Genomic DNA, 55,760 nt, shown 5'->3' with positions numbered 1-55,760 from the left:
CTGAGCACAATTAACCCTGGTGGTACCAGTTCCTACGTTATTACTGTGACAAATAACGGCCCCTCTACTGTTAACAGTCTCACCGTTGCCGATACTCTGCCGGCCGGCTTTATCGCTTCCAGTTATACACCTAATACCGGCACTTACGACTCTACCTCCGGCAACTGGACTAATTTAACTCTAGCTTCAGGACAAAGTATAACTCTTACTATTGCCGGTACCGTTTCCCCGACAGCCACCGGCACCCTAACTAATACTGCCACTGTTTCGCCACCGGCCGGTGTAACTGATCCCAACCCCGCAAACAACACCGCCACCGACACCACCACGATTAACCAACAGGCAGATTTATCCTTAAGAAAAACCGTCAATAATTCAACACCAGCAGTAGGAGAAAATGTCACCTTTACCCTAACAGTAAATAATGCGGGGCCGGCCACTGCAACCAACGTCGAAATTACCGATACATTACCGGCCGGTTTAAACTTTGTTTCTGCATCAAATGGCGGAGTTTATAATAACATAACTAGGCAAATTGTCTGGAATTTAGCCTCAATTGCCAATGGGGGAAATGTACCTTTAACCGTAACAGCAACCGTCAATAATGCCGTCACCCAAACCAACACCGCAGAAATTACAGCCTCCGACCAAGACGATCCAGACTCCATCCCCGCCAATGGCAATTTAAATGAAGATGATTTTGCCTCAGCAACCATCACGCAACAACAACCGGCAGATATATCAGTCATTAAAAGCGTCAACAATCAAAACCCCACCCCCGGACAACAGGTAATTTATACAATTGTTGCCACAAACAACGGCCCCGCAAATGCCACAAATGTACAAATAACCGACCAATTGGCACCGGGTTTAAGATTTGTAAGCGCCACAACAACAACCGGAACAACATATAACTCAGGCACCGGCATCTGGAATATAGGAAATCTTGCCAATAGTGCCACAGCCACCCTCACTATTACAGCCACCGTCTCCACCGCCAACCCAGTCACAAATACAGCCAGCGTCACCAATTCTGATCAAACAGACCCCAATCCCGGCAATAATTCAGCTAGTGTAACTATCCCAGACTTACCGGCAGATTTGGCAATTACAAAAACCGTAGACCGGCCAAATGCTACCCCCTCAGAAACCATTAATTACACGGTGAGATTGACCAATAATGGCCCTGGTAATGCCTCGGATGTGGCAGTCACAGATCAGGTGCCGCAGGGTTTAACTCTGCTTTCTGCAACGGCAACTCAAGGCCGCTATGATGCCACCACAGGCGTTTGGACGGTGGGAAATGTTGCCAATGGTGGCGAGGCGACTTTGACGATTTCTGCCCGCGTTAATACCGCAAATCCGATTACAAATACGGCTTCGGTGACGGCTTCTGACCAAACTGATCCGGTGCCAGAAAATAACACGGCCACTGTCACAACTCCTCAACAAACAGCCGATTTAGTTTTGGCGAAGTCGGTGGATAATCCTAATCCCACCCTTGGTCAACAATTTACTTATACGATAACGGTCACAAACACCGGCGCGGCCAACGCCACCGGCGTACAAATTACAGACCAACTTCCGGCAGGGGTTGGGTTTGTTTCGGCGATAACAAGTGTGGGAAATTATGATAACCGTACCGGCATTTGGAACCTAGGAAATTTGAATAACGGTCAAGCAGCAACTCTGCGAATTACGGCGGTTTTGAATGCTGCCAATGCCACAAATACTGCTTCGGTGACGGCTTCAAATCAACCAGACCCGAATCCTAATAATAACCAAGATAGTGTGACGGTACCGGCAACGGGGGCTGATTTATCTTTGGCAAAAACGGCAAATGTGGCTAACCCGCGTGTCGGAGATACGATTAGCTATACTCTTACCCTCAGAAATTCTGGCCCTAGCAATGCTACTGGTGTGCAGGTGACAGACCGGCTGCCGGCGGGGTTGACGTTTGTTTCCGCGAGTGGAAGTTATGACCCAGCAACCGGCGTTTGGACGGTGGGTACTGTGACCAATGGGGGAACGGCGACTCTGACGATCCAAGCAAGGAAAACTGCGGAGGGGCAGGTGAGTAATACAGCGCAGGTGACGGCTTCTGATGTGCCAGACCCGGATTCTGTGGTTAACAATAATAATCCCAGTGAGGATGACCAGGCAAGTGTGACTTTGCCTCAAGATATTGCAGATTTGTCTTTGAGGAAAACCTCGGATAATTTGAATCCTACACTCGGTACAACTTTTACTTATACGGTAACTGTGCGAAATTCTGGGCCGGCGACGGCGACTGGTGTGCAGGTTCTTGAACAAGTGCCGGTGGGGTTGACGTTGGTTTCTTCTGTGGCTTCGATTGGTACTTATGATCCTACAACCGGCCTCTGGATAGTGGGACAAATTGCCAATGGTGGGAATGCTACTTTGCGTTTGACGGTGACGTTGAATACGTCGGATGTGGTGACGAATACGGCGCAGGTACAGGCCAGCGATCAAGGCGATCCTAATTCGACTCCGGGAAATAATAATCCGGCGGAAGATGACCAGGCGAGTTTGTCTTTGCCAAATAAACCGCGTCTGCGTTTGGTGAAACGGGTAACGGCGTTGAATGGAACGGCGTTTAATGAGGTGGTGGATGATCCGGCGGATACGAATGATAATGCGACAAATTGGCCGCAAAACTTTTTACAGGGTCGCATTGATAATGTAGCGATTCAACCAGGGGATGAGGTGGAATATACGATTTATTTCTTGTCGGATGGTGGGGCGCAGGCTGCTAATGTTAATTTATGTGATTTGGTGCCGGCCGGTTTACAGTTTATTGGGGATGCTTTTGGTACAAATCGTGGTGTTTCGCTGTTGTTGAATAATTCTCAAAATATTTCAACTAATGCGGTTGATGGGGATGTTGGACAGTTTTTTGCGGCAGGTTCTGCTATCTCTGTGCCGGTGGGTTCTTCGCCTTGTCAAGGGGTGAATTCTAATGGTGCTGTGGTGGTAAATTTAGGCAATTTACCAACCGCAACCGGCCCTAATTCAACGAGTTCTTATGGGTTTTTCCGTTTCCGCGCCAGGTTTTTACAGTAGTCTATCTGATACCAGATTTGATGGCAGATGGGATGTTTTTGGGGATGGGCTTTTTTTTTCAACCGCAGCCTTTAGGCAGGCAGGATGCCTGCCCCACTACAGATGAACGTCTGTACTTTTTTAAACCGGCTTTGCTATGACAAATGATTATTGACTATTGACGTTTTCTGATATCCAGTTGAGATAGGGTACAGAACCGGCCAGAATTGGCAGGGCGATAATTTCTGGGGTTTGATAGGAATGCAGTTTTTTGATGGTGGTTTCTAGTTCATCAAATTTAGTGAGTTTTGTTTTGATGAAAAGTTGCCATTCATCATCGCTGTGAATTTCGTTTTCCCAGGTGTAGATAGAATGAACCGGCAGCAAAGTAACGCAGGCGGCAAGTTTGTCAGAAATGAGTTTTTTGGCGATAATTTCTGCTTCTTGTTTTGTGCCGGTTGTTACTAAGACTATGCAGTATTCTGGATTGTTCATTTTTTCTGATTGGTTATTTCGCTAAAATAAACCCAGTCCCCAAAAGCTACTTTTTAGTTTCTCTAGTAAATTGGCCGTTTTTGATGATAATAATATCGTCTTTATCGGCTTCGATGCTGGCCCCTCGAATCGAGATTTTGCATTTTTTATCACAGATATCTGTTTGGGTGGAAAGGGCACCAATTTGGTTGGTAAAGGTGGTGTTTCCCATTTCGATGCGGAGGTTATAGCTGGTTGAATCTTCGTTTTTAATGTCTGTAGCAAGCACATTCATGGGGAAAAGAAGGCCGCTAGTTGTGGTGGTTAAAATCAGGATTTTTTTGAGCATAAAATGATAAGTGTTTAAATAGCGTGTTGTTTGAGTTCGTTGAGGGAGACGAATTCGAGGGCGCGAGCGTGAGTAGCGGCTAAATTGACCTGTGGGGCGCAACCGGCATCGAAGGCTTCTTTCCAACGGGAGGCGCATAAACACCAGCAATCGCCCGGTTTTAAGCCCGGAAATTGATATTGCGGGACGGGGGTGGAGAGGTCGTTGCCTTGCAATTTTGTATATTCGAGAAATTCGGCGGTGACGCGGGCACAAACAACATGAAGGCCAAAGTCAAGGTCGCCGGTGTGACAGTAGCCGTCTCGATAATAGCCGGTGCGGGGGGCGTTGCAGCATAATTGTAGGGGTTCACCGAGGACGTTTCTCGCTTCTCTCATAAGGGTTCAATTTTTGATTTTAAACTTTAGTTTAATGCCTGTTGCTTTTTTTAGGAAGGGGGGCGGATATTTTGATAATTATTATGTTGTTTTACCGAAATGCGACAAAGCCGGCAAGGGTACCGGCTTCAAGGAAAAATGGATTTAATCAAGTTGTAAATAGTGCTTAAGATTTCCCGCCTTTTTTGCCAATTTCTGACATATGGTCGCGGTCTTTACTTACGGCTTCTCCGCCTTTTTTGCCAATTTCTGACATATGGTCGCGGTCTTTACTTACGGCTTCTCCGCCTTTGCGACCGGCTTCTACTGCTTCTTCATGGGTAAATTCGTGAGCGGTGCCTTTTTCGTGAGCAGCTTTACCGCCTTTACTGGCTATTTCGCGTTGTTTGTCTTCATCCATAGAGGCGAAGCCGCGTTTGCTTGTATTGTTGTCGCTTTCCTTAGTCATGGTTCAATTCTGGGGTTGAAACTACACTTTTAATAGTAGGAACTTAAAACCTGTTTTGTTTCTGCCGATAGTAAGAGTTTATTGTGGTTTCTTTAGCCTAAGCTTATAAAGCTTTTTGGGTTTTATATCTATCTGGAGAGAGAATAAAAAAGCCCTTTTTAGACAAGATTTTGAAATAATCAAACGCTCCCATCAATCGCTTTTGATGGGGTCGTTTTTTTGAATAAATTTAATAAAAACAGACGCTTAAACTCATGTTTTTACGGATTAATTATTTTGCTCAATAAATTACAACAAAAATAATAAATAAAAGGGCTATTTTGCAGCACAAAAGTAACAATTGCTTAGTTTAAAGTCGCTTGGGATGAGGATTTATTTTTACCTGACTTGTCGAGGATGTTAGGGTAAGTGATAGAATAGAGAAAATCTACGGCGAAACAACGTTGATCGCATTAAATGCTTTATCTCAAAAATTTGGTTTATCACCCACCGGCCACACCGGCCCCAATTCTGAAATCGATTAATTTAGAAATCGCCCCCCAGCAGTTAGGGTTGGTGATTGGGCCAAGCGGTTCAGGCAAAACAACTCTATTGGAAATTTTAGCAGGGTTGGCAACTCCTACTAAGGGCAAAATTTTTTGGCGAGATCAGGAACTTGAAGCGGAACATTTGCAACAGTTAGGTGGGTTGGTTTTTCAGTTTCCAGAAAGGCATTTCTGCGGCAATACAATTTTACAAGAATTGCGTCTGGGACATCCAGAAATAGGCTCAGAACAAATTAATAAAACTCTCGCCGAAGTGAGTTTAGATCATCTGCCTTTGCACACTTCACCGAATTCTTTAAGCGGCGGACAGCAGCGGCGTTTGGCTTTGGCAGTACAGCTAATTCGTCAGCCACATTTATTGATGTTAGATGAACCAACGGCGGGTTTAGATTGGTCAATGCGCCGGCAATTGGTAAATTTATTAGCAAAGTTAAAAGCCAATTGGAGTTTATTGGTGGTTACTCACGATGCTGGAGATTTGTTGAGTGTAGCAGACCGTTGCTGGACGCTGGAACACGGCAATTTAAAAGCAATTGAACCGGCGCAACTTCAAAAACAAGAATTGTCTGGGGTTAGTTCATAAAGGGGTTTTAAAAAGCATCAATGACTGAAGAATTAACAGCAAATTTGCCTCAACTGCCGGCAATGGATGAGTTGTGGTTAGAAACGCTTTCTTGGCAGCCTTCTGCTTTTCAGCAAGGGCAATTTCAAAAGCTTTATGAGCTTGTTTTGGCCGGAAATGAGCGCTTGAATTTAACGAGAATTTCCCAACCAGATGAGTTTTGGGAAAAGCATTTATGGGATTCTTTGCGGGGGGTTTTTCCAAGCTATAAGCCAGAAGAAAATAGCGATTTTAAAGTAATTGATATCGGCACCGGCGCGGGGTTTCCAGGGTTGCCGGTGGCTATTGGTCAACCAAACTGGCAAATAAAACTGCTGGACTCTACTCGCAAAAAACTCATATTTATCGATTCGGTGCTAAAGGAATTAGGCATAGAAAATGGCGAAACAATTACCGCTAGGGCTGAAGAATTAAACCGGCATTTTGACCACCGGCAAGCCTATAATCTTGTGTTAATTCGAGCAGTGGGTGCAGCATCTTTAGCCGCTGAATATTCTTTACCGTTGTTAAAAATGAACGGAACAGCAATTCTTTATCGCGGTCATTGGACAGAAGAAGAAACACAAAGTTTAGAGCCGGTTTTGAAAAAATGGGGCGGGGAAGTGGTTTTTATTGACAGTTTCACCACCCCTCTCAGTAACAGCATTCGCAACTGCATCCACATCAAAAAAACTAGCAAACCTAAGCAAAATTTGCCGCGTAAATTGAACCCTTAACCCATTCCATAGGGGCGGCTGATTTGGTGACCGCCCCAATCTTTAATTAACCAACCGCTTTAGCAAAACGCTTATTAATTTCATCCCAATTAACAACATTCCACCAAGCTGTTAAATAATCAGCGCGGCGGTTTTGATAGTTGAGATAATAAGCGTGTTCCCAAACATCATTACCCATAATTGGATAATTACCATCCATAAAAGGGCTATCTTGATTAGCTGTACTGGTAACTTCCAACTTGCCGGCAGGAGTGCGAACTAACCAAGCCCAACCACTGCCAAAACGCTTAGCACCGGCATCATTAAACTGCTTTTTAAAGTTATCAAAACTGCCAAAACTTTGTTTAATTGCATCAGCAATTGCCCCTTTCGGTTCGCCGCCACCATTGGGACTCATAATTTCCCAAAACATTGTATGGTTAACATGACCGCCGCCATTATTTCTCACACTTGTGCGGATATCTTCGGGAATTTTGTTAATATCCCGCACTAACTGTTCAGCAGTTTTGCCTTTTAGTTCCGGGTGTTTAGTGATAGCATCATTGAGATTTTTAACGTAGGCTGCATGATGTTTATCGTGGTGAAATTCCATTGTCCGCGCATCAATATGAGGCTCAAGCGCATTAAAAGCATAGGGTAAAGGCGCTAATTCAAAAACCCCTGTATTTTGAGCAACTTGGGTAGGCTTAGAAGAATTTTTGCTTTCTACTGAACTATTCCCCGAAGCATTGCACGCACCGGCTGTGATCGCAGCAACACTTGCAGCCGTTATAAACAGAAAATTTCGGCGTTTTAAACTCATAATCGCTATATCCTCGTAGTTTGACAAACCTTAACAAGGATTCTACAACAAGCCGGCAGATTATCGCCTAGATTTCTGCTGAGTTAGCTGCCAAAACTGATTAGCAAAACGCTCTCCAATCTTTTGATAACTTGCCGTTGTAAAATGTACATCATCTTTTAAGGGTAAATCTCGCGTATAAATCATCGCCGCCGAGGATAAATTCACCTCTTCTTGCTGTCGCTGAACTTCTTGCCAATTAATATATAATTTCGGCGATTTTGTGCTACCAATTTGAGCAAAAACCACAGGTAAATCAGGCTGAGATAAATCCCCGCGAAAATCATCAACAAACCGCGTAAATTTTGCAGCCCACCGGCCCGGAAAAGGCGGAAATTTAGCATTAGGCTTTGGCTTCAAAGCATCGGCTTCGCCTTGGAAAAAAAGCACCCCAGAAATCTTACCTTTTGTGGCTGCAAGTTTAACTCGTTTTAAGCAAGAACCATACAGACTTTTCTCGCTCAAATTTCGCTGCCATTCCGCAATCGAACTACCCCCCTTTGCACAAGGAATTAACCCAATCATGTGATGAGAATTATATTTTAATAACTGCTTTGCAAAAGAAAAAGCCGGACTATAACCGGCATGAAAATCTTGGGAAACCTTATCAATTTGGCCGGTGGCACCATCAACCGGCTCAGCCGCTAAATGCCATTCATAATCATTACCAAAAACAACAATTCTCGCATCCGTTATTTCTGGCAATAACTCACCTCGTCCCGACATATTCGACTGACCGGCCAAAATAAATAAAGATAACTTCCCTTCAAATTCTGACGGAATCACACTTTCTGGACTTGTTTTGCTGAGGCTTTTTTCAATCACCTGATCTCTGGGCAATAAAACTCCAAAAAAAACGCCGGTGAGGAAGATCATTAAAAACTGAAAAAAGCGATAATACATTACTTTCATCTGCTTGCCATCACTCAATACTCAGCCGATACAATCCCTAGACCACTGCTTTTCCGACTTTTGGCCGGCGCTCAACCAGGGGTTTTTAATTTTTATACCTCAAATCGGTCACTCTTGAGACAACCGGCGCACCTCTTCACCCCCCAAAAGCTCGTGAGTTTCTGCCAACAAAGCCGGGATTTTATCAGCATGAGGACTCTTTGCCAAACAAGCTTTTAAATCCAACTCATCCAACTTATCCGCCTTTTTGCCAGGGAACCAATGACCGCCATTTCCTAACAGCCCATAACGCATTTTTCCATACTCAACCATATCATAAGCCAGCGCCAAATTTCGCAACCACAAAATTGCCCCAATATTCAAACCCCCCGGCGTTTCTTCGTGATTTGGCAAACCCACTTCCCAACTTTTTACCCAATCTTCCCCTAACTTTGCCGCCATTTCTTTTTCCAAACGGTCGATAATTACCGGCAAAAACTCCTCCGCCTTATCCAGCAAAGGCAAAACCTTTATATGCTCATCAAAATCACTTGGCGTCGCCGCACCGATAGACAAAGTATGCACCTGTGGATAACTCAAACAAAACAAATTATTAAACACAATAGGACTCAAAGGCCGGCATAATTCCACCAACTTATCCGAAGGCTTATAAAGCATCCCCCCCTTATTGGAAGGGCTAATAATAAAAACCCCCAAATCCCACTTATTTGCCGCCTCAATTGCCGGCCAATTTCTTTGATTAATATAGTACCAATGCAAATTTACATAATCAAACGCATCGGTCTCAATTGTTTTAACAATAACATCCGTAGATCCGTGAGTAGAAAAGCCAATAAACCTTACCTTTCCTTCTGCTTGCAACTTTCGCGCCACATCCAAACAACCCCCCGGACGCACAGACCAATCTAATAACTCCGCAGTATTAATACCATGTAGCGATAATAAATCAACATAATCTAACTGCAAATAAGCCAAAGACTTCTCAAAAGTCTGCAAAAACTCCTGGGGATTTTCATAAGGACTAACCTTTGTTTGTACAATCAATTTTTCTCGGTCAAATTTCGGCAAAATTTGCCCTAGCTGCATTTCCGAAGTTCCATAACCGCGAGCCGTTTCAATATGATTAATTCCCAATTCCAAAGAGCGTTTAATGGTCGCTTCCAAATTTTCCTGGTTATCCGTAGGAATATCAGAAGCCGGTACATCTTGCCACTTATATTGATAGCGCATTCCCCCGCAAGAAAACACCGGCATTTGTAACTCTGTGCGGCCAAAACGTCTGTACTGCATTGGTGATTAGTAATTAAAAATGTTTCCCTTCTAGCCTACCCCGAAACGACGGGCAACCAGAGAGCAATTGCCCCTAAATTTTAACAACGGGCAACCACAGCCACCGTTTGCCCCTACATTTTATTGCCTAATCTCGTACCCAGACTCAGCCTGGGTACGCACTTAGAGAGGCTCAGCCTCCCGAACTCAAAACCAGATTAGGGCCCAAAATACTGCTCAGAAAAACTGCCATGTAAACCATAGGGAATATGATGTTTTAAATGCAAACGAGCCACCGGCCCATAATTCAAATTTCGCGCATCCAAAATCACCACATCCGAACGATGAAAAGCAGCATCATAAACCAACAACAACAACCAACCATCATCCTCAGAAACACCATTTGGACGCGGAACAAACACCGGCTCACCAGCATAACCCCTTGGCGCCGCACTCCATATTTCACGTTTGCCGGTTTCAAAATCAATTTTCAAAACCGCTTGTAAAGGAGCATTACCCGTTGGTTGATGAGCCGTACCAATATACATATAACGGTAAGCTTTCCCCACATTATTTGGGTGCAAAGTAGGAAACTCACAACAGCGGCTTTCAATCACCTCATGGGACACAGTTTTCGCCCTTAAATCCACCTCCAAACGCCACAACTCCCCAGCCGGAAGACGCTCAAAATCAACCTCACGAAAATCGCCATCCGCATCAGGAGAAGGAAACGAAGAATAGCAAATTGAATCAACAAAAACCTTATCTCCCACCTCAAAAGCATTCGCATGGTGGAAAACAAAACAAGGCTCAGTTTCCACAACTTGAACCTCACCCCCATTCCGAGGAATTAAAATTACCTTCGTTTTTTCTTTGGGGTTTAACTGCAAACATTGACCGGCCCCCCGCCAACCCAAAACAAAAGGCAAAGGATTAAAAGAAACAGGATTTTGGAAAAAAATGCAATAATTTGGCGTAATAGCCATATCATGCAAAAACGCAAAACCAGGGATAGAATGAGCGTGTTTTGTAAGTAACGCAGCGGTTTTATCTAGCTCATAAATAGTAATCGTGCTAGAAAGACCAGGTTTAACCGCAAAATTCACCAACCGATCCCCATCAACACGGGGATGAGCAGAAAACGCCTCACCCGGTTGTAAAATCCCGTCCAAATAATCCAAACCAAGGGTTTCCAAAGTATAAGGATCAAGCCGGTGAGGTTCCGCAGCCTCCCACAAAGCCAGTAACTTTCCGCCCCAATAAATAACATGAGTATTGGCAATATTTTTAATTTTTAAATCAAAAATATTACCCAACCAACCACCCGGTTTTTGAGTACCAAAAACACCCCGATAAAGAATTTTACCTGCCTTCTTTTCTTCCAAATATCCCGCAGTTTGCACAAATTTATTGCGAAAATAAGCACGACCCTGAGAAAAAGCCACCGAAGAAATCATCCCATCCCCATCAAACGGGTGATGAATCGAACTGCCATTTATATCCAACAAACCAGGGCCATTTTTAAAAAAAGTACCCTCTAAATCAGCCGGAATTTGTCCCTCAATATCATCAATCCAGTAGCTAAACTCTTGAGGCTGAGAGTCATAACCACGTTGCCATTCTTTAACGTCGTAAGAGCGTTTTTTTGTTTCTATGTTTTGCATAATTTTTATGGTGGTATTTCCCACCACTCTTGATTACAATTGCCTTGATTAAATGATACCAAAACCACCGCTATACCTTACCGGCGGTCTTCTGCCTTTAACTTATCAGAAATAAGCGAAGTCGGCACCAACTCCGGCATAAAATCTGGAATCAAATGTTGACCTACCGGCCCATTTGTACCCGGTTCCGGCTCCAAAACCGGCAACAAATCCCCACTCGCACCCTCACCATTAGCACTACTATCAGGCAGCCAATTAATAAAAGGCAAAGGCAACAAAGTAGAAAAATTCGTAATCATAACCAACAGCCAAAGCTTATCAAAATTATGCTCATTAATGCCCAGCCAGTGCATCATCACAGCACCGAACTCATAAGAAAGCAAACCGGCTAAATTAGTAACCGACATCAGCAAAGCAAACAAAGTAGCCTCAACCCCCGCAGGGCAAAGACGAGCCGCCAAAACCAACACCGGCATATAAGCAATTTGCCCCATCACCGTCAGCACCAAACTATCACCAATACTGAACCAGTGATCATCAATTCCCATAGCGCGGTTAGCATGAGTCACTAACAGCAAAGTCGTCATTCCTAACGCAGCAGAAAGAACCGTAGACCAGGCAAAAATCCGCCGAAAAGGAACCATCTTAAAAAATCTTTGAAACAGCCAAACTCCTAACAAAGAAGCCAAGCTCGTAACAAGGCGAACCCGTCCCAAAAACTCTGGTTCAAAACCTAATTCATTTGTCGTAAAGAAAAAGAAAGCCGAATCAGCAGAAGGCGTAGCTTGCCAAATAAATAAAAACACCGTTGGCATCCAGATAGCTTTTTGAGAAAGCGCTTGCCGCAGTTGTCTAACTTGTTGTTTTACCCGTTGAAAATTATTAGAAGATTGCGTTCGCGTAGGATCTTGTAGAGATAAATCTTCTCTGTTTAATTGATTCACCGGCACCTCAGCAATTAACCAAGCAACCGCAGAAACAATTAAAGGAAAACTTGCCGTAATTAAAAAGATAGTATGAGTGCTGAAATGTTGAAGCAAAGCACCACTGAAATAAGCCGTAATCAATCCACCAAGAGAAGAAGCACCCCAGCAAACAGACTGTAAAGAACCGGCATCACTAAGCGATTCTTTGCGCGCTCGTTCCACAACAAGAGAATCAACAATCACATCTGAAACAGCCACAGAAAGCGAAGATAAAGCAATCGCAGCCGTTGCAGCAATAGCATTATTCACAAGCGTTGCCAAAGCAACCCAAGCGAACGTACCAGCCAAACCAGACAAAATCAAATAGGGGCGGCGCCGGTATCCGAAGATGGGTAAACCATCAGACATAAAGCCAAACAAAGGCTTAACGATCCAGGGTAAAGCCACAATACCAAACAAAGCGGAAACTTCCGCAGGAGATAAGCCAAGTTCGTCTTTCAGAAAAAAACTAACGGCCAGACGAGCTAACCCCAAAATACCTTGAACAAAATAAACCAGCAAAATCGCCATTAACTCTGGCGTTGGTTCATTGCCAAACAACAGTTTTTCTGTTATCGACTTTTTGATTTCATTTGTGCGGGAGGATAAAACAGACATTGATTAACATTCATTAAGAAGTTTCAACTTTTATATCATATCGTTATAAATCCAAGGCTGTCGGGTAGCCGATCTCGACCATTTCCCGACAATAAAAACCCCGGTTTTTTTGAAAAAACCGAGGTTTTTAACAAATATCTGCTGCCATCACAACGTCGGAGCCACAGTAATCACCCGGCGAATCTCATCAGTTTTAAAGCCCAAAGCCATAGGCCGGCGTACCCCAGGAATTACCGCCACATCATATAACTCCTCAATCACCCCATCAATTCTTAACCAATGGACAACATCGCCCGTCCGCAGATCAATCACCTGCAAACCACAACGCGCCTCCGCATCAGCCGCAGCCAAATTATCATCCAAAGCCAAACCAGAAAAAGTCTTATTACCCCTGGCTTTAGACAACCCCACCACCGCAAAATTGCCCACAAAAGCCAAACCCCGCAGATAGCCAGGGCAAAAAGTCACCGGCACAAACTTAGAAGCCTGCAAATCCACATAACCAAAATAGCCCGTACCCGAATTCAAAACCCACAACTTGCCCTGATAAAATCGAGGCGAATGCGGCATAGATAACCCCGACAAAACCACCTCACTACTAGCCACATCAATCACACAGCCGCCACTTTTGCGACGATCTCGCCAACCATCTGCCACATCCGTCGCCGAAACACTCGTCACAAACCCCGGTTTACCATCCACCACCGCCAAACCATTCAAATGACAACGATCCTCCGCCGCCAAACGCGAAATAAACGGCGGTTTCCACACCGGCTCAAAACTATATCTCTCACTTACCGTCGCCAAACAACCAAACAAAGTATTGACAAAAATAATCTTTTGTGCATCATCCAAAACAATATCGTGAATATCTAAATCTCCCGTTGTATAGCCCAACTGCGGCACATAAAGCCGGTCATAGCCATCATGCAACTGTCCAGGTTCCAGAGCATTTTCAAACCGCCAAAGCTGGAAAAGCGAACTCATATACAAACTATCAGCAGTTGCATATAACCCCATAGCGCGGTTAAACGTCCGCTCAAAAATCGATAACCGGCCATTCGGTTGCAACCCAATCAAAAACAACTTGCCGGTTTGATACGTCGTAAAAGCCAAACTAACAGACTGCTCAGCCAGCCAGTCAGGAAACTGGCGAGAACCCATAAGCTCAATTTGCGCTGTGCCGGTGGGCAATTCACTACTGTTCATTATTTGTATAAATTACTCTTGCATAAAAATTGTGACATTACAGATGCCATATTCCCAGCCTACACCAACCAGCACCCCGCTTTTTTCACCTGCAAAGAACCCCAATTTTAACAACTTCCTATCCACAACCTCAGCCCCCCGTCCTTAAAACCGGCACCCTAGCTTAAAGCCTGCAAAACCCGCCTTAAAATCATGCGTGTTAAAATTAAAACCTCAAAAACCACCCTCCCCAAAGCCCATAACCCCAACAAGCGCCAAAATGCCTAAACCCCCTCAACTTCCATTTTTCTTGACACTTCCCTAAACCCCATGAACCGGCAAAAACAAACTTTCATCCCCGCAACGCAATTGTTACACATCCAACCCAGAAAAACACCCCAGCAGAGCAAATATTTTCACCAGTACCCCCCAGCCATAGCAAAACCCTGTCCCCAAAACCCCCACACCATGACATCCAACAAGAGATAATATAAAAACTGACATCAATTCCCCAGATAAATTTCACCCCCACCCCTTTGTAAAAACCGCATAATTTCCCCTATAAACGAGCAACTATTTTATTAAATAAATGACAAATTTTAACAGCGAACCATTCACCAGCAATAATGACTTAAGCGCCTTATTAAACAACAAAGAAAACAACAACGACTTACAAATCAGCAACCTACAAGCAACCCCCCTCAAAGGCGAAAACCTCAGCGGAGCAAACCTGCGAGGCTCAAGCTTGCGTGGCGTAGACCTCAGCGGCACCGACCTCAGCGAAGCCAACCTTAGCTACACCGACTTCCTAGACGCCGACCTCACAAAAGCCAACCTCAACGGAGCCAACCTGATCAAAGCCTGTCTGAACCTCGCCAACCTCACCGAAAGCCACCTCAGACAAGCAAACCTCAGCGGCACCCTCCTAGTCGGAACCAACTTCAAAGACGCCGACCTCAGCGGAGCCAATTTGCGAGAAGCAAAAATCATCGGAGCCAACCTCAGCGGCGCCAACCTCAGCGGCGCCAACCTCAGCGGCACAGACCTCAGCGAAGCCGACCTCAGCGGAGCCAACCTAGAACGAGCCATCTATGATGCCAGAACCAAATTTTCCCAAAACATCGACCCCGTTGCCACCGGCGCCTATTGCATCTCCACCAACGTCGCCCTCCCAGGAGCCAACCTCAGCGGCACAGACCTCAGCGGTTGCAACCTCAAAAGAGCCGACCTCCGAGGAGCCAACCTCCGCAGCGCCAAACTAATCAACGCCAACCTCGAAAACGCCAACCTCTTCCGAGCCAACCTCAGCGGTGCAGACCTCCGAGGCGCAATGTTAAAGGGCACCAACCTCCAAAAAGCCGTCTATGACATCAAAACCCGTTTTTCCGAACAAATAGACCTCAGCGAAATAGGTGCCTACTGGATAGCCCCCAACGTTTCCCTCCCAGAAGTCAACCTCAGCGGCGTACAGCTAACCGATGCCGACCTCAGCAACGCCAATTTAAGCGGAGCCAACCTCAGCGAAACCGACCTCAAAAACATTGATTTAACCAACGCCAACCTCAGAAAAGCCAACCTCGAAAAAGCCAATTTAAAAGAAGCAGAACTGAGAAATGCCGACTTAGTTTCAGCCAATTTAAAACAAGCCAATTTATCCCAAGCCGACCTCAGAGAAGTAGATTTAACCCGCGCCGATCTCACCGGCACAAATTTAAATTTAGCAGACCTCAGAAATGCCGACCTCACAGGTTCTAACCTCACCGACGCCAACCTCACCGAAGCAGATTTGAGAGGCGTTGACTTTACTAAAGCAGACCTCAGAAATGCTAATTTACAAGGAGCAGATTTAAGAAAAGCTGACTTGACACGAACCCATTTAGAAGGTGCTAATTTAGAAGGCGCAATTTTTTCTGAATCCGATTTAAGGCCGGCAGAAACACACCCAGTTTTAATGAAATATAAAAGTTTACCTCCGGGTTTTTGAAGGCTTAAAGAAGTTAGATTTCTCCCCGCAAAGCCTCAATAATTTGGATATTAGCTACCGGAAATGGAAACTGATCAATTTCATCTAAACTTACCCAGCGAATCTCATCACACTCAATCGCTTGCGGTTCCCCCGCAAAATGCCGGCAATGAAATACATTTAATGTGACTCGAAAATGCGTATAAGTATGATCTATCGTAATTAAATGCTCTCCCACCTCCACATCAATCGCCAACTCTTCCAAAATTTCCCGGCGAATACACTCCTCAATTGTCTCTCCCTCCTCAAGCTTCCCCCCTGGAAACTCCCACAAGCCCCCCAGCAAACCTTCACGCCGGCGTTTATCAATCAAAATTTGGCCGCTATGATTCCAAATCACCGCTACACCAATATTTTTATGGGGAATAGGAGTAGGAATTTCTATCATGGGTAACTCAATAATTATGGCCTGGGAAATTTAAAGCGGGGTGATTATAGCATAAATAAAGCGCTTTGGGAATGTCTAAAACGGCAAATTCGGCAGAGTTTTTGTCATTTCTGCCGAGCCGTTTTTGGGCTTTGGGTTATTTTTTTTAGATGCCAGTTTGGGTTATTTAACCGCAGATAAACGCAGATAAACGCAGATAAAATAAGTGCGGTTATTCGTCTTCGGATGCGCTTGTTTCTGCGTGTTGTAGGGATTTTTCAAAGGTCATCCTTTGTTCTGCGTTGCGGAGAAAATATCCGCTCATCATTGCAGATGCTAACAGCCGGCCTAAGTGTTCGCGGCTGGTTGTAATTGTTACCCCAAAATGCTCGGAAGGTAAATTGCCTAGCAAACCTACGATATTGCGTTCCATTACTTGAAACACATCGCCAGTGTTTGGTTTAGAAAGTTGGGCAATTGTTTCTGGACTCATTGACTGGACATAGTGCCAGAGTAAATTGCCAGCTTCTGGTTGATCGCCGCTGATGTGTTCTGGAAAATGAGATGAGTTATTCACAATAAATCTCCTCGCAGTAATTTCCGCCTTTCGATAGAGCTTGTTTTTTTTTGCTCAGTTATAATCGGGTGCTTTTTTCCTTTCTTTTTACTACTTTAACAACCCGATTATAACTTAAGAGTAGGCGGAACCGAACCAAGACCTACGGATGACCCAATTTTTCATTTTCGCTCCGTGATAGTTGCCTATGCCATTTTCGATTTAAGGTTTAGCTAAATCTACAATCTCAAATAGCCTTAGCTGGCAACATATTCTCCCATATCCGCTTTGCGTTTCCGCAATTTCGTTAAGGCTTCTCGCTCGATTTGTCGGACTCGTTCGCGGCTAATATTTAGGCGATCTCCAATTTTTGCCAGCGTCATTGCCTGTCCATCTTCTAAGCCAAACCGCAATGATAAAACTTGACGCTGTTGCGGCGTCAGGTCAGCCATAATATTCTCCAGGTCAGACCGCAAAGACGACTGTACCGCAAAATCTTCAGGCGATGGGCCGGTGTCTTCTAACAGTTCTCCTAATTCGGTATCCTGATTATCCCCCACCCGCAAATCCAATGACAAAGGCTGACGGGCTCTTTCTAAATATTCCCGAATTTGCTTAGGTGTTAATTCTAATTCCGCCGCCAACTCCGCCACCGTCGCTGAACGTCCTAAATTTTGCGCCAATTGACGTTGAGCTTTTTTAATTTTGTTTAGTTTTTCGGTAATATGAATCGGCAACCGAATTGTCCGGCCTTTTTCGGCTATAGCACGAGTAATTGCTTGCCGTATCCACCAATAGGCATAAGTTGAAAAACGATATCCTTTAGTTGGGTCAAATTTTTCGACACCCCGCTGCATTCCTATCGTTCCTTCTTGGATTAAATCCAATAAATCCACATTTCGTTTAATATATTTCTTGGCCACCGATACCACCAAGCGCAAATTCGCTTCCACCATCTTGCGCTTTGCTAACTCACCGGCTTCTATGGTTTGCTGTAACTCAGCTTCCGACAGACCGGCCGGTTCTGCCCATTCCGCATCACTTGGTTCTCGGCCCAATTCCAAACTTAACTGCTCTTTCAATTCTTGCAAAGCAGTGCAACGCTGGACTTGTTTACCTAAAATAATTTCCTGCTCGTGGGTCAGCAGCGGCACACGGCCAATCTCTCGGAGGTAGGTGCGGACTAAATCGGTGGAAGTCTGGGCAGTCTTCATGGCAGTATCTCGGATTGTTTGTAATAACGGGTTTGCAATATAAGTGCGATTTTCACCACGCCGGACGCGCTTGCAAGCACAACGCAAGCGGAATGCCGGCAACCCATCCGATCAAAGCGTTCGCGGTAATGGCGCCTGAGCATCCGTGTTGTTGAACACCGCTCTCGTTTACCGGTCTGAGCGTACTCTCACCGGAACGGGGATAGCCTCTGGTTGAGATTGGCTCTCAGACTCGGAAACCTTAGCGGCAACGGCAATGGCTACACCGGCAACGACAAGAATAATTATGGTAGTCATAAGTTTTGTTAAGTTTTTCCTTAAGTTGTAAACTATTGTAACATTTATGAAAATATTGTCTACTAGGTAAGATTGCTTTTTCGGGAAAATTTGCTAAATTTCTTACCATAGACATACTTTAATCGGCTCAGGAAGCTTATCTAAAGAGTACCCAGAACCGACGGACACAAGTGCATCCGGCTAAACAAAATTTTAAGCTTTTTTTTCAAGGCCAAGACTCAGAAAAAGGTGATGAGGGACACAGAGGCTTTTCTTATGGGTTCTCTCCAAAAACCTCTATGTCTTCTCCTTGAAAAAAACCCCCTGTTATGGGGGTTTACTAGGCTAAACTCCCAATTTAGATAAAGTCTTGGAGTGCTTTAACCTCCAGCGGTTGAGACTTCAGGGAACGTATGGCGGCGGCGGTTGCTTTGGCACCGGCAATGGTCGTTACAATCGGAATCTTATAACCTAAAGCGGTGCGACGAATTAACCGGCCCTCGGCTTGGGCATCTTCCCCAGAGGGAGTATTAATAATGAGTTGAATTTGCTGGTTTTTGATCGCATCCAACACATTAGGCCGGCCTTCATAAAGTTTCAGTACCAGTTGGACATCTTTTAATCCATTTTGGTGTAAAACTTTGCGGGTGCCGGTGGTGGCGATGACTTTGAAACCCATCTCTAAGAAATCGCGGACAATGGGCACAACACTGTCTTTATCGCGGTTCATCATTGAGACAAAGACGGTACCTTCGAGGGGTAAACGTTGACCGGCCCCTAATTCTGCTTTAGCAAAGGCAGTCCCAAAATCATAATCCATTCCCATCACTTCGCCGGTGGATCGCATTTCTGGCCCAAGAATCGTATCGGCGCCGGGGAATTTATCAAAAGGTAAAACCGCTTCTTTAACAGAGATATGTTTGGGGATAATTTCCTCTGTGTAACCTAACGATACAAGAGTTTTTCCTGACATCACCCGCGAAGCCATTTTTGCCAAAGGTACATTAATTGCTTTCGAGACAAAAGGCACCGTCCGTGAAGCGCGGGGGTTTGCTTCAAGGATATAAACTTCGTCGCCTTTGATGGCATATTGGATATTCATTAACCCGACAACTTTTAACTCTTGGGCAAGTTGCACTGTCCAGTTACGAATTGTTTCCACCAAACTTTCAGAAAGCGTGATGTAGGGAATAGAACAAGCCGAATCACCAGAGTGAATTCCTGCTTGTTCGATGTGCTCCATTATGCCACCAATTACTACCCGTCCCGTGTGATCGGCTAAGGCATCGACATCAACCTCAATCGCATTTTCGAGGAATTTATCAATTAAAATTGGGTGGTCTGGTTCAACTTGCACAGCAAACGTCATATACCGTTCTAGTTCGGCATCTGAGTAAACAATTTCCATTGCCCGTCCGCCTAAAACATAGCTGGGACGAACCACCACCGGATAGCCAATGCGTTTAGCGACAATTAAGGCATCATCGAAACTGCGGGCAGTACCATTTTCGGGTTGTTTGATATTCAGTTTCCGCAGAATTTTCTCAAAGCGTTCGCGGTCTTCTGCGGTGTCGATAGAATCAGGAGAGGTGCCCCAAATTTTGGTTTTTACTACTTCTCCTAAGCTGGTTTTGGCTTGTTGCCGGTTTAAAAAGTCTTGCAGGGGTACTGCAAGTTTGAGGGGGGTTTGTCCGCCAAATTGTACGATGATTCCTTCTGGATTTTCGGCTTCGATGATGTTTAAAACATCTTCTTTTGTCAGGGGTTCAAAGTAAAGCCGGTCGCTGGTGTCGTAGTCGGTAGAAACGGTTTCTGGGTTGGAGTTAACCATGATGGTTTCAAACCCATCTTCTCGCAAAGAAAATGAGGCATGGCAACAGCAATAATCAAATTCTATGCCTTGGCCGATGCGGTTGGGGCCGCCTCCGAGGATCATTACTTTGCGTCTTTCGGAGGGGATGACTTCGGTTTCTTCTTCGTAGGTGGAATAGTAGTAGGGGGTTTTGGCTTCAAATTCGGCGGCGCAAGTGTCTACGAGTTTGTACACCGGCACCACGCCTAGTTGTTTGCGGTAGGCGCGTACTTCGTCTTCTTTGGTTTTTGTGGCGTAGGCAATTTGCCGGTCGCTGAATCCTTGACGCTTAATATCATACATCTCCTCTTTTGTCAAGGATTTTAGGGGAGTGCGTTTGAGGAATTTTTCCGTTTGTAGGATATCCTGCATTTTGTCGAGGAACCAGATATCAATGCCGGTGAGTTCGTAAATGTCCTCAGCAGTCATGCCCATCAGCATTGCGTGACGAATTGTAAAGATGCGTTCGGGGTTGGGGGTGCGGAGGTTGGCGCGGATTTGTTCTAGGCTGGGAATGACTTCTTCTTTGTCGCAACCCCAGCCGGCGCGTCCGGTTTCGAGGGAACGGAGGGCTTTTTGGAGGGATTCTTGGAAGGTACGCCCGATGGCCATTGCCTCACCGACTGATTTCATTTGGGTGGTGAGGGTGTTGGTGGTACCGGGGAATTTCTCGAAGGCGAAGCGGGGGATTTTGGTTACAACGTAGTCGATGGTTGGTTCAAAGCTGGCGGGGGTTTTTTTGGTGATGTCGTTGGGTATTTCGTCGAGGGTGTAACCGACGGCGAGTTTGGCGGCGAGTTTGGCGATGGGGAAGCCGGTGGCTTTGGAGGCGAGGGCGGAGGAACGGGAAACGCGGGGGTTCATTTCAATGACAACGACATCGCCATTGGTGGGGTTAACGGAAAATTGGATGTTGCTACCGCCGGTTTCGACTCCAATTTCGCGGATGATTTTGATTGATTGGTCGCGGAGTCTTTGATATTCTTTGTCGGTGAGGGTTTGGGCGGGGGCGACGGTGATGCTGTCGCCGGTGTGGACTCCCATAGGATCGAGGTTTTCTATCGAACAAATGATGACGACGTTATCGGCTAAGTCTCGCATTACTTCGAGTTCGTATTCTTTCCAGCCGAGGAGAGATTGTTCGATGAGGATCTGGGATACGGGGGAGGCGTCGAGTCCGCCTTGGGCCATTTCTTCAAATTCTTCTTGGTTGTAGGCAATACCGCCGCCGCTACCGCCGAGGGTGAAGGCGGGACGGATGATGATCGGATAGTAGCCGATTTGTTTGGCGACTGCTTTGGCTTCTTCGAGGGTGGTGGCGATGCCGGAGGGGCAGGTGTTGACGCCGATTTTTGCCATTGCTTCTTTGAAGAGTAGCCGGTCTTCGGCTTTTTCAATGGCGGGGAGTTTGGCGCCGATTAATTCTACGCCATATTTTTCAAGGGTGCCGTTTTTGGAGAGGGCGACGGCTAGGTTAAGGGCGGTTTGTCCTCCCATTGTGGGAAGGATGGCGTCGGGTCTTTCTTTGGCTATGATTTTTTCTAAAATTTCTGGGGTTAAGGGTTCGATGTAGGTGCGGTTTGCGGTCTGCGGATCGGTCATAATGGTGGCTGGGTTTGAGTTGACGAGTATCACCTCATAGCCTTCTTCTCGCAGGGCTTTACAAGCTTGTGTACCTGAGTAGTCAAATTCGCAGGCTTGCCCGATAATGATGGGGCCGGCGCCCAGGATTAGAATTTTTTGGATGTCGTCGCGGCGAGGCATAGGGATTTTTGTTTTTAGTTTTTCGTTTTTAGATTTGCAGGGGCCGGTTGTGGGTCGGTTTGCTAAATCCAAACTATTTTACGGGTTTTGTGGTCTTTGGTGCCGGTTTGCGGGTAGTTTTTTGATGACATTTGAGTTTTTATGTGTTTAAGATTTGTTCGGCTGTGAGGTTGAGTTCTCCAAATGTGGGGGAGTTTAGCCGGTCTGTTTTTTTAAATTGAGTGCGTTGATATTTGCCGGTTTCGTCTAAATTAAATATGAATATGCTGGGGATTTTTGGGTTTCCAAGGTATTCTCTACTGCCTATCGCGAGATAATCTATTATCCAATATTCTTTAATTCCTAATCTTTCGTATTCATCTAGTTTGTCGATATAGTCGTCTTCCCAGTTTGTTGAGGTGACTTCTACTGCTAGTTGTATTGGTTCTTCTAATGCTGCATATGCTTCGCGGTTTGATCTCCACTGTTCTCGGTTTATGACGCTAACATCTGGCCGGCGTCCTTGGATCTTTCCTTTTTTTGTTGTTGTTTTGATGGCGGCGGTGTTGTTGACGACGTAATTTAGGTTTTGTCGTTTAATTTCTTCTTTAAATGCGAATATAATTTCACTGGCAATATCAATATGTTGTCGGGTTGATAAAATTTGTATAATTTCTCCATTTACAAGTTCATAGATGCCGTCTTCGGGGCATTCTTCTAGGAATTGGTCAAAGGTAATTTCTTGTGTGGTTAGGGAAATCATAAGGTTTTCTCCTGTAGGCAAAGAAAGGGGGTTTCTCTGCAATATTTAAGCTTTCATCTGGATATCTAGGAAGAAATGCGGTTTCTAAAGTTTTATTGTATCACCCATTCTACCTCGTGGGCTTCGGTAGGGTCGGGTATATCTAACCGGCCTGCTAATTTCTCTATAATATTTTCCGGTACCGGCTGGTTTCTTTGGCTATTTCTCTCTAATATTTCGTTTAATGGTGCTTCTAAATACACAAGGCGAATTTTTGCTTTATAACCAACAAATAAATCGATTAATTGTTGGCGCATTTGTTTGGTGGTGTTGGTGGCATTCCAGACGAAGCTTTGTTTTTGTCTTAAATATTCCTTGGCTTTTTCTTTGGCAAAATTGACTACTATTGATTGGTCTTTTTCCGGTGAGATGTTAATTTGTTGTCTAATTTTGTCTAGGCAAATTTCCGGCCAGTTTGGAAGGTTATTTTGTATCCAAGTATCTTTGCCGCTGGCCGGTAGTCCAGACATAACAACAACTTGACACCGGCTATCATCAAATGCTTGATAATTTGGGTCACTTTTCTCTTTATGGAAATACACAAACCGGCTGTAATTATCTGCAAATTGCCAAGGTTGGGTTAAACAGTTATTTTCTTGACAAAATTCTCTAAAAAAGGTAATGCGTTCAAAAAGTTCTTGTTGATCTGCACAAATTCTACCACCAACATCAGCCTCAGCTAAAATTGCCAGCCATTCACAAGTTATTACTTGACTAGCTTTAATAATATCCCGTTGAGGGTTTTGTTTATCCCAAAACCACAGAGGTAAACCGTTATATTGAACAAGAGAAACGATTTTTTCGCGTTCCCAAAAAGGGGTGTTTTTTTCGTAAAGAATGTATCTAGCAAGTTGGGTTCCTTTACGCCCGTGTCCGCGTGAAGAGATAATACCATTTTCATCGATAGTAGTGCTGATGGGTTTGCCGATATCGTGAAGTAAAGCCGCCGTAAATAAGATGTTTTTTTCGCTTTCTGAGAGTTGTTGCCATTTAGGAAGGGAGACGAGAGTTTCTACCACCATTTTTGTATGGGTTAAAACGTCGCCCTCTGCATGATAGATGGGGTTTTGCGGACAGTTTTTGAGAGTTTCTAAACAGGGATACTGGGAAATAATTTCAAACCAATTAATCATAATTATAGCCCTATCAAAAATTCATTTACTAAACCCCAGATAAGAACAGAAAACTCATCTGCATTTATCACCGCAAATGCAAACAAAAAACCCATCTGCGTTTATCTGCGTAGCGCTCCGCGCGGCTACGCCTAACATCTGCGGTTAAAAAAATAAACCCATACCATCCTTAAGAATATTCGGAATAATAGGCCGGCTTAACCAATGACTCTCAGAATTTTGAATTACCGTTAAAAAATCAGCCCGAACAAACTTAAATCTCTCCTCCACAATACCATTTTCCTCTACCTTTAAATACAACCCCTCCATCAAATTACTATTATCAGTTTCTTTCATTGCCCGTTCAAAATCTAACCCCATCTTTTCACAAGCTTGTTTTAAGCGTTCTAAATGGCCGGTTTGGATGAAGTTTGATTGTTTAATCATCTCTTGAAGTTGTTTTACCGACTTGAGTTTTCCCTCATATAAAACCGGCACAGAAACCACCGGCACACCGGCCAACATTTCCCGGCGTTTTGCGGTACTCAAAAACACCTGATTTTCTAAATCAAGAATATCATATTCCATGAAATAATGGGGCAAAGCATCATAAAAAACGGTGTGTTTAGCATAAAGCCATTCGCCGTATAAAACGTAACGAGTTCCCAAAACTTCCCAAAGCGGGCCGGTTAAAGTATAAGCCCATTGTTTAAATAAATTAAAATGTTTTTCTCTGGCGCCGCCGGTGAGATAGTGTCCGCGACTTTGTAATAACATTTGACCGGCTGCATTAAAACTAATGCCGGTGTTGGCGCCATCAACCTTTTCTTCTGCCACCACATAGCGATTTTCTAAAACCTTAAACGGAACACTTTCTAAATCTTCGTCTCCGGGTTGAAAACGAGACCCTTCAATATGGGGAGTACGAGGATATTTAAACATTATCTCAACCTATTTTTACTAGAATTTATAAACCGCAGATGAACGCAGATAAAACATCCGCGTTTATCCGCGTTTATCTGCGGTTAAAAATTACCGCAAAGTCACAAACTCTTCCGCAGTAGAAGGATGAATGCCAATTGTAGCATCAAAATCCTTTTTAGTAGCGCCCATCTTAACAGCAATAGCCATCCCTTGAATCACTTCCGCCGCATCTTTACCCACCATGTGAACACCTAAAATGCGCTCAGTTGTTGCCTCAATAATAAGTTTAACCATTGCCTTTTCATCCACATCTGGCAAACTATAAAACATGGGACGAAACCGGCCCCGATATACCTTAACATTTTCGCCAAACTTTGCTCGCGCTTCGGCTTCTGTCATTCCCACACTAGCAGCTTCCGGCTGAGAAAATACCGCAGATGCCACATTTTCATGGCTAATATATCGGGGAATATGACCAAAAACTGTATCTGCAAAAGCACGCCCTTCAGCAATAGCCACCGGCGTCAAATTAATGCGATCTGTACAGTCTCCCACAGCATAAATATTTGGTTGAGTTGTACTGCTATCGTCCTTAACAACAATCGCACCTTTTACTGTTTCTATACCGGCATTTTCCAAACCCAAATTTTCTAAATTTGGCTTTCTCCCTAAAGCACACAAAATTGCATCTGCCATTACTGTTTCTTCTTTTTCCCCCACCGGCACCGTTAATTTTAAACCTTCCTCAGTTTTCTCAATTTGTAATTTATCCATCTCCGCATTCAGCAAGAAATTAATACCATGTTTTATCATCGCTTGCTGAATATCTCCGCGCACATCTTCATCAAAACCACGCAAAATTAAATCGCGGCGGATAATTTGTGTAACTTGTGAACCTAAGCCATTCAAAATACAGGCAAACTCGACCCCAATATAACCGCCACCCAACACCACAAATCGCTTTGGTTGTTCTTTTAACAAAAACATTTCCCGCGAGGTAATTGTGTGTTCAATTCCGGGGATATTCGGTTTCGTTGCTTCTCCACCCACTGCAATTAAAATCTTATCAGCAGTGATTTTTTTGTCGCCAACTTCCACAGTGTGAGCATCAACTAATTTAGCAAAACCCGACATTAATTCTACACCGGCTTTTTCCAAAAAACCGATATGCAAAGCACTCAAACGGCGCACTTCTTTATCTACCGCCGTCACCAATTTATTCCAATCAAAACTTGGCTCTACCTTGCTCCAACCATAGCCAATTGCATCTTGGTACAAATGGGAAAAATTAGACGCATAAACCATCAATTTTTTTGGGACACAACCGCGAATAACACAAGTTCCACCAACTAAATCGCCTTCTGCAATTGCTACTTTTGCACCGTAGGATGCAGCGCGTTTAGAACTGGCGAGTCCGCCCGAACCTGCCCCGATTACAAATAAATCGTAATCATAACTCATGGTATCTACTCCTTTACTTTTTAATCCTCATTTTATTTTGACATAAATTGACACAACTTGCCAAGGTAATCTACAATAAAAACAACTCAAATGAGATACTAATTGATATGTTCACACTGCAACTCAAGCAAATCAAAGTTCTCCCCGGACAGCGGGTGCAGTTTGTTGATGTAAGCTGGGAGGATTTTGAAATTATTTTAGAACAACTTGGCGAGCATCGAGCCTCGCGGATTGCCTACTATCAAGGAGTGTTAGAAATCAGGATGCCTTTACCAGAACATGAAAAAATAAAAATTCTCATCGGTCGTTTGTTAACCCTAGTGCTGGATGAGTTAGAGATGGAGTGGGATTGTTTGGGTTCGACTACCTTTAAAAGCAAGCAAATGATGGCAGGTATTGAGCCTGATGATTGCTTTTATATCCAAAACTCTCAGGCAATGATTGGCAAAAAACGGTTTGATTTTGCCACAGATACGCCGCCAGATTTAATACTAGAAATTGACTTAACTTCTCGAACACAAATTAGCGCTTATGAAGCCTTACGAGTCCCAGAAATCTGGCGGCTTGAGAAAGGTAAATTAGAAATTTATTTATTGCGTGATGGCGAATATGTCCAATCTGAAACTAGCCTAAATATCCCGAATTTCCCTATCAAAGAAGCCATTACTCAATTTGTCGAAATCAGCGATACTGCGCCGATAAGTACCGTTTTAAAAGCATTTCGTAAATGGGTGAGAGAAAAAATAGACACCGCATCCTAAAAAAACCGGCCCTCAAACCCATCAATTTCTCAGTCGCCTTGAAGAAACGTAAACTTTAGAAACCTCTGCAACCTTTTGCGTAAGCCGATATCTGTCTTCAGAGCGATGTAGCAAGGCAATAGCTCTTGTAAAAAGATATAAAGAATCAGCCAAAATCGCTACATAAAAAACTGGGTTTCCACATTCCCCACAGTCTATCCCCAGGGCCAATATTGCCCTAAACCTAGACACCAAGCCTGTCTCCGTACAAACACGCAACGCTCTCCCCGTATTATTACTAATCGCCGTGTCGTATTTGTACAGAGTGCTGAAATATTAGCAATTTATTGAATTACACGGATGTCGAGTCAAACGCAGACTTTTAGAATTATTAATAAGCGCTCACAGCTAAAACTTTAAATTTTCTTCCTAAATTTAAAGTAATGAAAAAGTGTGATTTCAGTCACATATAGAGTAATTAATCTCAGCAAAAATCGTAGGACAAAGGGGAATACCAGCAAGCATTGTAGGAGTTTACACCAAAGGAAAAATCAAGAAACCTTAAAAAAGCAGAGAGGGTAAAACAATCAGCCTAAGAGAATACGCAAATGGGCAGAATCAATATACATCTTGAGCCGTTAAAATGAAACTCATAGAAACATAGAGTTTTATAGATAAAAATCGAGGCCCAAAGCCTCAAACAGAACGAAATTCTAACGTAAATACCACTTCCGTAACAAAAATTACCAAGGACAAACCCTATGACTACCAACCTCTTGCAAACTTCAAGACTGATAACTGAACAATCAAAAATGATCGCATCACCGGCCAAAGCCCTCACCAGCATAGTCAGCAAGAAACTCACAGGCCGGTTAACCATCGGCGATCCCAACGACACCTCAGTATTTTGGCGCGTATATTTTGGCAAAGGACAAGTACATTTTGCCTCTAGCGCAATGGGACACCATGAACGTTTACCCTACCTACTTCAGTGGTACTATCCCGAACTAAAATTAGTCTCAATGGAACAATTCTCCTCAGACTACGAAGTAATTTGTCATTACTGGCAAACCGGCAAAATCTCCTTACAACAAGCACGCAAACTCCTAACCTGGCTCACAGAAGAAGCCTTTGTACAAATTTTATCCATCCCCCAAGCCACCCTACAATTTGAAAAAAACCTCGGACTAGACCCGATTTTGCTCTCCCTTCCCATCAAAGAAATCGTTACACCAGTCAAAGGCTTTATCAATCAATGGGTAAAACTTTATAACGAGATCCCCTCACCATACCAAAGGCCCATCGTCCAAGACATCGAAAAACTCTGCAAAATAATATGGCCGAAAATTGGCAACATGGAATTTCTTAAAACCTTCGCCAAAGTTATCAGAAAAAACATCAGCCTTTACGAAGCCGCCACCCTCTTAAAAATAGACACCTTATCCCTCGCCACCCTCTTAAAACCCGCCGTAAAATCAGGCGCCGTTAGCATGAGCACCTATCAAGAACCCCAGCGCCATCAGCGCCCCCTCATAGCCTGCATAGACGACAGCAAAACCGCCCAGCGCCAAGTCAAACTCACCCTCGAAGCCAGCGGTTATCAAGTTTTAAGCCTCACCCAACCCGCCGCCGCCCTGACAATCTTAGCCAAACAAAAACCCGCCCTAATTTTGCTCGATATCAATATGCCAGAAATCAGCGGCTATGAACTCTGCAAAATGCTGCGAAACTCCAGCTTGCTCAAAGACATACCCATCGTCATGGTCACCGGCAGAGACGGTATAGTAGATAAACTCAGAGCCCGCATGGTCGGAGCCACCGACTACCTAACCAAACCCTTTTACCCCCAACAACTGATCAACACCATCGAAACCAACCTCTACAGTGAAACTCAGCAAACACAAATTCAACTCCAGCCCAGCAATGCCTGTGCATGAACCCCCAAGATAGTAAAATACAGCTATCCAACCAATCGACTTATCCCCCCTCTCCCGATATCCCCTTGAAAGACTACTTCTGTATTCAGCTACGGCAGTCCGCTCGTCTAGCACTGCCCATAGAAAACGTTGCAGAAGTTTTTAGCGTAGCTTACGGAGACATTTGTCCCATCCCAGGAGTCGCCACCGCCTTACTCGGAGTCGTTAACCAAAACGGACAACTCATCTGGGTATTAGAACTTGCAGACTTACTCAGCGAACTGCTAGGGCTGGCTCCCTCCCCCATCGATTACGGAAAATGGGATAGTCTGACAGTGCTTTTAATTACCAACTGTTTAAACAGCCAAAAGGGAGTGCCCCCTCAAAGACTCGCTTGTGTCGTCTCTGCGCTCAAAGGAGTTGTACAGATAGACAAAACAAACATCACCGCCATTCCCGAAGACTTTTCCCCCGCCTTTAGCTCGTTTTTCCTTGGTGTGGTCAAAATTGAAGACGAGTCCGTTGCTGTTTTAAACGTCTCAGCAGTTTTCGCCGCCTTGCGACTCGTCGAACCCTAGCCCAAAATAAAAACATCAGACCTATAAAATTTTCCAGCCCCACTTTATATAAAAATTTTCAAACTTTCCAAGATTCGTTATATTAAACCTATACCTGCCGAAAAACTATAGCCTCAACATTTAAATATCCATCAAAACTTTATTTTATCCTCTAAACTTTCCCCTCCCAATTCCCAATTCCCAATTCCACCCTAATGTTAGAAACCATAGACGCACTAAGAGAAAAAATCAATCAAAACCCCAGTGATTGGATAGCAAAAATCCATTTAGCAGAAGCTTTAAGCCAACAGGGACTCCTCGAAGAAGCCAAAGCACTTTACTCAGAAGTTGCCAGAGCCGATCCAGGTGGAGTTTTTTCATCGGCTGCATCCCTTCTACCACCCCAAACCAACCCAAACCCCGCACAAAATTTACGGGCCGTTTCATCCACATCTGAGCCCCCAACAAACATCTTTGATAAACCCGCCTCTACAATCGATGGCAATAATTCTCGGCCAAAAACAGAGATTTCAAAAAGCGCTAAAGTGAGATGGTTGCAATCAAAACTTAAAAAATCTTTCAGCAACCAACCGATACTCCAAAAACAAATTATCTTTTTTTTGGTGACGCAATTCCTCACCCTAGGCTCCGTAGTCGGCGCCGGTTTATTCCTCAAAAATATCAGCCAGGAGCAACAAAATAGAAACCTCTCTGTGGCCCAACTCGCCACCACAGAAACCCTATACAACCTGCAAAAAAGCGAAAAAACAGCCACAGAAAACACAGTAAAAACCTTTAACGGAGGCTACAGCGGCATTTATGAAAAAGATCAAAATGACCGCCTCGAAATCCTAGCAGAAACAGGAAATATACAAAGAAAAAATCAAGGAATTTCCCCCGATATAAATGAACTTTTAATAAAAGCCGGTAACACACCAGAAAAAATCCTCAGCCACCGGCTCAAAATAAACAACAAAACCTACAGATTTACAGCCAAAGCCCTCCAACCAAAAAACCCTAACACTCCCACCGTAATCCTCCTCAGAGGCACACCAGAAAACCTTAACAATCCCCTTTTTAGCGACGTTCTAACCGTCATCGGCCTGCTGCTTTTGATCGCTATTGCCTTGGCATTAGAACTGTGGTTATTACTGTTTTTGTGCCAAACCCTCACCCAACCCCTTAAACAAATCACAGAAGCCACCACAGACTTTACACGAGGAAATCGCAGCGCCCGCGCCACCGTAAGCGGCAAAGACGAAATCAAACAACTCGCAGAAACCTTTAACACCCTCGCCGGCACCATCAACGCCGCCACCGGCATCCTCGAAGAACAAACACGCCGCTTACTTGCCGAAGCCGCCTTTCAAAAACGCGAAAAAGAACGCCTCCAACAAGGCATGAACTTATTACTCACCCGCCTACTCGTTGCCAAACAAGGCGATTTAGCAATAAAAGTGCCGGTAGAAAGCGACCTCGAAACCAGCGGCGGCGCTATCTTGCGAGAACTCGCCGTAGCCATCAACAGCACCATCGACAACCTCTGCGAAATTGTAAGCCGCGTCCAAAGCGCCGCCAACCAAGTCCACTCCAGCGCCACCCGCAGTACCCAAAAAGTACAAGCCCTCTCCCTCAACGCCAGCAACCAAACCAAAACCATCAACACCGCCCTCAATGCCGTTGCCAACATGGGGCGATCCATGCAAACCATCGCCAGCGCCACCCTCAAAGCTGCTGTCATTGCCCGTCAAGGTGCAGTGCACTCCTTAGACGGAAATAAAATTGTTGCTCAAAGCGTCACCAGCATCTATGAAGTCGAGGAAATTGTTGCTAAAGCCTCTAAAAAAGTGCGCTACCTCGCGGAATCATCCCAAGAAATTTATAAAATTGTTTACATCATTGCCGGTATTTCTGAAAAAACTAATTTATTAGCTTTTAATGCCTCTATTGCCGCCGCCCGTGCCGGTGAACAAGGCCAAGTTTTTCGCGTTGTCGCCAGCGAAGTTCAACGTTTAGCCGAACGAGTCAGCGACTCAGCAAAAGAAATTGAACAATTATTAGCCTCCATTCAACAAGCCAGCCATGAAGCTTTACAAACAATGGATGAAGCCTCCTACAGTGTAGACACCGGCATCAAAGCCGTCGTCAAAACCCAAAACACCCTCGCCAAATTAGCCACGATCAATCAAAACATTAACCAGCTTTTGCAGTCTATTTCCGCGAGCACCGTTTCTCAGGCCCAATCTTCCCATCAAGTCAATCAAACTATGCAAGCCACCACCAACCTTGCCGAAACCACCTCTGCTGAATCAGAAGCCGTTGCCCAAAACCTGCGCGAATTGGTCGTTGTCGCCCAGGCTTTGCAAGAATCTGTCTCACGCTTTCGCCCCGATAATGACCGTTCTCGTTAAACTGGGTTCAACTTCGTGAATATCAAAACGATTATGAATCAAGATAGGGCTAAAACCTCGCCGCCAACTCGTTCCCTGTCTCGCCAACAATTAGAAGCCATTACCGAGCAATCCCGCCTCTTATTTTTGGAAGAAGAAGCTCCAGAAAATCTTGCCATCCTTAAACAAGGAATTTCTGATTTGCTCACAAAAGAAAAAAGTGAAAATTATCGCGGATATACGGCTTTAATTCGCGCCGCACACACCCTCAAAGGCGGAGCCGGTATTGCTCAATTACCCAACATTTGCCAACTTGCCCACCAGCTTGAAGATTTATTTGAACAACTCATTCAATACCCGGAAGATAACTCAAAAATCGAACTCATCGCCCAAAAGTTTCAAGAAATTTATGATTTAATTAACCAAGCATCCCTCCTCTTAAATCTGAATCCCCTCGAAGCAAAACATCCCGAAGAAATGAGTCAAGGTGTTATTTTATCACCTAGTCAACACCTTAAAAATTTAACAGAAAATTACCTGCAACTTCTTTTAGAAGAAGATGAGACATTACAATTTAGTGGGGATTTTTCAAACGTAACTCCCAACCAGCAAGCTTGTATAAAAACTGCGATTTCTGTTGACCTGGAAACTGGTCTTCAGCGCCTTGAAGCTTTGTTACAGGAGGCTGCTAACCACAATTCTGAACACCTCCTCCCTAGCCAAGAAAATTATCTAACAGAAAGCCAATTGCCGCTCACCGGCCATCACATTAATTTAACGATTAGAGAAGATTCACCGGCAACCTTAGAAAGTTCTCTGCCTTTTTATATAAATCTTAAAGAAGCTCTGACAAGTTTTGCTGAGGAAATAACTTTGTTGAGCGAAGTTTATAATTTGAGCTTTTTAGGAAAAGTAGCGGAAATTATCATAACAAATTTACCCCCAGATTTATCCGCTTTAGAGAAATTTCTCCTGCAAATTTGTACTTTAATTAGGCAATGGAAAGAGGAGATAATCAAAAAGATCAGCCTTTCAGAAACCGATAATCAATTGTCCGAAGAAAACAAAGAGGTTGTTAAGCAAAACTCAGGAGAAACCGAGCAAGAAAACGCTGGAAAATCCCCCAAAAACCAACAATCTCAAGATAAATTGACAATTCCCGAACGATTTTTGAAATATGTAGTTAGCAAGCCTGAAAAAAATCCAGCAACACCGGCATCCTTAACATTGCGAGTGCCGGTGGAACAACTCGACCGCCTCAGCGACAGCGTAGGAGAATTATTTATCAATTATCAACAACTTTCAGAATATCAACAACAACTTTCTCAAACCAGCCGCAACCTCAAAAAACAAATAATGTCATTGCGAACCGAAGCCGCGAGACGCAACAATGTCATTACTAACAATGTAATTGCCAACTCAGTCAAGCAACCAGAGAAGCAAGAAAGCAATGAACAACTTCAATTTCTTAACAGCTATCCCCCAAAAAATAGCGAAACACCGAATCCCATTCCCGCCCTAGACTTGGAATTTCCTAACAGCCCCGAAGCTGTAATTGCCCCAAAATTTAATGAAAATTCGCACGAATTTTACGAGTTAGTCGTGCAAATTTATGAAAGTAGAGCCGATATGGATTTGTTAGCCAGCGAGATCCAAGAAACCCTTGATCGGCTGCACAACTCCCTCCAAAACTTAAACGAAAATTTAACACAATCACGGTTAGTAAACTTTGGCTTACTCACAGACAGATTTCAAGCTTCTTTGCAAAACCTTAACCAACAATATGATAAAACTGTTGAATTAGTCGTAAAAGGCAAAGACTTACTCATTGATCAAGCACTTTTACAACAATTGCACACTCCCTTAACCCACCTATTTCGCAATGCTTTTGATCACGGTATTGAAACAACCTCCCAGCGAGTTGAAGCCCGGAAACCAAAAATAGCAAAAATCTTTTTATCAGCGCAAATTTCGGCAAATTATCTAACAATTTCTTTGGAAGATGACGGACGCGGCATCGATACTGAAGCCATTTATCGGCGAGCTAAAGAAATTAATTTAATAGCACCAAATACTCCCCTTGAACAATTCAAAGACGAAGAAATTTTAGAATTTCTTTTCACACCCGGATTTTCAACCGCCACCACCAAAAGCGATTTATCTGGGCGCGGATTTGGCTTAGATATTGTTCGCTATCAAATCGCCAGGATGCGCGGAACATTCCAAGTAGAAACCCGCTCAGGAGTTGGCACAAAATTTACTATTAATGTTCCCTTTAAACTCAGGATTGTCAAGCTCTTATTATGCCGGTGTGGCTCTCGCACTTTAGCCATTCCTTGCTTGAATATTTTAGGAATTATAGACTTATCAGAAAAACCCTTACCAGCCCCTCCTAATAATTCATTAGGGGGAATTAAACCGGCAAGTTATGTGGTTTGGAACGAAGAAAATATCCGCGCTTATGCCTTAATCGATTTATTGCCCTACGGACGCGCTGGCGGTAGAGAAACCAGCCCCACCCATCCCACCGTCGGCCTCGTTTTAGAAGTCAGCAGTGAGCCGATAATTGTAGCGGTAGATGCCATTCTTCAAGAACGTGAATTAGTGATTAAATCTTTTGATGAAACTGTCCCTGTCCCAGCATACTTGGCTGGGTGTACGGTATTAGGAAGTGGCGAAATAGTGCCGGTTATTTCGCCGCACGAGTTAAATGAAAAAATAACCCTTAGTCAAGCAAATACAAACACCGCATTCGCTTCTCCCTACCCAGAAAGCAACAGCGAACCGGCAAATTTAAGACAAGAAGAAAATCACCCAGCATCCCCCGCTACAATTGAGGCTGAAACTCAAGCAGAAACCCTTGAAGAAAGGGAGATTGATGGGGAAGCTTTACGGGTTCCCTATTGTCCGTTACCAGCCGCGTTTTTTCCCTCCAAACCGGCCATTTTAATTGCAGATGATTCGATAGCGGTGCGGCGGGCATTAGACCAGCTTTTAAGCGGGGCTGGCTATCAAGTCACCCAGTGTAACGATGGCAAAGCAGCTTTAGAAGAATTAAAACGTAGTGCCTCAGCTTTTGATTTAGTTATTTCCGATTTAGAAATGCCTCGCATGAATGGGTTAGAGTTGCTCGCCAATCTTCGAGCTCATCCTAATACTAGAAATTTACCCGTTGCAATTTTATCTTCCCGCGATAGCGAACAATGCCGGCAGCGGGCGGCATCTTGTGGAGTTACGGCTTATTTTACCAAACCTTGGGAGCCGGCTTCTTTGCTCGATCAAATTGCGGCTTTATTGTCATAGTTATTGCGGAAGTGATCCACTCATAATCACGTTTGTAACCCCTGAAAAAGTTACTACGAAGAATTTACTTAAGCCAAGAGCAAAAAAACTTGAAATAATTTTTTGCTCTCGCCTTGTTTTGTCCTGATAACCAACCGGCAGCCCGTATCAGTAAAAGGAATGATTGATACGGGTATTTTTTTTATGCGTCCCTACGCCTCATTGGTTTTCACAAGCTTGCTATTTATGAGCGTCACAGCAAATATTTCTTCTTTATACACCGGCTCGCATGAATTTCGAGTTGCCGGTACCGCGCAGACAGCCCAAGGCAACGATCCGCCGGCGCCCGACAGCGGCGGACGGCGCAGATAAAAGCAGTCGAACGATTTAATCCGGTCAGTACCGGCGGGGTGCCGAATCAAAAATTGGAAGCTCTTAATACAGGACACCCCTATGAAATATTTTCGCTTGTTTTTGCCATTTGGTCTATCGCTGGCCGCAACAGTTAATATGTCGTCACTTCAGACAACCAACGCTCACTCCCCAACTTTTGAAATCGCGCAAACACCGATAATTTCTGATATTGGCGTCATCAGTTCCGATTCTGATTGCGATCAACCAGGCGGGTATTGCCGGCAAGACAGGTAGCATTTAGGGCTTCTGTAGTTTTTAAATTTTCCCTCAATTGTTATCGAGATTCAGCAGCCTTAGGCTTGTTTTTAAAGTACAATCACCTCGATACAAACCCCCCATAACCTATAACCTTTTTCTGATGACTGTAGTGCAGAAAAACCCGGTTTCTAAAAAAAGCCGGGTTTTTTATAATTTTTGTCTCTGCTTAATCGAAAAGCGCTATAAACAAACAGCTTTTTTCCAAAACTTGATTTCTTTGAAAAATTCACCACTGACGAGCCTCCGCCAGTAGCGCCTCAGCATCAGCCGCCGGCACAGGCTTAGAAAAAAAATACCCTTGCCCGTATTCACATTGAAGCGCCCAAAGCTGCACTAAATGTTTCTCCGTTTCCACCCCTTCCGCCACCACATACATCCCCAAATTGTGAGCCAGCATAACAATGGCGCGGACAATTTCCGAATTTTCGTCATCGCCGCCCATATCGTTGACAAAAGACCGATCAATTTTCAGAGTATTAATTGGAAAGCGGTGCAAATAACTCAAAGAAGAATATCCCGTTCCAAAATCATCAATACATAAACCAATATTGCGGGCGCGTAGCTCTTCTAAAACCGAAATAGCACCCGCTGCATTATCCATCAAAACACTTTCGGTAATTTCTAATTTTAAACAACTGGGTTCAATGCCGGTGCATTGCAAAATTTCATCAATTTGGTCTAACAAATCAGTTTGAGACAGTTGCCGGCCAGAAAGGTTAACACTCATCGTCAAATGTTGCACAGAGCGAAACCGTTGTTGCCAGGCTTTGAGTTGCCGGCAAGCTTCATATAAAACCCACCTTCCCAAGGGAATAATTAAACCCGTTTCTTCAGCCACCGGAATAAACTCTACTGGCGAAACAATTCCCCGCTGAGGATGAACCCAACGCACCAACGCCTCAAAACCGGCAATGCGACCGGTATCCAAAGCAATCACCGGCTGATAATGCAACACAAACGAAGAACCCAAAAGCATTAAACTCGCTTCCCCACTGCCGCTTTCTGGGCGAAGTCCGCCTTCTGAAATCGCACGGCGCAAATCATTTTCCAACCCCAACAAAGCAATTGCCCGTTCGTGCATTGTCTGCGTAAAGAAAACATAACGGGCTTTTCCCTCGGCTTTGGCGCGGTACATGGCAATATCCGCATCTCTTAATAAATCTTCGGGTTGATAGTAGGGCCGGCCCCATTGAGAGTCAGGAGTTGAGCAGTGGCCAACCTCCGCCGCTTTTTGAGCATAGGCTGCGACTGCAATACCAATGCTGGCGGTGGTAAAAACTTGATGGCCATTCAAATTCACCGGCGACGCTAATTCTTGCTGAATGCGCTCGGCAAAAGCCCTAGCCCCGTCGATATTGTCAATCGATGAAAGCAAAATTGTAAACTCGTCTCCGCCGAGTCGCGCCACCACATCCCCCGGACGCACACAACCGGCGAGGCGGCGGGCCACTGCAATGAGAAACTGGTCGCCCAAGGTATGACCGAGACTGTCGTTAACTACTTTAAAGCGGTCTAAATCGAGAAATAATAAAGCAAATAAACCATCAGGGTTTTGTTTTGCCTGTGTGATTGCCTGCTCAACACGGTGGATAAATAAGGTGCGGTTGGGCAGGCCGGTGAGGCCATCATGCCATGCCGCTTGCTCTAATTGTTCTTGGGCCCACTGTCGCTCGGTAATATCTGAGGCATAAAGGTGAATTACTCCCAAACTGGGGATGGGGTGATAACTCCAAGAAAAAATGCAGTCGTTTATATGTCGCTCAATGTGGCGTTCTGAGGCCAGGGATGAAAGACAGTTATCGACTATAGAGTGGTGGTTGGTCGGCAAAAATTGCATCGGGTCATTGATTGCCAATTTTTTGAGAATTTGCTTAGCCGCCGGGTTGAGATAAATTAAATTGCCGCTTTTGTCTGCTGCGAGTACAGGGTTTGGGTCATTTCTGGGAAATGCTGCTAGGCGCTTATTTTCTTCTTCGGTAGCTTTTTTTTCGGAAATGTCGGAAATTGAACCGGCGATGGCGTGTGCTTTGCCATTGCTGTCTCCCCAGGCTACTCCTCGCGCCAGCATCCACCGATAGCACCCATCTTTGTCTAAAATCCTGTGTTCGTTGCAAAAATAGGGGGTTAGCCCTGCAAAATGCACGCTTAATTCTGCTTTGAGGCGTTCTACGTCTTCTGGGTGTACTCGCTTGAACCATTCATCGGGATGATTGCCTATTTCGTTTTCTGTGTAGCCGGTGCAGGTTTTCCAGGCCGATGAAAAATATATTTCGTTGGTTTGCAAATTCCAATCCCATAACCCAAAGATTTCTCCGCCGGCGCTGACTATTTCTTTGCGCCACACTTCGCTTAGTGTCGGCGGTTTGTTGATTTCTTGAGGGGGAAAGGGGGAGGTTTTTTTCTGTAGTGTTTTCTGGGCTAAGTTTTCTGTATTTTTTATCGGGAGATGTTCTGATTCTTCGCTGTCTGAATTTACTTTAGCTTTTAAAAATAAGTCTAATTTTTGGGGCGATTGATTGAAGCGTTGCCACAAAATTAAGCTGATTGTTACACCTAAACCGATGAACATGGCACCGGCACTGCCAAGAATTAATAGCTGCCGGCGAAAGTCTATTTCTGGTAGTGTCGCGGCGCTTGCGCTTGAGTCGCCCCACACTACTACAGCCCATTTACTGCCTTGAATTGGGCTGTAGGCGATTCTTTTAAAATTGCTATCGGAGACTAAGTTGGTTTTTGTTTGTCTACCGGCTTTTTGTAATGCAATGGCTAACGGCGAATTTTTGGGCAGGGTTGTTTGTGTCGCTACCGGTTTTAACAGAAATATCAGCCGCCGGTTCTCTAGGTTAAAAAGTGCGGTTTTTATTTTGTTGTCACCGGCCCCTTTTTGAAGAATCTGCTTAAGCCGGTCAAGTTTAAAAAATATTATGTTTCTCCCGTCTGGCTGGGATTTATTATCTAAAACCGGCACTCCTAATGCCCAATAAGGTTGGTTTTCTATCCAGGTTAGTCCCTCCTCGTTGGCCGGTGTCTGCGCCGATACTATCAATCCTAATTGCTGAATTGTTTTGTTGTGGCGGTTATATCGGCTGATGCCGGCAATTTCTGGGTATTTTTTGAAAATGTCTTCCAGTTTGGCTAGGTCTGCTTTGTTGGGCTTGCTGGTTTTTGGGTTTTCCTCTGGCGTGGGTGTCCGTCTCACCACAGCCATCGCCTCCCGCGAGGCCGGCATCACTTTAACGCTGCTTGTTACACTGATTGCTATATTTTTGAGTCTTTCTAAGTATTCCTCAACTGCTTGGCTTTTAAACGTGGCGACCGCTAACAAATTCTTTTGTTGTTCTTGTTTTAAATCGTTGTACAAGCCCCATAGCATCATTCCTGCTGCAAATGTGCCGATGATTGTTATCCCGGACACTGCATAGGCGAGGGTCAATGCTAGACTGCGGGCTGTGTTTTTGTTGCCAGCCATGCTTGATTCCTGTGGTTTTTTAGCCAATTGGCTCTGGATTTTTTTGTATAAGATAACCACGTTGCTAGCTGACATTTTTTAATATTTTCTTTGCTCTCGGCTCTTCCTAGTTTGGCTGGGAGTCTCGGAGTGTCCACCATCACTTTTGAGTTTAACTTTTTTATTGTTGGCCGTCAGACAAGCTTATTTTATATCAATCATCGCTAAGAACGCCATACAAGTTTTTTACCATCACCCTGTCGGCGGTCGGCTGCCCGCTATTGGCAAAATGTTCTCACAGCCCCCAAAAAATTATTTTGAGGCAGATGGCTTTAAATGCCGACTATTGAGGGCTGCTATATGACGACAGAAAGTTCGTTGACGATTTTTAACCGGCCTCGACATATCGCCCGTAAGAGCCGGTCTACTGAAAGTCTTTCTTCTTCTGGCAGTGTCTCATCCAAAACGGCAGCCATCAACCCGTAGCGATCCGCTAGAGTGATGTATCCTGTGCTGGCGGCTGAAGCAACCAGTTCCGCAATTGCACCGGGTAACAGGAGTATGGGAATTAATACCATTTTGGATTTTAGATTTTGAATTTTAGATTTTAAGTTTCCAGTGGGCGAAAGGATTTCTGGCTTGTGAAACGTTCGCGCCGTTCCGCTATCAGAATCATTTTTTTTGTCAGTAGTATATAACATAATGATTTATCATTAACTCGATAATTCTATTATCAATGGTTTCTTTCTTTTTCCCCGTGATTTTTCTTGAGTATGCTTGTGATCCTTTAGCCAAAAAATCTTGATTTATATCTCTAGTTTGTTGTGATTTATATTTGGTAATTCCAGTGATTTAAGTTGGGCTTATAGGTGATTAGAATAGCTATAAAACGTGATTTAAACCCTTTAAAGATGTGACGTAAATCACTGTAAAAAAGCCAAAGTAGAAATTTTTAGCCAAAAAGTAGGGAGCCTTGCCGGTGGCCCCCTAGAAGTGAGGCTAAAAAAGGAACGTTATAAATTCAGGAAATCAGCGTTAGTGAGTTGAGTTGAGAGGATGCCGGTGAGGGAGGCCAAAATTTCGCCAAACAAACAGGTCGTTTCCATAATTGCCGATGAGGGGGTCATTATTATTTCTATCAAGTAAGATGTTTAATAAAAAAGAAATTGTCTTTGTAGCCCTCGCTCTTTTACGAAATTTTGCTTAGTAAAATATTCATTTATTGGCGTTTTATTTACACAAAAGTCGACAATTTATAAAATTAAAGTAAGGGGGCAAAGTCGTTTGTTTTAGGAGGGCGAGGGTGGGTGTTTTAGACAAAAAAAAGCCCCCTAGCTTTGCAGCGAGGGGATAGCCAAAAACATCCATCAGGGTACGTTTATTAATAGTATTCAGGCCGCAAATGGGGGGATCGGGATGTTTTGGTAGGCAAAAAAAAAGCCTCTGGCAAGCTTGCCAGAGAGCCGTCAATCAGGGTGCATCTATTCTCTATGTTCATAAGATACCGACGTTATCAGGATAGTTTTTGTTTTCTTAAAAAAAAACACTCTGGCAAAATTGCCAGAGAGCCATCAATCAGGGTGCATCTATTTATTAGTTTTCTAGCTTGCGGTTGTAGATCCGGAGCTTTTTGGCAGAAGTTGGCAAAATTGGCCCTGAAAGCCAGCTTAGGGGTATGGGGGGCCGGTTGGCTGTCTGGTTGCGATTTTTTTTGTGATATCCGCCTCATTGATAAAATCAAAAAAATTATGATTTTTCTGGCATTGTTGATACCCGGCCCTTGGATAGCACCGGCTCAATAAGCTATAGTGTCAAGGTGGATAATTGTTTGCTGCTTCGAGATTGAGGTTTTATTATGTCTGGGAACAATCAAAAGTACAGATTAGTTACCCGCAGTGATTTTGATGGACTGGTGTGTGCGGTTCTTTTAAAAGAATTAGAAATGATTGATGAGATTAGATTTGTCCACCCTAAAGATATGCAGGATGGAAAAATTGAAATTACCAACCGCGATATCACTACGAATTTACCCTATGTGGAGGCCGCTTATCTGTGCTTTGACCACCACCTGAGCGAAACTATCAGAAATACCGAAAAAAAACCTAACCATATTATTGAGCCAGATGCGCCTTCGGCGGCCAGGGTTGTGTACAATTATTATGGCTCAAAAGAGCGGTTTCTCCATGTTTCCGAAGAAATGATGGCGGCGGTGGATAAGTCGGATGCGGCAAGGTTTTCTAAGCAAGATGTTTTACATCCCAAAGGTTGGGAGTTGTTAAGTTTCTTGATGGATGCTCGCACGGGTTTGGGCCGGTTTAAAGATTTCCGCATTTCTAATTATCAGTTGATGATGGAGTTAATTGATTATTGCCGTAATCACACCATTGATCAAATTTTGGAATTGCCGGATGTGCGGGAGCGATACAATCTTTATTTTGACCAAGATGAGCAATTTAAAGATCAAGTTGAAAGATGCTCGAAAACTTACGAAAATTTAGTGGTTTTAGATTTGCGTAAGGAAGAGGTGATTTATGCCGGCAACCGTTTTATGGTGTATGCTTTGTTTCCCCAGTGCAATATTTCTATGCACGTTATGTGGGGTTTGAAAAAACAAAATACTGTTTTTGCTGTTGGCAAATCTATTTTTGACCGCACTTGTAAAACCAATGTAGGCGAGTTGATGCTTAAATATGGCGGCGGCGGACATGAAAATGCCGGCACTTGTCAAATAGATAATGAACGCGCCGAGGAGGTTTTGAAAGAGTTAATAGAACAAATTACTACTGCCGGTTAAGTCTTTCTTGTGGCCGGTTTTCTGTCGCTTTTGGTAACAAGTATAAGCGAATATACAAACAAAGCCTGCACTTGCAGGCTTTTTTCAATGTCTAGGGCTTTTTGTGAAAGCTATCTCGCTGTTGAATGGCATCCAGCCGGCTTTGTTGCGAGGAGGTGAGCCGGTGATATACCTCATTAATCTCCATGTCAGAATAATCTGTGATCAGGCTGTGGAGTTCGGCTAAAGTTTCCGCCTCTAGCATTCGATATTTTAGCGTTTCTAGCTGAGTTACAGGCTGAGTCTGGATGCTCGACTGAACAAGCGTCGAAACACATTCTTGAATCATCTTTTATTCTCCTAACTTGTGGAAAGTTTGGGTAGGGAATGATCGGGCTGTTTAAGGAGCCAGTAGATAAGATTTATGATAACAAACAATTCTCAAAAAATAAATAGATTTTGGCTGATCGGCTCTTAATTCTTGCTTTGTTTCTCTTGTGCGACTGTATGGCAAGCAGCAAACTTGAGTTAAATTAGTAAATATAAGTGAAAATTTTACGGAGAGGATTGAGCGATGCCTAAATGGAAACTGACAACAGAATTTAGCTTTGATAGCGCTCATTTTATTAGAGACTATAAAGGGCCGTGCGGGAGGATGCACGGTCATACTTATCGGGTGCAAATTGAGGCGACTTCCCATAAACTTCATTCTTCAGAATTTTGTCCCCATGAAGTGATGGTCGCAGATTTTAAAACCTTGCGGTGGGCCAAGCAAGATGTCAGCAAGGGAGGGTTAGATCATTGTGTTTTAAATGAAGTTTTGCCGGTTGGTTATGAAACAACCGCAGAAATGATTGCTCAATATATCTATGAAGAAACAAAAAGACGAGTTCCCGATCAGGTGCAATTAAAGGTGCGGGTTTCTGAAACCCCTAATTCTTGGGTGGAATACGAAGATGATTAGCCAAAAAATAAACAATGCCAAAAGACGATATTTAAAAGCGACTTTCTGAAGTCGTGTTATGAGCGCTGAAAAAGCGTTCTCATCCACAAAATAACCATTAAAAATCTCCCGGCCAAAATCTCCCTCTTTGTTGCTCTATTTCAGCGCCTCCTCACTACCCTGGTTGCCGACAACAATATTTTATCTATGATCGGCCATCCCTCCAATGACAGAGAGGCAACTTACATCCCCAGACTGATGAATAGAAAAGCTATATTTTGTAGGATGTTCGTAGACTTTAAAAAAGTTCCATTCCAACTCCTTGCTAAAAAATAGCAACTCCAACCATTTTTAGAAAACACTAGCTAAAAAAAAGCAGTAGTTTTTACCCAGTGTAAGGGCCGGTTTCTCAAAAAAGCATCTTCTACGCAATCTTGTTAAACCGGCTCCGACGAAAGAAAAAAACAAAAATGGTAAAGCGGTTTGGCAAGGGGAGAAAGCATCTAAAAAAGACCAACATTCAATCAGGATGTAACGTCAAATCACCATTATTTTCGCTAACCGATGAGGGAGAGAGCCATGAAAAAAATCACAACATTATTGCTGAGCAGCTTCTTACTTGTAGGAGCCGTTGCTTGCTCTGAGGCCGAAAAAACCAGCGCCAACGCCCCAGCCGCACCCACACAAGCGGCCCAAACCCCCGATGCAGAAACCGCTCAGAAAAACCAAGCAGACGGCACAAGCGATGTCCGCAGAGCCCAAGCCAACTCAGACATCCGGGCGCGGGAACAGCGCAATAACGTAGCCGGCAACCCAGAAAACAGAGCCGATGGCGATCTAGCGTCGGAAGTTCGCAGCAAGCTAGAAGTCAACATCCCCGCAGGTTCCCTCACCGTTGACGCCGAAGATGGCGCAGTCAGCGTAGGCGGTACAGTTCCCACCCCAGAACAACTTGCCAAAATTGAACCTTTGGCAAAAGAAATTAAAGGAGTCAAAAGCGTAGAAGTGAAAGCAACTGTTGCACCGGCCACCCCCAAAGCCAACGACAACAGCAAACAATAAAAAATAGGGTGGGTTCCTTGCCCACCTCACCCCTTAAATCTCCAATTTTTCCTTTATCTATCTTCCGATAGAACCAAAGCTTACCCCTGCCGAAGGATGAATTCGGCTGATAAAAATGTCTAAATAAAAATAGCAAGAAACAGATAAATAAATCTGGATTGATCGAAACCTAAAAAAAAGTAAATACTGGAGAAAAAAATGACATTAGGACTTACAAAACGAGCAGTCGGCGTCTTTTCTAGCTACCGCGAAGCCGAAGCAGCCTTGCGCGAACTTAGAACCTCTGGTTTCCCCATGACGAGCGTATCCGTCATCTCTAAAAACGCAGAAGCCGGCCACAGCGTAGGCGGCGTGGGAGTCAGCGACAAACCCAAAGAAGACAATGTAGCCGGTGGAGCCAAAGCAGGCGCCGTAGCCGGAGCAGCCACCGGCGGATTAATAGGCTTAATTGGTAGCCTAACCGCCTTCACGATCCCTGGCATTGGCCCCGTATTAGCCGGTGGAGCCCTCGCCAGCATCCTTGCAGACACCCTCCTAGGCGGAGCCATCGGAGCAGCCACCGGCGGATTAGTCGGCGCCCTCGTTGGCTTAGGAGTCCCCGAAGACAGAGCCAAAGTTTATAATGAGCGCGTTTCTCGCGGCGATTACCTGGTCGTTGTTGAAGGCAGCGAAGCTGATGTCCAACGTGCCCAAACCATCCTCCATCGCGGCGGTATTCAAGAATGGGGCGTCTATGATGCCAGCCACGCCCATAACCGCGTCACCGGCACCAACCGCCGCGCCGTCGGAGTCTTCCGCACCCGCGCCGAAACCGAAGACGCACTGCAAGAATTGCGCCGTGCAGACTACCCGATGAACAAACTTTCCGTGATTGCCCGCGACGCCGATAAGCATGATGACATTGCCGGTGTTGGTGTTAAAGACCCAGTAGGCAACAAAGCTGACGAAGGCGCGGCCACAGGAGCCGCCACCGGCGGAGCCTTGGGAACCCTCGCCGGCCTGTTAGTTGGTTTAGGCGCTCTGGCTATCCCTGGCGTTGGGCCGGTCATGCTCGCCGGTGCTACCGCCACCACCCTCGCCACTACCCTCGCCGGTACCGCCATTGGCGCCGCAACCGGTGGTTTAATTGGCGGTTTAGTTGGCTTAGGCATTCCTGAAGACCGCGCCCGCGTCTACAATGACCGCGTTTCTCGCGGCGAATACTTGGTATTAGTCGATGGCAACGATGACGATATCCAGCGTGCGGAAACCGTCCTCCATCGTCGCGGTATTCAAGAATGGGGCGTTTATAACCGGCCAGAGGAACACGCCACCCATACCACCACTGCCCATACCACCACCACCACCACCACCGGCACCCCTGGTGTACCTTTCCCCGAAACCGTACACGACCGCACACCGCTGCACTAAGGGTCATCTAATAAGTAACCACCGGTTAAAGAGTGGCTACCCGCACAAAGTCCTACGGACTATCTAATTAAACAGCTAACCCCCTCCGGGGGTTTTATTCCTGTAGACGCTGATTTTAATCGGCGGCTTTAATAGAGAATTAAATGGTTAACCCCCGGATTCTGTTTTATTTCCCTCATGGCGACGCGAAACTAACCTGTAGCCCCTCTTCAACCGGCCTACTCAGTTTTAAATTATTCCAAAAGACGGATGAAAAAAAATCCCCAACCTCCCAAAATTAAATAAATAAAACTATTAAGAAAAGCTGTTTAAAAATTCTCAGTCATTAGCTGCAAAAAAGCAAACTCAACTATGCAAATCAACCGGCACAGCCGAGCCATTGGAGTATTTTTAACCCGAAACGAAGCCGAAGATGCCCTCCAAGAACTCAAAGCTTCTGGCTTTAGCATGGAAAAAGTTTCTATTGTTGCCAAAAACTCCCCCAACCCACAAACAAATGCCAGCAGTGCTACAGAACTTGCCACAGGCGCAAAAACCGGTGCCCTTGCCGGTGGTGCACTAGGAACCGCCACAGGTTTATTCATCGGCGCCGCTGCCTTAGCTGTTCCGGGGGTAGGGCCGGTATTGGCTGCCGGTGCCTTAGCTACCACCCTCACAGCTACCGTTTCCGGGGCAGTCATTGGTGCAGCCACCGGCAGTTTAATAGGATCACTCACGGGTTTAGGTATCCCCGAACAACGGGCCCACATTTACAATCAGCTAGTTTCGCACGGACACTATTTAATAATGGTGGAAGGAACAGCAAAGGAAATTAACCAAGCCGAATTAATCTTAAGCTTGCGTGGTATCCAAGAATGGGCCATTTATGATAGCCCCAGCAATGCGCCGGTGGGCCCACAATTTGCCACCACAAGCGTTGATCCGCGAGAGGATATTAGAAAAACTAAAATTAATACAGAAAATTCCTAAAAAAATCAAAGTTTGCCCATCGCAACGGTCAAGGTTAGTTTCCGCCTCATACCACAAAACCTTACTTTTGTCAAAGCAAAAAATTTGAGGACAAAACCTCAAAACCTGGGTAGGAGAGCCTGTTACAAGTTTCAAGTAACAGGTTATTTTTTTTTGTTCAATTCCAAAATCAACCAAACATATCAATTATGGGGCCATTTTTTAATGCCCTGATCGGTTGTTCTTGGGCCGCTTTGATCAACGCTTAACTTTACCGAAACTTTGCACAATCCCTCAAAAGTAAGAGATTTTGCGGAGGTTATATATTCTTTTTGTAAAATAATCAATCCGTAGAGCTATTTAAGTATTCCTAAAGTAGGATAGTGAAAACACGGAGAGATAGCGGTGAAAGTTCGAGGGTACTCAGCAGTTTTCTGCAAAACCACTGAAAGCCTGAGAGCAAAAAAGCCGCCTCAGACCGATTGAGCCACAAACTCAAGAACAGCGGCAGACTCTGAGTAACTCTTTTAATATCCCCAAAAAGATCCCAGGTGCAATAGGTTATGAACTTAAAATCTCTTCAATCCCTTTTCCGCAATCCTTTGGCCCTCTCTGCCGGTACCGCACTTTTAACTACTTTGGCTGTGAGTGGGCCGGTTTTCGCTCAAGTCTCTCCTGCTACAGGTACGCTAAAGTCACAGCCACCGTTCAAGGCAACTGTAGAATTAACCCTAGTGGGCTAACTTTGCCTTTTGGCCAGTATGACCCTGTGACTGCCAATGAAACCGCTGCTCTGAATGCACAAACTGCGTTACCTGTTTTCTGTACTCCGGGGGTAAGGCCAACTTCTATCGACTTGGACAATGGCCAAAACTTCAATACCACCCGCCGGATGGCACAGGGGACAAACTTCTTGGGATATCAGCTTTATAAAGATACTGGCCGTACTTCAGTGTGGGGGACTGGTGCTACTAACGGCGTTGTCCCTGATACCTCAACTTCTCGAACTAGCGCTCTCACAGCAGGCTCCAGCGCTATCGTAATCTACGGTCAAATACCAGCAGGTCAAGATATCCCTGGCGGCGCTTACACGGATACAGTGAATATCACAGTTAACTATTAGTTTGCTTTGAGGAAAAATTTCTTCCCAAGCTAATACGACAATTTAGTGAAAACAGGCTGAGGATGTTCTATCTTTAGTCTGTTTTCAGTCTTGGGTACACTATGTAAACTTGCTTACCTAGTATTAACTGTTGAGTGGAGTTTGGCTTTGTTATTTAAGTACCGTTTTCAAAGCATAGCCCTAGCAGCACTGCTGTGGGGAGGGTGGGCACTCGGCAACCCAAAACCTGCGCTTGCACAGTCCTTTAGTGTTCTGCCAATTCGAGTTTATTTGGGCGGTTCTGCTCAGAGCCAAGAACTCCAAATCACAAATGAAAGCCCCAACCGGCAACGCTTCCAACTCTCCGTAAGCGCTTGGGAGCAAAACGAACAAGGAGAAATGCAGCTTAGTGAAACCCAGGATGTGATTGCATTTCCCCAACTATTTGAAATGGCTGGAGGAGAAACACGCTTGCTGCGCGTAGGAACGAGGGTTCCTCCAACTACAAAAGAGCGTACTTATCGAGTCTTTATACAACAGTTGCCAACCCCAGGAACTCAAGGAGAAACGCCCCCGCCAAGCCAAGGAGTTCAGCTTAACTTATTAGTCCGAGTTGGCATTCCCATTTTTGTCGCACCGGCTCAACCGATTAAAGATGGTAAAATTGACCAATTAACAGTGCAGAAAAATAAAGTTTCCTTGGTTGTTAGCAGCACCGGAAACGTGCATCTTTTAACATCTTCTATTGCTATTAAAGGTTACGATTCAGCCGGAAAAGTCATGTTTCAAGGCGACTTGGGCGGTGGTTATATTTTGGCCGGCAGCCGGAGAAATTTTCAAGAAGAATTACCTCAAGAAAATTGCAGCGCTATCACGTCTGTGGGAGTGGAAGTACAAATCGATCCAGAACAGGGAAAGCCGCTAAATTTCACCGAGAAAATAGAAACTCCTAACGGAGTTTGTAAATAATTACTTTCCTCAAGCTATCAATACCCTCTAATTATACCTGAAATAAAGTTTAAATTTTCATGGCTGTTTTTTCGTGCCCTTCGGCTTTTATTATCCTAAAAAACCAACAACAAAAATTTTATGAAGCTCAAAGAAATTTTAGTTTTTGCAGGAGTGGTGATCACCACTAATTTAGCAGCAACCTTGCCCGGTTTTGCTCAAAATCCAAACCGCAGTTGTACCATCACACCCTCACCATTAAACTTTGGCTTCTACGATGTTTTTTCCACTACTCCCCTAACGGCATCCAGCAGTTTGCAGATTGCTTGCACATCCCCCGGAAATTCAACAGTGCAGTCAGTTACTACCAGCTTAACTAGGGGAAATGCCCCAACTTTTAACCCCAGGCAAATGCGGAATAATGCCAACGAATCGCTCAATTATAATATTTTTACGGATGCCAGTAGAACGATTATTTGGGGCGACGGAACGAATGGCACCACAACTATTGTCAGGAATAATGTATTAACAGTTACTCTCCCGATTCAGGGGGCAATTCCTGCCGGTCAAAATGTTAGGGCTGGTACTTATACAGATATCATCAATATTACAATCAACTTTTAATGCAGCTTCCTATAGTTGTTGGGGCAGTATTAGCGTTGGTAATTTCCCCGACATTAGCCTTTGCAGCCTCAGATCAACGTGCTTTTTTTGACCTGACTATTAATTTAGTATCAAAGGGGCAAGTCTTAATTATCCTCCGCCCTAATGACGTACTCATCCCAGTCTCTGATTTGCAAAAAAGCGGTTTAACTTTACCCCCCGGCAAAGAAGAAATAATCGAAGGCGAAACTTATATTTCCCTTGCTTCTCTTGCCCCGACTATCACTTATGAATTAGACGAAAAAGCCTTAGCGTTGCGAATAACAGCAGCCAGTGGTTTACTAGGTACAACTATCCGCGATGTCCAGCAAAAACGCCCCACCGGCGTCATTTATACCCAAGACACCAGCGCCTTCTTAAACTACTCTATCAACGCCCGCGATTTACAGGAAAACACGAGGAGCCTTTCGGCGTTTGGTGAGATTGGTTTAGCAAGCAAAAATAACTTGCTTTATAGCAGTTTTTCTGGCAGTTCCGAAGGCAATTTTACACGAGGCTTAACAAATTTAACCCTCAGAAATCCCGATGCTCTCAACCGCTGGGTTGTCGGAGATACTTTCACTCAAATGGGAAATTTAGGAGGTAGTTCTTTAATTGGGGGAATCAGTTTTACCCGTGATTTTAGTCTCGATCCTTATTTGACTACCACACAGCCCTTTGGCTTACAAGGTGCGGTGACAACGCCTTCTACTGTTGAAGTTTATTCTAATGGAGTTTTGTTACGTCGTGAACAACTACCCCCCGGACAATTTGAACTGAGAAATTTACCAATTCCTGCCGGTAGCAGTACAACGCGGTTAATTATCCGTGATGCTTTTGGCAGAGAACAAGAAATTACAACCCCGTTTTATTTTTCGCCGGGGATTCTCCAAGTCGGGCTTTCTGATTATAGCTTTAATTTGGGTTTTATTAGAAACAGCCTCAATGAGAGTTTTAGTTATGATTCCTTGGCTTTTTCGAGCCGCTATCGCCAAGGTTTAACAGACTCTTTGACGGCTGGGATGCGTCTGGAAGCGACATCTAATTTAATCAGTGGCGGCGGAGATATGACGCTTAGAACTTCTCTAGGTACTTTTGATTTAGCAGCCGCCGCTAGTAGCTCAGAAGGATTGAATGGTTATGCCGGTTTATTGGGTTATTCTTATATAGCAACGGGGTTTAGTTTTAGTGGGGCTGTTCGCACTTTTAGCAGCCATTATGCTCATTCTAGCTTGGATACAACTACAGATAGACCGCTGTTAGAAACTAGCGTCCAAGTTGGTTTACCCTTGGGTAATATTGGGAGTTTAACAGCCCAGTATTCCGCTAGTAAACTTAGGGATGAAGACGAGTTTCGTAATCGCTTGTCTTTATTCAGCAGCATTCGTGTTGCTCCTAAGATGAATGTGTTTATTTCTGCAAGTCAGGCTAACCAGCCGAGCCAAGGATTAGATAATAGCCTTTATGTGGGATTATCTTACTTTTTTGGAAATAACACGAGCGGCAGTATTGGTTATCAAAATCAAAATGATCAGGCTACAATTACTGCCAGTTTAGAAAACCCGCTTTCTAGTAATAATGGTTTTGGTTATCGCTTGCGCGCCCAAACTCAAAATGAGGTGAATACAAACGATGCTACATTGCTTTATCAGACGAATTTCGGACGCTATGAATTGAATTACTACAATGCGGGTGATAATAATTCTCTATCGCTGAATGCTGCTGGAGGTGTGGCATGGATTGGGGGTTCTCCTTTCTTATCTCGTCCTTTAGAAAATAGCTATGTGCTGGTGAGAGTACCCGGTATTGAGGGAGTGCGAGTTTACTTAAATAATAATGAAGTTGGCAGGACTAATTCCCAGGGAAATTTAGTCGTAACAAATTTGCTGCCTTATTACAGTAATCGCATTAGTATTACTACTGAGGATATCCCTTTAAATTATACGATTGATAAATCCTCTCAAAATGTGGCGGTTCCTACGCGCGCTGGGGGAATTGTTGAATTTGGTTTAGTTAAAGTACAAAATTTTGTGGGTAAAATTTTGATTGAAGATGCTACAGGCAAATCAATTTCTCCCAGCTATGGAGAATTACGGGTAAAAGTTGGGGATAAGGAAATGATGTCGCCTTTAGGCAATTTGGGAGAATTTTATTTAGAGAATATTCTCCCAGGAAAGTATAATGCTGAGGTGAAATATCAAGAGGGTTTTTGCCGCTTTGAAATTGAGGTGCCGGCTTTGGAAGAACAGTTTATTAATTTAGGAACTTTGCGCTGTTTGCTACAAGGCACAAAAGGGCAAAATTAAAATCAATTCAAAGCTGGAGTATAGTTCTGTGAGTTGGTAGCCGCAGAAAACTTAATATAAGATTGCTTTGTTATTGGTGTATTAATATGTCGGAAAATTTAATTTCCCTGACGGTTAAACTTTTTGCGGCTTATCAAGAAGCCTACGGAGTACCGGAAATAAAGCTGCAACTACCGGCCGGTAGTCCAGTGGAAGCTGTTCTTGACTACATCCTCCGCGAACACCCCGATCTCGAAAAATGGCGCAGCGTTACTCGTTTCGGGGTTAATTTGGAATTTGTTTGCCCTGAAACTCTACTACAAGAAGGTGATGAGGTTGTTCTTATTCCGCCGGTGAGTGGGGGATAAGCCAAAAATTTTTTCCCCACCCCCCAAACTCCCGTTTTTTTTCTTTGACTAATCAGCAATGGACAAATCCCGACAAAAAAAGTCGGGTATGTTTGACGCGATTGGTAGGCTGTGTTACTATCTTTTTGTCTTGAGATTGGGTTACCCCCCAAAACCGTAGAGCTATTACACTGACAGAGGTTTCACCAATGACACTGGCGACTGAAAAACAAACCCAACACACCGGCACCACCGCAGCTTGTTTCACCGGCCTGCAATGTAAAGAATGTGGAGCGGAATACGAAGCCGCAGCTACCCATGTCTGCGAATTGTGTTTTGGGCCTCTGGAAGTGAAATATGACTACGAACGTATCCGCTCTCGCGTTAGCCGCGAAACCATCCAAGCCGGCCCCAACTCGATCTGGCGTTATCGTGACTTTTTGCCGGTGCAAACCGACAACCCCATCGACGTCGGCACCGGCATGACGCCTCTGGTAAAAGCTAACCGCCTCGCCCGTCGCCTCGGCATCAAAAACCTCTACATCAAAAACGATGCCGTCAATATGCCAACCCTCAGCTTTAAAGACCGGGTGGTTTCAGTCGCCCTCACCCGCGCCAAAGAGCTAGGCTTTACCACCGTATCCTGCGCCAGCACCGGCAACCTCGCCAACTCCACCGCCGCTATCGCCGCCCACGCCGGCCTCGAATGCTGCGTATTTATCCCCTCAGACCTCGAAGCCGGTAAAGTCTTAGGAACCCTGATCTACGGCCCTACGGTTATGGCTGTACATGGTAACTATGACCAAGTAAACCGACTCTGCTGTGAAGTAGCAAATACACAAGGTTGGGGATTTGTCAATATTAATTTACGCCCTTATTATTCCGAAGGCTCAAAAACCCTTGGCTACGAAGTCGCCGAACAACTAGGCTGGAAATTGCCAGATCATATCGTTGCGCCCTTGGCTTCTGGTTCGCTGTTCACCAAAATTTATAAAGGCTTCCAAGAATTCGTCAAAGTTGGCTTAGTAGAAGACAAAGCCGTGCGTTTTTCAGGTGCTCAAGCCGAAGGCTGCTCACCCATCGCCACCGCCTTCCGCGAAAACAAAGACTTTATCAAGCCGGTCAAACCCAGCACCATTGCAAAATCGATTGCTATTGGCAACCCCGCTGATGGAATTTATGCTGTAGAAATTGCCAAGAAAACCGGCGGCAATATTGAATCTGTCACCGATGCCGAAATTATTGAAGGCATTAAATTATTAGCCGAAACTGAAGGCATTTTTACCGAAACTGCCGGTGGAACCACCATCGCCACCCTCAAAAAATTGGTGGAAGCTGGTAAAATTGACCCCGAAGAAACCACCGTTGTTTATATCACCGGCAACGGCCTCAAAACCCAAGAAGCCGTACATGGCTACATTGGCGAACCGCTTACGATTGAGCCAAAACTGGACAGCTTTGAGCGCGCCTGGGAACGCTCACGCACCCTCGACCGCCTCGAATGGCAACAAGTTTTAGTTTAATTTCAAACAACAAAGCGGCGGTAGGCGTTGATAATGCAAAAGCAAAAAGACGCCTGCCGGCAAAAACACAACCCTAACCACTGATCATTACCATGTCTATTAAAGTTTTAATTCCCACACCTCTGCAAAACTTAACTAACAATCAAGCCACTGTGGACTGTAGCGCGGGTACAATTTCGGAATTGATCGAAACTCTTGAACAAACTTGTCCGGGGATTAAAGCCAGACTTTGTGACGAAAGCGGTCAACCGCGCCGGTTTGTTAATTGGTATGTAAATAGCGAAGATATCCGCTTTTTGGAAGGCACCGATACCGCGCTTAAAGATGGGGATGAAGTGAGCATCGTTCCTGCGGTGGCCGGCGGTTGATCCTGGTAGGATCTCAAAACAGAACTCATCTCACAACTCAGGCAAAAAAAATGTCAGAAGAAACGAAAGATCAGGGCACCCCTGAGCAACCACCAACAACGGCAGACCAAACGGCCCCCAGTGTTTCGCTGGAAAATGCGCCTTCTTCGGACTCTCCAGAAGCTTCGGCTCTACCTTCTGCAAATGCACCAGATCCCACCGCTGTTTCTTCTGAAACGAATGTAAACGCAGCCAAACCGGCAGCAGCGAAGAAAGCAGCAGCAGCTAAACCGGCAGACGGGGAAGCTGCACCGGCCAAAGCGAAAAAAGAAAAAGCACCCGCGCTGGAGGATAAGCCTTTTGAAGAGTTTATCCAGCAAGATTATTTGCCGGCTCTGAAAAATGCTTTGGCTAAACAAGGGTTAGATGATGCTTTCGTAAGTTTGGAAAAGCAAAAAATTCCGGTTGTCGGTATGAGTGCTGAGGACTGCTGGCAAGTGATAGGCCGGTGGCAAAATGGCAAGCGTCAGTTTAACCTTTATTTCCCGAAGGCTGATATTAATGGGCCGCGTGGGTTTTCTTGCTCGGATAGCGGTTCTAAACCTAGCACGGTTGAGCCATTTTTAATTGATGAACGTAGAATTACTCTCGATCTGATGGTGTTTGGCGTTGTTCAGCGTCTCAATGCTCAAAAATGGCTGGCTTTGAATTAGTTTAATTGTCATTGGTCAAAAGTCAAAAGTCATTGGTTTGGGGGCCGTCACAAAATCAGCGGCCCCTACCTTCATTGGTAATTGTTATTAAGTTAGGCGAAAAAATCTCAACTAAGAGACAAAGGACAAGTGAGAATTTTTTATAATTCTGTAAAACGGTAAATAACCACACCTCGGTCGTTAGAAACTTTGGCATAACCGGCAACTGCCATTTCTTTTAATAAGTTTTCCACTTCGAGAAAATCAAGGCCGGTGTCCATAACGGCTTGAGTTACTGATAGTTTGCCTCCTCTAGCACTGGCGGCTTTGAGAATTTTTACAATTGTTTCTTGACGATTAGAAACTTTATAAGTTTGGGCAATTCCTATGGGTTGATTTAGAGGAACGCCGCCAGAGGATAAGCCAATTTTTTCACGCATTTTGTGATCGTATTGATCGACAATTTCGGGGATTAAAAACGCATCAATAATTTGACCTAATCCGAATAAATTCCAAGTGCAAAACCAAACAATACCGCTGAAAACTTTACCGTTATAAAATCGATGCAGTCCGCCGAAGCCAACAAACCCAGCCGCCCAAAGAGCATAGCTAACACCGATGCGGGTTTGACGGTTTTCTTGGGGTATGGCTGGCAAGGCTGTAATTTGTGGCGGCGGCGGGGGGGAAAGAACAGGTTTTGCGTTTAAGTCTGCTAAAACTTCGCCTGGGGTTTGATAGCGCCGGCTAATGGCAGTTTGCAGCATTTTATCGAGAATTTGTCCGAGTTTTGGACTGACAGAATTATTAACTAAATAATCGCGCCATACCCATTCGCCTTCTCGACTATCAAATAAGTCAAAGGGCGGAATTTGTGTGAGGAGGTGAATGCAGGTAACGGCTAAACTATAAATATCGCTGGCAAATACGGCTTTGCCAAAGTTTTGTTCTGGGGAAGCATAACCGGCAGACCCGATACTGGTGCCGGTGCGGTTTAAAGATGTGCCGGTGAGGTGTTTTGCGCCGCCAAAGTCTACTAAGACAAGTTTATTGTCATGTAATCTCCGGATGATATTTTCGGGTTTGATATCGCGGTGGATGATGTTGTGACTGTGGATAAATTGGATAACCGGCAAGAGGTCATTTAATAAAGCTTTGATTTGCGTTTCATTAAAGGGCCCGTGTTGGTCGAGTTCTTGGGCGAGGGTGAGGCCGGCGATGTATTCTTGAACAAGGTACAATCGTCCTTCTTGTTCAAAATGCGCTAGTAATTGCGGGATTTGGGGATGGCTGCCGAGTTGTTCGAGTTGTTTGGCTTCTTGATGAAATAGTTCGGTGGCTTTTTTGAGGGTGCC

The 55,760-nt window shown here is 44.6% G+C and carries 48 protein-coding genes (1 of these 48 only partly in view); 25 read left to right on the top strand and 23 right to left on the bottom strand.

Annotated features, from left to right (window positions below; translation table 11 throughout):
• On the top strand, positions 1–3,084 hold a 3,084-nt coding region (locus tag NG798_RS16350; protein WP_261224752.1), incomplete at its 5' end, for a DUF11 domain-containing protein.
• 147 nt (positions 3,085–3,231) lie between these two features.
• Here the strand turns inward: NG798_RS16350 and cutA are convergent.
• The 4 genes from cutA to NG798_RS16330 all read right to left on the bottom strand — a co-directional run bounded on the left by cutA (position 3,232) and on the right by NG798_RS16330 (position 4,711).
• Positions 3,232–3,558, bottom strand: a complete 327-nt coding sequence (cutA, locus tag NG798_RS16345) for a divalent-cation tolerance protein CutA (protein WP_261224751.1) — start codon at positions 3,556–3,558, stop codon at positions 3,232–3,234.
• Between the two features lie 46 nt (positions 3,559–3,604).
• On the bottom strand, positions 3,605–3,886 hold the full coding sequence (locus NG798_RS16340) for a hypothetical protein (protein ID WP_261224750.1): 282 nt from the start codon (positions 3,884–3,886) through the stop codon (positions 3,605–3,607).
• 14 nt (positions 3,887–3,900) lie between these two features.
• On the bottom strand, positions 3,901–4,263 hold the full coding sequence (locus NG798_RS16335) for a DUF2237 family protein (RefSeq protein WP_261224749.1): 363 nt from the start codon (positions 4,261–4,263) through the stop codon (positions 3,901–3,903).
• Between the two features lie 166 nt (positions 4,264–4,429).
• Complete coding sequence (locus NG798_RS16330; RefSeq protein ID WP_261224748.1) at positions 4,430–4,711, bottom strand: KGG domain-containing protein; 282 nt, start codon at positions 4,709–4,711, stop codon at positions 4,430–4,432.
• Positions 4,712–5,167: 456 nt separating this feature from the next.
• On the opposite strand from NG798_RS16330, the gene NG798_RS16325 reads away from it, so the two are divergent.
• Both NG798_RS16325 and rsmG read left to right on the top strand, forming a co-directional pair.
• Complete coding sequence (locus NG798_RS16325; RefSeq protein WP_261224747.1) at positions 5,168–5,839, top strand: ABC transporter ATP-binding protein; 672 nt, start codon at positions 5,168–5,170, stop codon at positions 5,837–5,839.
• 20 nt (positions 5,840–5,859) lie between these two features.
• Entirely contained in the window at positions 5,860–6,594 is a 735-nt protein-coding gene (gene rsmG, locus NG798_RS16320) for a 16S rRNA (guanine(527)-N(7))-methyltransferase RsmG (protein ID WP_261224746.1), read from the top strand.
• 46 nt (positions 6,595–6,640) lie between these two features.
• On the opposite strand, the gene NG798_RS16315 is transcribed toward rsmG, so the two are convergent.
• The 6 genes from NG798_RS16315 to NG798_RS16290 all read right to left on the bottom strand — a co-directional run bounded on the left by NG798_RS16315 (position 6,641) and on the right by NG798_RS16290 (position 14,072).
• On the bottom strand, positions 6,641–7,396 hold the full coding sequence (locus tag NG798_RS16315; protein WP_261224745.1) for a superoxide dismutase: 756 nt from the start codon (positions 7,394–7,396) through the stop codon (positions 6,641–6,643).
• 60 nt (positions 7,397–7,456) lie between these two features.
• Positions 7,457–8,347 carry a sialate O-acetylesterase gene (locus NG798_RS16310; protein WP_261224744.1) on the bottom strand — a complete coding sequence of 297 codons (891 nt, stop codon included), beginning with the start codon at positions 8,345–8,347 and terminating at the stop codon, positions 7,457–7,459.
• Positions 8,348–8,455: 108 nt separating this feature from the next.
• A complete protein-coding gene (locus tag NG798_RS16305; protein WP_261224743.1) occupies positions 8,456–9,637 on the bottom strand; it encodes an aldo/keto reductase in 1,182 nt (393 codons plus the stop codon).
• Positions 9,638–9,834: 197 nt separating this feature from the next.
• The gene (locus NG798_RS16300) at positions 9,835–11,280 is read right to left on the bottom strand and encodes a carotenoid oxygenase family protein (RefSeq protein WP_261224742.1); all 1,446 of its coding nucleotides are present in this window, start codon (positions 11,278–11,280) and stop codon (positions 9,835–9,837) included.
• Positions 11,281–11,357: 77 nt separating this feature from the next.
• Positions 11,358–12,863 (bottom strand): folate/biopterin family MFS transporter, encoded by a 1,506-nt coding sequence (locus NG798_RS16295; protein ID WP_261224741.1) that lies wholly within the window; start codon positions 12,861–12,863, stop codon positions 11,358–11,360.
• A gap of 147 nt (positions 12,864–13,010) precedes the next feature.
• Positions 13,011–14,072 carry a TIGR03032 family protein gene (locus NG798_RS16290; protein WP_261224740.1) on the bottom strand — a complete coding sequence of 354 codons (1,062 nt, stop codon included), beginning with the start codon at positions 14,070–14,072 and terminating at the stop codon, positions 13,011–13,013.
• A 568-nt stretch (positions 14,073–14,640) separates the two neighbouring features.
• Between NG798_RS16290 and NG798_RS16285 the strand changes: the two genes are divergently transcribed.
• Positions 14,641–16,035 carry a pentapeptide repeat-containing protein gene (locus tag NG798_RS16285; RefSeq protein WP_261224739.1) on the top strand — a complete coding sequence of 465 codons (1,395 nt, stop codon included), beginning with the start codon at positions 14,641–14,643 and terminating at the stop codon, positions 16,033–16,035.
• A 13-nt stretch (positions 16,036–16,048) separates the two neighbouring features.
• Here NG798_RS16285 and mutT read toward each other — a convergent pair whose 3' ends face one another.
• The 9 genes from mutT to gor all read right to left on the bottom strand — a co-directional run bounded on the left by mutT (position 16,049) and on the right by gor (position 26,381).
• Positions 16,049–16,462 carry an 8-oxo-dGTP diphosphatase MutT gene (mutT, locus tag NG798_RS16280; RefSeq protein ID WP_261224738.1) on the bottom strand — a complete coding sequence of 138 codons (414 nt, stop codon included), beginning with the start codon at positions 16,460–16,462 and terminating at the stop codon, positions 16,049–16,051.
• 211 nt (positions 16,463–16,673) lie between these two features.
• Complete coding sequence (locus NG798_RS16275) at positions 16,674–17,018, bottom strand: DUF760 domain-containing protein (protein WP_261224737.1); 345 nt, start codon at positions 17,016–17,018, stop codon at positions 16,674–16,676.
• Positions 17,019–17,254: 236 nt separating this feature from the next.
• Positions 17,255–18,211 (bottom strand): RNA polymerase sigma factor, RpoD/SigA family, encoded by a 957-nt coding sequence (locus NG798_RS16270; RefSeq protein ID WP_261224736.1) that lies wholly within the window; start codon positions 18,209–18,211, stop codon positions 17,255–17,257.
• Positions 18,212–18,379: 168 nt separating this feature from the next.
• Complete coding sequence (locus NG798_RS16265; protein WP_261224735.1) at positions 18,380–18,508, bottom strand: hypothetical protein; 129 nt, start codon at positions 18,506–18,508, stop codon at positions 18,380–18,382.
• Between the two features lie 337 nt (positions 18,509–18,845).
• On the bottom strand, positions 18,846–22,103 hold the full coding sequence (carB, locus tag NG798_RS16260; RefSeq protein WP_261224734.1) for a carbamoyl-phosphate synthase large subunit: 3,258 nt from the start codon (positions 22,101–22,103) through the stop codon (positions 18,846–18,848).
• Positions 22,104–22,242: 139 nt separating this feature from the next.
• Positions 22,243–22,845: a Uma2 family endonuclease gene (locus tag NG798_RS16255; RefSeq protein WP_261224733.1), complete on the bottom strand. Its 603-nt coding sequence runs from the start codon at positions 22,843–22,845 to the stop codon at positions 22,243–22,245.
• Positions 22,846–22,937: 92 nt separating this feature from the next.
• A complete protein-coding gene (locus NG798_RS16250) occupies positions 22,938–24,017 on the bottom strand; it encodes an AAA family ATPase (protein WP_261224732.1) in 1,080 nt (359 codons plus the stop codon).
• 144 nt (positions 24,018–24,161) lie between these two features.
• Entirely contained in the window at positions 24,162–24,938 is a 777-nt protein-coding gene (locus NG798_RS16245; RefSeq protein ID WP_261224731.1) for an RNA ligase family protein, read from the bottom strand.
• A 90-nt stretch (positions 24,939–25,028) separates the two neighbouring features.
• Positions 25,029–26,381 (bottom strand): glutathione-disulfide reductase, encoded by a 1,353-nt coding sequence (gene gor, locus NG798_RS16240; RefSeq protein WP_261224730.1) that lies wholly within the window; start codon positions 26,379–26,381, stop codon positions 25,029–25,031.
• A gap of 107 nt (positions 26,382–26,488) precedes the next feature.
• On the opposite strand from gor, the gene NG798_RS16235 reads away from it, so the two are divergent.
• The 7 genes from NG798_RS16235 (at position 26,489) to NG798_RS16205 (ending at position 35,914) form a co-directional block, all read left to right on the top strand.
• The gene (locus NG798_RS16235) at positions 26,489–27,142 is read left to right on the top strand and encodes a Uma2 family endonuclease (RefSeq protein WP_261224729.1); all 654 of its coding nucleotides are present in this window, start codon (positions 26,489–26,491) and stop codon (positions 27,140–27,142) included.
• A 740-nt stretch (positions 27,143–27,882) separates the two neighbouring features.
• Complete coding sequence (locus NG798_RS16230) at positions 27,883–29,058, top strand: response regulator (protein WP_261224728.1); 1,176 nt, start codon at positions 27,883–27,885, stop codon at positions 29,056–29,058.
• Positions 29,055–29,615 carry a chemotaxis protein CheW gene (locus NG798_RS16225; protein ID WP_261224727.1) on the top strand — a complete coding sequence of 187 codons (561 nt, stop codon included), beginning with the start codon at positions 29,055–29,057 and terminating at the stop codon, positions 29,613–29,615. Before NG798_RS16230 ends, NG798_RS16225 begins: the two co-directional genes overlap by 4 nt.
• Before the next feature lie 194 nt (positions 29,616–29,809).
• Positions 29,810–32,005 carry a methyl-accepting chemotaxis protein gene (locus NG798_RS16220; protein WP_261224726.1) on the top strand — a complete coding sequence of 732 codons (2,196 nt, stop codon included), beginning with the start codon at positions 29,810–29,812 and terminating at the stop codon, positions 32,003–32,005.
• A gap of 33 nt (positions 32,006–32,038) precedes the next feature.
• A complete protein-coding gene (locus NG798_RS16215) occupies positions 32,039–35,287 on the top strand; it encodes a response regulator (protein WP_261224725.1) in 3,249 nt (1,082 codons plus the stop codon).
• A gap of 225 nt (positions 35,288–35,512) precedes the next feature.
• Positions 35,513–35,638, top strand: a complete 126-nt coding sequence (locus NG798_RS16210) for a hypothetical protein (protein ID WP_261224724.1) — start codon at positions 35,513–35,515, stop codon at positions 35,636–35,638.
• 81 nt (positions 35,639–35,719) lie between these two features.
• Positions 35,720–35,914 carry a hypothetical protein gene (locus tag NG798_RS16205; protein ID WP_261224723.1) on the top strand — a complete coding sequence of 65 codons (195 nt, stop codon included), beginning with the start codon at positions 35,720–35,722 and terminating at the stop codon, positions 35,912–35,914.
• Between the two features lie 250 nt (positions 35,915–36,164).
• Here NG798_RS16205 and NG798_RS16200 read toward each other — a convergent pair whose 3' ends face one another.
• Entirely contained in the window at positions 36,165–39,407 is a 3,243-nt protein-coding gene (locus NG798_RS16200; protein WP_261224722.1) for an EAL domain-containing protein, read from the bottom strand.
• Positions 39,408–39,742: 335 nt separating this feature from the next.
• The gene (locus tag NG798_RS16195) at positions 39,743–39,964 is read right to left on the bottom strand and encodes a hypothetical protein (RefSeq protein ID WP_261224850.1); all 222 of its coding nucleotides are present in this window, start codon (positions 39,962–39,964) and stop codon (positions 39,743–39,745) included.
• A 1,277-nt stretch (positions 39,965–41,241) separates the two neighbouring features.
• Here NG798_RS16195 and NG798_RS16190 point away from each other — a divergent pair.
• Positions 41,242–42,180, top strand: a complete 939-nt coding sequence (locus tag NG798_RS16190) for a DHHA1 domain-containing protein (protein WP_261224721.1) — start codon at positions 41,242–41,244, stop codon at positions 42,178–42,180.
• Positions 42,181–42,271: 91 nt separating this feature from the next.
• On the opposite strand, the gene NG798_RS16185 is transcribed toward NG798_RS16190, so the two are convergent.
• A complete protein-coding gene (locus tag NG798_RS16185) occupies positions 42,272–42,508 on the bottom strand; it encodes a hypothetical protein (protein WP_261224720.1) in 237 nt (78 codons plus the stop codon).
• Positions 42,509–42,733: 225 nt separating this feature from the next.
• Between NG798_RS16185 and NG798_RS16180 the strand changes: the two genes are divergently transcribed.
• From NG798_RS16180 to NG798_RS16120, 13 genes are all read left to right on the top strand, one after another.
• A complete protein-coding gene (locus NG798_RS16180) occupies positions 42,734–43,123 on the top strand; it encodes a 6-carboxytetrahydropterin synthase (protein WP_261224719.1) in 390 nt (129 codons plus the stop codon).
• A gap of 558 nt (positions 43,124–43,681) precedes the next feature.
• Positions 43,682–44,164: a BON domain-containing protein gene (locus NG798_RS16175; protein WP_261224718.1), complete on the top strand. Its 483-nt coding sequence runs from the start codon at positions 43,682–43,684 to the stop codon at positions 44,162–44,164.
• 198 nt (positions 44,165–44,362) lie between these two features.
• Positions 44,363–45,574 (top strand): general stress protein, encoded by a 1,212-nt coding sequence (locus NG798_RS16170; RefSeq protein ID WP_261224717.1) that lies wholly within the window; start codon positions 44,363–44,365, stop codon positions 45,572–45,574.
• Positions 45,575–45,925: 351 nt separating this feature from the next.
• Entirely contained in the window at positions 45,926–46,543 is a 618-nt protein-coding gene (locus tag NG798_RS16165) for a general stress protein (RefSeq protein WP_261224716.1), read from the top strand.
• A 542-nt stretch (positions 46,544–47,085) separates the two neighbouring features.
• Positions 47,086–47,265 (top strand): hypothetical protein, encoded by a 180-nt coding sequence (locus tag NG798_RS16160; protein WP_261224715.1) that lies wholly within the window; start codon positions 47,086–47,088, stop codon positions 47,263–47,265.
• Positions 47,266–47,267: 2 nt separating this feature from the next.
• Positions 47,268–47,645: a spore coat U domain-containing protein gene (locus tag NG798_RS16155; RefSeq protein WP_261224714.1), complete on the top strand. Its 378-nt coding sequence runs from the start codon at positions 47,268–47,270 to the stop codon at positions 47,643–47,645.
• Positions 47,646–47,735: 90 nt separating this feature from the next.
• Positions 47,736–48,593: a molecular chaperone gene (locus NG798_RS16150; RefSeq protein ID WP_261224713.1), complete on the top strand. Its 858-nt coding sequence runs from the start codon at positions 47,736–47,738 to the stop codon at positions 48,591–48,593.
• Between the two features lie 120 nt (positions 48,594–48,713).
• Positions 48,714–49,196: a spore coat U domain-containing protein gene (locus tag NG798_RS16145; RefSeq protein ID WP_261224712.1), complete on the top strand. Its 483-nt coding sequence runs from the start codon at positions 48,714–48,716 to the stop codon at positions 49,194–49,196.
• Positions 49,196–51,520: a fimbria/pilus outer membrane usher protein gene (locus NG798_RS16140; protein WP_261224711.1), complete on the top strand. Its 2,325-nt coding sequence runs from the start codon at positions 49,196–49,198 to the stop codon at positions 51,518–51,520. Before NG798_RS16145 ends, NG798_RS16140 begins: the two co-directional genes overlap by 1 nt.
• Before the next feature lie 86 nt (positions 51,521–51,606).
• A complete protein-coding gene (locus tag NG798_RS16135) occupies positions 51,607–51,867 on the top strand; it encodes a MoaD/ThiS family protein (protein WP_261224710.1) in 261 nt (86 codons plus the stop codon).
• A 188-nt stretch (positions 51,868–52,055) separates the two neighbouring features.
• Complete coding sequence (thrC, locus tag NG798_RS16130) at positions 52,056–53,369, top strand: threonine synthase (protein WP_261224709.1); 1,314 nt, start codon at positions 52,056–52,058, stop codon at positions 53,367–53,369.
• Positions 53,370–53,461: 92 nt separating this feature from the next.
• Positions 53,462–53,737, top strand: a complete 276-nt coding sequence (locus tag NG798_RS16125; RefSeq protein WP_261224708.1) for a MoaD/ThiS family protein — start codon at positions 53,462–53,464, stop codon at positions 53,735–53,737.
• A gap of 50 nt (positions 53,738–53,787) precedes the next feature.
• Positions 53,788–54,429 (top strand): DUF2996 domain-containing protein, encoded by a 642-nt coding sequence (locus NG798_RS16120; RefSeq protein WP_261224707.1) that lies wholly within the window; start codon positions 53,788–53,790, stop codon positions 54,427–54,429.
• Between the two features lie 140 nt (positions 54,430–54,569).
• Here NG798_RS16120 and NG798_RS16115 read toward each other — a convergent pair whose 3' ends face one another.
• Positions 54,570–55,760 carry the 3' portion of a protein kinase gene (locus NG798_RS16115; protein WP_261224706.1) on the bottom strand. The gene runs 222 nt beyond the window's last position, so 1,191 of the gene's 1,413 nt are visible here — the last part of the coding sequence; its start codon lies beyond the right edge, outside the window — the gene reads right to left on this strand; it ends in the stop codon at positions 54,570–54,572.

The sequence above is a fragment of the Ancylothrix sp. D3o genome, from assembly GCF_025370775.1.
GTDB lineage: Bacteria > Cyanobacteriota > Cyanobacteriia > Cyanobacteriales > Oscillatoriaceae > Ancylothrix.
Note: the sequence above shows the minus strand (reverse complement) of the source record. Positions and strands in the feature narration are given on the sequence as shown.

Coding starts and splice junctions, on each gene's coding strand:
- NG798_RS16315 (WP_261224745.1), bottom strand. CDS start 7,396: ATGAGTTTAAAACGCCGAAATTTTCTGTTTATAACGGCTGCAAGTGTT.
- cutA (WP_261224751.1), bottom strand. CDS start 3,558: ATGAACAATCCAGAATACTGCATAGTCTTAGTAACAACCGGCACAAAA.
- NG798_RS16300 (WP_261224742.1), bottom strand. CDS start 11,280: ATGCAAAACATAGAAACAAAAAAACGCTCTTACGACGTTAAAGAATGG.
- NG798_RS16125 (WP_261224708.1), top strand. CDS start 53,462: ATGTCTATTAAAGTTTTAATTCCCACACCTCTGCAAAACTTAACTAAC.
- NG798_RS16205 (WP_261224723.1), top strand. CDS start 35,720: ATGAAATATTTTCGCTTGTTTTTGCCATTTGGTCTATCGCTGGCCGCA.
- NG798_RS16330 (WP_261224748.1), bottom strand. CDS start 4,711: ATGACTAAGGAAAGCGACAACAATACAAGCAAACGCGGCTTCGCCTCT.
- mutT (WP_261224738.1), bottom strand. CDS start 16,462: ATGATAGAAATTCCTACTCCTATTCCCCATAAAAATATTGGTGTAGCG.
- NG798_RS16340 (WP_261224750.1), bottom strand. CDS start 3,886: ATGCTCAAAAAAATCCTGATTTTAACCACCACAACTAGCGGCCTTCTT.
- NG798_RS16295 (WP_261224741.1), bottom strand. CDS start 12,863: ATGTCTGTTTTATCCTCCCGCACAAATGAAATCAAAAAGTCGATAACA.
- thrC (WP_261224709.1), top strand. CDS start 52,056: ATGACACTGGCGACTGAAAAACAAACCCAACACACCGGCACCACCGCA.
- NG798_RS16310 (WP_261224744.1), bottom strand. CDS start 8,347: ATGAAAGTAATGTATTATCGCTTTTTTCAGTTTTTAATGATCTTCCTC.
- NG798_RS16135 (WP_261224710.1), top strand. CDS start 51,607: ATGTCGGAAAATTTAATTTCCCTGACGGTTAAACTTTTTGCGGCTTAT.
- NG798_RS16335 (WP_261224749.1), bottom strand. CDS start 4,263: ATGAGAGAAGCGAGAAACGTCCTCGGTGAACCCCTACAATTATGCTGC.
- NG798_RS16225 (WP_261224727.1), top strand. CDS start 29,055: ATGAACCCCCAAGATAGTAAAATACAGCTATCCAACCAATCGACTTAT.
- NG798_RS16180 (WP_261224719.1), top strand. CDS start 42,734: ATGCCTAAATGGAAACTGACAACAGAATTTAGCTTTGATAGCGCTCAT.
- NG798_RS16265 (WP_261224735.1), bottom strand. CDS start 18,508: ATGACTACCATAATTATTCTTGTCGTTGCCGGTGTAGCCATTGCCGTT.
- NG798_RS16215 (WP_261224725.1), top strand. CDS start 32,039: ATGAATCAAGATAGGGCTAAAACCTCGCCGCCAACTCGTTCCCTGTCT.
- NG798_RS16140 (WP_261224711.1), top strand. CDS start 49,196: ATGCAGCTTCCTATAGTTGTTGGGGCAGTATTAGCGTTGGTAATTTCC.
- NG798_RS16285 (WP_261224739.1), top strand. CDS start 14,641: ATGACAAATTTTAACAGCGAACCATTCACCAGCAATAATGACTTAAGC.
- NG798_RS16245 (WP_261224731.1), bottom strand. CDS start 24,938: ATGTTTAAATATCCTCGTACTCCCCATATTGAAGGGTCTCGTTTTCAA.
- NG798_RS16145 (WP_261224712.1), top strand. CDS start 48,714: ATGAAGCTCAAAGAAATTTTAGTTTTTGCAGGAGTGGTGATCACCACT.
- carB (WP_261224734.1), bottom strand. CDS start 22,103: ATGCCTCGCCGCGACGACATCCAAAAAATTCTAATCCTGGGCGCCGGC.
- NG798_RS16175 (WP_261224718.1), top strand. CDS start 43,682: ATGAAAAAAATCACAACATTATTGCTGAGCAGCTTCTTACTTGTAGGA.
- NG798_RS16185 (WP_261224720.1), bottom strand. CDS start 42,508: ATGATTCAAGAATGTGTTTCGACGCTTGTTCAGTCGAGCATCCAGACT.
- NG798_RS16255 (WP_261224733.1), bottom strand. CDS start 22,845: ATGATTTCCCTAACCACACAAGAAATTACCTTTGACCAATTCCTAGAA.
- NG798_RS16195 (WP_261224850.1), bottom strand. CDS start 39,964: ATGGTATTAATTCCCATACTCCTGTTACCCGGTGCAATTGCGGAACTG.
- NG798_RS16325 (WP_261224747.1), top strand. CDS start 5,168: ATGCTTTATCTCAAAAATTTGGTTTATCACCCACCGGCCACACCGGCC.
- NG798_RS16230 (WP_261224728.1), top strand. CDS start 27,883: ATGACTACCAACCTCTTGCAAACTTCAAGACTGATAACTGAACAATCA.
- NG798_RS16305 (WP_261224743.1), bottom strand. CDS start 9,637: ATGCAGTACAGACGTTTTGGCCGCACAGAGTTACAAATGCCGGTGTTT.
- NG798_RS16165 (WP_261224716.1), top strand. CDS start 45,926: ATGCAAATCAACCGGCACAGCCGAGCCATTGGAGTATTTTTAACCCGA.
- NG798_RS16235 (WP_261224729.1), top strand. CDS start 26,489: ATGTTCACACTGCAACTCAAGCAAATCAAAGTTCTCCCCGGACAGCGG.
- NG798_RS16210 (WP_261224724.1), top strand. CDS start 35,513: ATGAGCGTCACAGCAAATATTTCTTCTTTATACACCGGCTCGCATGAA.
- NG798_RS16170 (WP_261224717.1), top strand. CDS start 44,363: ATGACATTAGGACTTACAAAACGAGCAGTCGGCGTCTTTTCTAGCTAC.
- NG798_RS16270 (WP_261224736.1), bottom strand. CDS start 18,211: ATGAAGACTGCCCAGACTTCCACCGATTTAGTCCGCACCTACCTCCGA.
- NG798_RS16120 (WP_261224707.1), top strand. CDS start 53,788: ATGTCAGAAGAAACGAAAGATCAGGGCACCCCTGAGCAACCACCAACA.
- NG798_RS16200 (WP_261224722.1), bottom strand. CDS start 39,407: ATGGCTGGCAACAAAAACACAGCCCGCAGTCTAGCATTGACCCTCGCC.
- rsmG (WP_261224746.1), top strand. CDS start 5,860: ATGACTGAAGAATTAACAGCAAATTTGCCTCAACTGCCGGCAATGGAT.
- NG798_RS16290 (WP_261224740.1), bottom strand. CDS start 14,072: ATGAACAGTAGTGAATTGCCCACCGGCACAGCGCAAATTGAGCTTATG.
- NG798_RS16160 (WP_261224715.1), top strand. CDS start 47,086: ATGAACTTAAAATCTCTTCAATCCCTTTTCCGCAATCCTTTGGCCCTC.
- NG798_RS16220 (WP_261224726.1), top strand. CDS start 29,810: ATGTTAGAAACCATAGACGCACTAAGAGAAAAAATCAATCAAAACCCC.
- gor (WP_261224730.1), bottom strand. CDS start 26,381: ATGAGTTATGATTACGATTTATTTGTAATCGGGGCAGGTTCGGGCGGA.
- NG798_RS16250 (WP_261224732.1), bottom strand. CDS start 24,017: ATGATTAATTGGTTTGAAATTATTTCCCAGTATCCCTGTTTAGAAACT.
- NG798_RS16190 (WP_261224721.1), top strand. CDS start 41,242: ATGTCTGGGAACAATCAAAAGTACAGATTAGTTACCCGCAGTGATTTT.